The sequence below is a fragment of the Nitrosomonas halophila genome (assembly GCF_900107165.1).
GTDB lineage: Bacteria > Pseudomonadota > Gammaproteobacteria > Burkholderiales > Nitrosomonadaceae > Nitrosomonas > Nitrosomonas halophila.
This window is the reverse complement of sequence record NZ_FNOY01000006.1, coordinates 1-57,671: the sequence shown is the minus strand read 5'-3', so window position 1 is coordinate 57,671 and position 57,671 is coordinate 1. Positions and strand designations below refer to the sequence as shown.

The window sequence follows — 57,671 nt, the reverse complement described above, 5'->3', positions numbered from 1 at the left end:
AAACGTGGCGAAATTGCTGCGTGCTTTTGCCAACATTGCCAATGAAATGCCCGATGCGGGTTATTCTGCACAGGAGATCGAGTCGGTCCGCAACGAGGTGACTCATTACGAAAAAGTCCGTGAAGAAGTGAAGCTGGCCAGTGGCGACCTGGTTGAGATGAAGCGCTTCGAGCCAGCCATGCGTCACCTGCTGGATATGTATATCCGTGCTGACAACAGCGAAACACTGATGGATTTTGAAGAGCTCGGCTTAATCGAGTTGATCGTTGAAAAAGGCGCAGATGCAATGGACTCACTGCCCGAGCGCCTTCGCAACAACCCTGAAGCGATGGCGGAAACGATCGAAAATAACGTGCGCAGGACCATTGTGGATGAAAATCCGGTCAACCCGAAATACTATGAGCAGATGTCGGTATTGCTGGATGAGCTGATTACGCTGCGCAGACAAAAGTCGATTGAATACCAGGAATACTTGGAGCGCATTCGGGCGCTGGCGCACAAGGTGGTTCGTCCGGATCAGACCGCTTCAAACTATCCGCCGTCTATGAATACGGGCGCCAAACGTGCGTTCTACGATAACTTTGGCAACGATGAGGGTTTGGCGACCAAAATCGATCGCGCCATTCGCTACACTAAAAAAGCCGACTGGGTGGGCGACCGATTTAAAGAACGCGAAATCGCGAATGCGATACGCGAGAAAACTGCCGATTACCAGGTGGATATCCAGCGCGTCATGGCGCTGGCCAAGGCGCAGAAAGAGTACCACTGATGGCAACGCTGGAGATCGGTCCAATCACGATGCAGCTCCATCGCAAGGCGATCAAGAATTTGCATATCAGCGTTCTGCCGCCAGATGGTCGCGTTCGGGTATCGGCGCCTGAGTCCATGACGGAGACGGCTATCCGCATGGCGGTGATCAGTCGTCTACCCTGGATCAAGAAACAGCAAAGTGACTTCGCCAAACAACCCCGACAGTCTGACCGGGAGATGGTGAGCGGCGAATGTCACTACCTGTGGGGCAAGCGGTATCGCTTGAATGTCGTGGAACGATCTGGACGTCATGAAGTCAGGGTTGGACGTGGCAAAATCCACCTGTACGTCAATCCCGGTACCTCGCTTGAGAATAAAGCGTTGGTGCTTTCGGCGTATTGTCGCGTGGGTCTGAAGGCACGAATAGTCAGCCTGCTGGAATACTGGCAAAGCAAAATGGGCGTTGAGGCGGCCAGTTGGGGCGTAAAAAAAATGAAAACCAAATGGGGAAGCTGCAATACCGAAGCGAAACGCATTTGGTTGAACCTGGAGCTGGCCAAGAAGCCGCCAGAATGTTTGGAATACATACTGGTGCATGAGCTGGTTCACTTGCTGGAACGCAAGCACAGTGAACGCTTTAAGGCGTATATGGATAAATTCCTGCCTGATTGGAAGGAGCGTAGGAATCTTCTCAACAGGATGCCGCTGGCGCACAACCACTGGGTTTATTGAGGGTTTTTATCTCGCCCAGGACTTTGGGCCGACATGGCAAGCGGCGGCGGTTTTGGGGTGTGCAAAAAATTATGTGCCTGTGAATTATTTTCAGTAACGCGACAGATGTGACCGGTCCCTATCCAGGCGGTAAGTGGCGGTATCGATCGGTGCGCAAGCGCACCCTACGACGATTGGATCGTCACCGGCTCCTGCTTAGGATGCGCTTGCGCACTACCCAACCGACAAAGAACTGCGCCGTGCTTCTATCCTACTGGAAATTGTATCGAGGCATAAATAATTATTCAATGTTTTGGATCTGTTCGCGCAGTTGTTCGATCAGCACTTTGATTTCGACCGAGGCCTGGGTGATTTCGCTGTCGACTGATTTTGAGGCCAGGGTGTTGGCCTCCCGGTTGAGTTCCTGCATCAGGAAGTCGAGCCGCTTGCCGGCCACGCCACCTTTTTGCAGGGTGCGCTCGACTTCGTCCAGATGGCTCTGCAGGCGCGATAATTCTTCATCCACATCGATTTTATTGGCAAATAATGTGAACTCTTGGCGGATACGCTCGTCTTTTTCATCAAGGCCGGCAGCTTGCAGCCGGTTGAGCAATCTTTCCTGAAAGCCTGTCAGCATGGCCGGCAGGCGGGGCAGCAGGTCCAGCACCAGTTGGCGCAGCCGGTGCAGGCGTTCCAGCAACAGGAGCTTGAGCTTGTCGCCTTCGCGTTCGCGAGTGGCGATGAGTTCATGCAGTGTGGCTTGCAATAATTCCATGCAGGGGGCGTGCAGTTCGCTGAAGGAAACGCGGTCGCTGTCGAGTACGCCGGGCCAGCGCAGGATATCCGACAGGGTGAGATCGCCGGCATTGGGAAAGACCGATTTGATCTCATGGCTCAGGTCGCGCAGCTCGTGCAGGAGCTCGTTGTTCAGCCGTTGCCGCTGAATGGCGCCGGGATAGGCGGTGAAGGTCAGACGGCAGTCGATTTTGCCGCGCGCCAGCCGGGCGCCGAGCAGTTCGCGCATGTCCGGCTCCAATGGCCGGAATTCATCTGGCAGCCGGAACAGGAGATCAAGATAACGGTTATTGACCGAGCGCAGCTCCAATGCCAGAGAACCCTGCGGGATTTCCTTGGAGATTGCTGCATAACCTGTCATGCTAGTGATCATGGGTGCATTCTCCTGGTGTGTGGTCCAGCGATATTCAGGATGGTGCTATACTCGATATTCGAAATATATTTTTGACTCACGGAGAGATTCATGATGAGAATACTAACACTTTTGACGCTAACCTTGTTTACCTTCAGTTTGATGGCATTCGATGCCGAGGCCAGACGCATGGGTGGCGGAAAAAGCTTTGGCAAACAGCGCGAGTCGCTCAATCTCAACAAACAGCAGGCGGCTCCCAAACCGCAGCAGCCTGGCCAGTCAGCCACGGGTGCCGCAGGGGCAGCCGGTGCGGCCGCCGGGGGCAGCAAGTGGTTAGGTCCTCTGGCCGGATTGGCCGCTGGTGGCCTGTTGGCAGCATTGTTCATGGGTGGCGCATTTGATGGCATCAATTTCATGGATATTCTGGTGTTGATCGCGCTTGCGGCCGGGATATTCTTTGTGATCCGCATGCTGCGCAGATCCGCGGGCGGGCAGGCGTCGCGACCGATGCAGTATTCCAGCGCCGGAGCCGGGGGTGCGGCGGGCAGTGTGCTGTCGCCCAAGCCGGAAATGCCGGCTTCTTCTTCTTCTTCTCCCATTGGCGCGGCTGCAGCCAGTGGTGCGGCCAGTGGCGACACGTTTGAAGTGCCGGCGGATTTCGATGTGGATGCATTCCTCATGCATGCCAAACGCTCGTTCATCGGCTTGCAGGCTGCCAATGACAAAGGCGATCTGGAAGAAATCCGCGCTTATACGACCCCTGAATTGTTCGCCGAGCTGAACAAGCAGATCCAGGAGGAAGGGCCTGTTGCGCAACAAACCGAAGTTGTCTTCGTGGAAGCCAGCCTGGTCGATATGACAACCGAAGGCAATCAGGCGATCGCCAGTGTGCGCTTCAGCGGGCAATTGCGGGACGCACCGGATGCGCAGGCCGAGTCGTTTGACGAAATCTGGCATGTGCAGAAGGATCTCGACGATTCCCGTGCTGCCTGGCTGTTGGCTGGCATTCAGCAAGTGTCGGATATGAAACACTAACTGCAGTTTCTTCATACCATGCGCCTTGCAGTCGTCTCAGACATTCATGGCAACCTGCCTGCTCTGGAGGCGGTCATGGCGCACTGCAAGCGTCATGGTGTGGATCAAGTCATCAATCTGGGGGACTGTTTATCCGGTCCCCTCCTGCCTCTTGAAACCGCACAGTTTTTGATGGCCCAGGATTGGGTGCATCTGGCTGGGAATCACGATCATCAGATTCTGGCCTATGGGACACCAGCTTGTACCGATGTGGATGAAGTGGCGTATGAGCAATTGGGCGCCAGCGAGTTGGCCTGGCTGAAAACGTTGCCAGCTGTCAAATTGGTATGGCGTTCGGGGATTTTGTTGTGTCACGGCACGCCCAGCAGCGATCTCGAGTATTTGCTGGAAACGGTTGAACCCACCGGGGCACGCATGGCCAGCTGCCAGGAAGTGGAAGCGCGCCTGGGCGCGACGCAGGCCAAATTGATTTTGTGTGGACATACGCATAAGCCGCGCGCGATCCGGGTTTCATCCGGCCAGCTTGTGGTCAATCCGGGCAGCGTGGGATTGCCGGCTTTCGACGATGCGACGCCCTATCCGCATGTGATCCAGACCGGTTCTCCGGATGCCCACTACGCTTTGCTTGAGCGTGTACGCAATGAGTGGAGCGTGGCGCTGGTATCGGTGCCTTATGATTATCGATCGATGGCGAAGCTGGCGCAGTCACGCCATTTCTATGATTGGGCGCATGCATTGGAGACCGGTTATGTCTCGTGATTCAGCGCGGCCAGCGCAAGCGGAAATGGGATTTGAGGTGCTGGAGAAAGTCATATGTTTTCAGGGCTTTTTCCGCATGGAGCGGTATCGTTTGCGGCACCACAAGTTTGACGGCGGATGGAGCCGTCCGATTACCCGCGAATTGCTGGAGCGGGGACATGCCGCCGCAGTGTTGCCCTATGATCCAGAAAGGGATCGGGTGGTGCTGATCGAACAATTCCGGGCGGGTGCTATGTCAGCACCGGGCGGGCCTTGGCTGCTGGAAATCGTGGCGGGGATGATCGACACGGATGAGTCGGCTGAGCAGGTTGTGACAAGGGAATCGGTGGAAGAGGCGGGCTGTCATGTCAGCGATCTGATTCCGCTTTACGATTATCTGATCAGTCCTGGTGGCACGACCGAGCGGATTGCGCTGTTTTGTGGGCGTGTGGATACAACCGGGATCGGTGGTATCCATGGCCAGGCCGAGGAAGATGAGGATATCAAGGTCCATGTCATGGCGTTGGCTCAGGCGCGGGCGTTATTGAATAGCGGCCGGATCGGTTCGGCCAGCGCCATCATCGCCTTGCAATGGCTGCTGCTGAATCGGGAAATTGTTCGTCAACGTTGGCTATCGGGGTAAGCATGCATACATACAGATCCAGTCAATATTTCATGATGCGATGTGTCGGGTTGCTTGGGCTTTTGCTATGGGCTGGTATTCTGTTCGGGCAGGTGAATGCGGAGGACAACAGCCGTGCCAACGGCCTGGCGGTGTGGCTGGATGTCGAGGGAGCGATTGGCCCGGCGACGCATGATTACGTCAAACGCGGCCTAGCCAAGGCGGTGGAGCAACAGGCGCGAGTGGCCATCATCCGCATCAATACGCCAGGCGGTCTGGATGTGTCGATGCGCGAAATCATTCAGGAGATCATTGCCTCGCCGATTCCAGTCGTCGGTTATGTGGCGCCGGGCGGGGCCCGCGCGGCCAGCGCGGGTACCTATATTCTCTATGCCACCCATGTTGCTGCCATGGCGCCGGCGACCAATCTGGGCGCGGCCACGCCGGTAAAGATCGGTGGATTTCCACAATTGCCGGATGCGCCGGATGGCAAGCCGGGAGACGAACAAACGAGACAGCCCCGCACCCAGGATGCCATGACGAACAAAATCATCAACGATGCGGTGGCCTATATCCGTGGTCTGGCCGAGATGCGGGGACGCAATGCCGATTGGGCGGAGCTGGCGGTGCGCGAGGGCGTCAGCTTGACCGCCAGCGAAGCATTGAAAGAAAAAGTGATCGACCTTGTCGCGGAGGATATGGACGATTTGCTGGCCAGGATCGATGGCCGCCCGGTCAATGTGCTGGGGCAGGAGATGAGCCTGTCCACGCAGTCGTTAACACTGGCCCACATTGAGCAGGACTGGCGGACGCGCCTGTTGGCGATCATCACGGATCCCAATATTGCCTATATCCTGATGCTGATCGGCATCTATGGTCTGATTCTGGAGTTTGCCAATCCGGGCACGATTATTGCCGGTGTGATTGGGGCGATCAGTTTGTTGCTGGCGCTGTTCGCTTTCCAGGTATTGCCGGTCAATTATGCCGGGGTTGCGCTGATTTTTCTTGGCATCGTCTTTATGCTGGCAGAGGCGCTGATACCGAGTTTCGGCGCCTTGGGTATCGGGGGGGTTGTCGCCTTTGTCATCGGCTCCATTATGCTGATTGATACTGAGATACCGGGATACGGCATTTCCATTCCACTGATTGTGACATTCACGCTGCTTTCGGCGGGATTCTTTATATTTGTGCTCGGTATGGTGCTCAGAGCCAGAAAGCGGCCGGTGGTTTCAGGCAGTGAGGAGCTCTTGCACAGCATGGGTGAAGTCGTGGAAGATTTTGAACATGAAGGCTGGATTCGGGTGCATGGCGAATTGTGGCGGGCGCGGGCGCATACGCCGCTGTCATCCAAGCAAAAAGTGAAAGTGACGGCTGTTGATGGCTTGATGTTGGAAGTGAAACCTTGTCTAACCGATCATACTAAGGAGCGTTAATCATGGATTTCAATATGGATGCGGATATGCTATATGCCATTACGATGGTGCTTGTCTTCATTGCTTTTTTTCTGGCCAGTGCCTTCAAGGTGCTGCGGGAATATGAGCGCGGAGTGGTATTCATGCTCGGACGGTTCTGGAAGGTCAAGGGGCCGGGGCTGGTCATCATAATCCCGATCATCCAGACGATGGTGCGGGTCGATTTGCGTACCATTGTCATGGACGTGCCCAGCCAGGATGTGATCTCCCGGGATAATGTCTCGGTGAAAGTCAATGCAGTGATCTATTTCCGCGTGGTGGATGCGCAAAAGGCGATTATTCAGGTTGAGGACTACAACATGGCCACCAGCCAATTGGCGCAGACGACGCTGCGATCTGTATTGGGACAGCATGAACTGGATGAAATGCTGGCCAGCCGGGATAAGCTGAACAATGATATCCAGGCGATTCTGGATGATCAGACCAATGCCTGGGGAATCAAGGTGGCCAATGTGGAAATCAAGCATGTCGATCTTAATGAAACCATGATCAGGGCAATTGCCAAGCAGGCCGAGGCTGAACGTGAGCGTCGCGCCAAGGTGATCCATGCTCAGGGTGAATTGCAGGCCTCCCAGCATTTGCTGGAAGCGTCGCAAGTGTTATCGAAACAGCCTCAGGCTATACAACTTCGTTATTTGCAGACGCTGACAGAAATCGCTGGTGAGAAAAATTCTACGATCGTTTTTCCGCTGCCGATGGAATTTTTGTCTGCTTTACAGAAAATAACGGAAAAGCAACCTGACAATAATAAACAGCCGAGTAGTACCAACTCTTTGTGATGCGGTGTTCTCATCTCTCGTTATCATAACGGCATAAAACCAGCCAAAGCAATTCCCCGGTTTTTTGGGAACTACTAAGAGGCTGTCCGAGAATAGACTGATCTACTGCGGACGAGCCTGATTGGCCAGATTTTCCGATCCTTTTCGTTGAATAGAACAACTATTCGCCTCAAATGATCGAAAAATCCAACTCAACCAGCCTCGCCCTCGTTACGATCGCTATTCTCGGGCAGCCTCCTAGGATTGCTTTGGTTCCTGCGGTAACTTCAGCGCTCAAGCTTGGGATGAATGCCTGCCTTGAGCGCGCGGATGGCTTCACTGGCGAAGCCTACCACCAGTCCGCGCGGACAGAAATAATATTTGGCCAGTTCCTTCTGGGCATGGAGTTGCGCGACATGTTCCAGTGGCTGCCACGCTGACGCGCGTGCGCGCACCCACTCGCGCGTGTCACTGTTTCCCAGCGCATAGCGCTTGTGTTCGCGGGTCTCGCAGCGCAGACCCTCATACGAAACATTTTCCGCGCCTTGTGCCGAGCGGATGATCAAGCTGTAACGAATGATGCGTTTCTCATCGACGCTGATCGAGTCGGCGTCGATGAAGTAGCGCAGAGTTCTGGCGGGGCCGGCATCGAATTCGAGTAAATTCTCCGATTGCGGGTAAGCCGGAAGGAGCGGTTGAATCGCGCCCCATTCCCGATTGTGATCGAGCGTGTCGATGAATTCGCCGCTGCTCGCGCAAGCAGTCAAGAATAGGCACAGAGACAAGCGGCAGGCAGTTTTCATCTACTGACCAGATCTTTGGCGAGTGCTGTGCGTATGTTTTCTTCGACAGCCGCTATGGTCGCCTGATAGGCGGGATGATCGACTCCGATGCTCAAGGCTGCGCCCTGATGGAGCGCCTGGATCATGGCCGGGGTCAATTCGAAACGAAGGAAATGGACGGCGGATGTTTTTTCCTGATTCTCGCGTTCCAGATCTTCATCGGCAATGGCATGGACAGGATCATGTCCGGCTATTTTGAGCCATATTTTGTCTTCGATGCCGATCATTTGCGCCAGCCGCTCCGCCCGTTCAGCTGGGTCGGCATATTCGATCAGCATGGTGGCTTTCCAGTTATGGCCATCGGGAATGAGCGGATTGTAAACTTCGAGCTCCTGCAGGATGCCTTCCTCATCGAAAATCTTTTCAGCCCGCAGCATTTCCTGGATCTGATAGCGGATAGTCAGTTCATCTTCGAACAGAAGGGTCACATGCTCGCCGAGGTGCACGCAGCGGTGTTTTTTATGTGCCATGACCTCGGAGCGGAACGCGTCCCTGGCTTTGGCATAGGCTTCCAGCGTCATGAGGCTGTCGCGTGATAATTTGGTCATCGGTTTGTCTCCTGGAATGAAGGGTGTCTCGCTCTCTGGAGACGTTGCCGGTAATCCGGCCGGGTCATCTCCATAGGCCATGCGCAGCAATGTTAGGGGATGCAGGGTCTGCAGTGGATCATCGCCGATGCCCTGGTGGATATGCCGTCCGGCGATCGCGCAGTCGGAACTGATGTAATCGGGTGCCGCGTCCGCCATTTGTCTGAAAACAGGGCGGCCGATTTTCATTGAATCCTCGAAGTGCTCCTGTTTGACGCCCCATGTCCCGTCATGGCCCGAGCAGCGCTCGACGACAGTGATTTGTGTGTCGGGAATCATCTGCAGCAAATCGCGGGTTTTTTTGCCAAGGTTCTGTACCCGCAAGTGGCAGGGGATGTGGTAGGACACTTTGCCCAACGAGTGCTTGAAATCGGTTCTGAGCAAGCCATCGCGATGGCGGAGCATGAGGTACTCAAACGGGTCAAAAGTGGCTGCGGCAACGGCCTGTACGGCTTCGTCATCGGGAAACAATAGCGGCAGTTCCTGCTTGTACATGAGTGTGCAGGAAGGGACTGCCGACAGGATGGCATAGCCTTCCCGAGCGAGTTTTGCCAGATGGGGAATATTCCGGTTTTTGAGAGCTTCCACACTTTCCAGATCACCGAGCTCCAGCTTGGGCATGCCACAACAGGCCTCTTTTTCGACTAGGCGGGCAGGAATTTCATTGTGCGCCAGGACGCGCAGCAGATCATGGCCGATTCCAGGCTCGTTGTAATTGATGTAGCAGGTGGCGAAAATTGCAACTTTGCCCGGTGTATGCGCGCCGTCCCGGACGGCAAAGCTATCGTTGGCTTGTGCGTGGGCGCGGAAGGTCTGGGCGGCATAGGACGGTAATTTTCTGTTCGGATGAATACCGAGCGCTTTGCTGAATAGTTTGCGTGTGGCCGGTGTCTGGGTGATGGCGTTGGTGGTCTGCACTACGACGGGAATCGTGGCCAGTTTTCCCATGGCGTCGGTGCTGGATAGCAGTTTATCGCGGAAGCGGGCGCCTTGCTGTTTGTACTTGACCGCCTTGGCGCGCAGCATCAAGTGCGGAAAATCGATATTCCAGGGATGGGGCGGCACGTAGGGACATTTGGTCATGAAGCACATGTCGCACAAATAGCAGCGGTCGACGACTTGCCAGAAATCCTGTTTGGCAACGCTGTCCAGTTCCCCGCTGGCGCTTTCGTCTACCAGATCGAACAGGCTCGGAAAGGCTGTGCACAGGTTGACGCACCGGCGACAGCCATGACAGATATCGAACACTCGGTACATTTCATCGTACAGGGCGTTTTCATTATGGAATTGCGGGTTTTTCCAGTCAAGGGGCTGTCGTTTGGGGGCGTCCAGACTGCCTTCGCGAGTTGTCATGGGTCAAGTAGAAAAGGTATAAGTTCAACAAGAAATTCTGCCAGCGGATAACTGGTTTTTACGCGTGTCAATATAATCCGGTGAAGCGCGCGCTTTTCGAACAGGAGCGGGTTGGTTGCCACTGCCGATAATCAGCCTGGCGTGCCGTATGGGACGACGATTCTCACCTGGTGGGCACTTCAGACCGCTGCAGGCCGCGTGGCTTGCGCACCGGTCTGAAGCGTAGGACAGTTAGTCAGTCAGGCTGTCCAGTGCCCGTTGGAAGCGGTTGGCGTGCGAACGTTCCGCTTTGGCCAGGGTTTCAAACCAGTCGGCAATTTCGTCGAATCCTTCATCGCGGGCAGCCTTGGCCATGCCAGGATACATGTCGGTGTATTCATGGGTTTCACCGGCAATGGCTGTTTGCAGGTTTTCGCGCGATGAGCCGAATGGCAGACCGGTCGCTGGATCGCCGCAAGCTTCGAGATATTCCAGGTGGCCATGCGCATGGCCGGTTTCACCTTCAGCGGTGGAGCGGAATACGGCCGCGACGTCGTTCTGTCCTTCAACATCGGCTTTGGCTGCGAAATAAAGGTAACGGCGATTGGCCTGAGATTCGCCAGCAAAAGCGGCTTTCAGATTCGCTTCGGTTTGAGATCCTTTCAGTTGCATGGTGCTCTCCTTTTAATACAAAAGTAAAAAATGATTAATTTTATTATGTGACTGAAGTATGGCCGGATACCAGTAGGCTGCCCGAGAATAGACTGATCTACTGCGGACGAGCCTGATTGGCCGGATTTTACGATCTTTTTCGTTAAATAGAACGACTATTCGCCTCAAATGATCGAAAAATCCCGCTCAACCAGCCTCGCCCTCGCTACGATCGCTATTCTCGGACAGCCTCCTAGTACTCCGTTCCGTCAATTAGCTTACAAATGAAATCGATGGATTCGCCTGCCAGGCTAGGCGCAAACCGCAGTCATAGCCGTAGCTATGGCGAGGATTTGCAACAACGCATGACAGGCGAAGGCGCGATTTCATGTAAGCGGTTTGGCGGAACGGAGTACTAGATTGTCTCGCGCGCGCATTTCATATTGGATCTAAACGGAACAATCCCGTTCCTGCGGGAATGGTGCGGATAGCCCGCTTTGGTATCGATGCTGGTAAAAATGCGCCACGCAGACTAGCGAACGGCCTTGTGCTTGTCAACTCGATTATAAACCCTGTATTTCGCGATTCAAAATTTATATCGGGCTGAGCCCGGCCAGCGAGGACTGGCTGTCATCGTGCATAGTATGCGGAAGGGGGAGGGGGTTAGCTGCTCCGCCGGGTTGCGCTGCAACAGTGATCATTCTTGAAGAAAGTCGTGCAGCAGAAGGGTTGCTGACGGTTTTCAATGCAATTCTGAGAGAGCGGTTGTCGATATTTTTTACACCCCTTTTTTCTTGTAGACGGTTTTTGAGTTTCTGTAATCAATTGTTTATGTATGTTTTATTGTGCGGAGATGCGCAGATAGCATGATATGCCGCTGAAAAAATGTTCGAAATGGCGACGGAAGATGTCGAGTTTTCTTACGTGCGTAAGTATTCCCCCTAGATGCCCTGCGGGTGCGGCATTTTGTCGCATCTATAGGGATTATCTGTGTAGGGATAGTCAAAGAAAGGCGTAATAACTGGGTAAGAAATGTCGGTTTTTTTTACAATCAGACGCCTGCTTTTATCGATTCTAGCCATAGCGGCTAATGGAGCCGCCCCCTGCGACCCAATGAAATCCATACTCATGTTGTGGATATAGCGCCTCCATTCATATTCAATATGAATTAATATAATTTTTTGGCATAAATGTTGCCCTTATTCTTTTGCAGAGTCTTTTGTTCTTTCTTGATTTTTTGGTAATGGCTCTGTTTTGCCATGAAATCAATAGGTGTAAAGGGGGATGTAAAAAATGAAGCAAACTGCATTAAGTTTTGTGGGCCTAAGTTGCCTGCGGTTTTCCCAAAGATGTGGATGGTTCGATTGTAGCAGGCAGAATCCAGGTAGCTTCTGGTCAAAGTCTATCAATAGTGGACTGCCCATCACATTTGTCCTGATGTCGGCAATCCTTGCACTAGTATTATTGCCTGCTAGTGCAAGTATTGCCGCTGAGCATGTAATTAGAATGTCTGCAGAAGAAGTTGCAGCCTATGATGATGGGTTGGGCAATAAACTGTTGGGTTACAAAATGCTTAGCCATACCGTTGACGGCAACGATATTACTGGTCGGTATAGTCCTTACGCGACGATTCCCGGGCCGACTTTATTTCTGACTGAAGGCGACACAGTCAAACTGACGATTGAAAATGAAATTTCTGATGGATTTGATGAAATTACTGATGTAGATCACCATCTAGGGAAAATCAGCAACCAAGTCAGCGTGCATGTGCATGGCGTACATTACAAAATAGTCAGTGATGGCACCCTCAAAGTAATCAATCAACTGGAAGACCAGGGCGCGGGAGTGGGGCCAGAAAACACTTTTCACTATTACACCTACGAATGGGATGTGGCGCTGGGAACAGCCGGCACCTGGCCATACCATGACCATAACTATGAAACGCATAATGGTGCGGAGCACAAGGGGCTATATGGTGCAATCATTGTGGATTCTGTCGGTGCGCCCCAATACGCAAAGGAATATGTTCTCTATTTGACGGATGATTCTTTCTGGGGAATGGAGATCGATGGTGTAACCAAAATTCAAAGCAAGCATGGCAGTAATCCCGGCCTGTCAGCTGCAAGAGGCAGCGATGTGAGGTTTCACGTGATTCCATTGGGCACCGATCTCCATGAGTTTGTTCTCGATAGTTATCGCTGGAGCGACCCAGGGACAAGAAGGCGTATTGATCGTGCCGTGATCGGCCCACTTGAAAAACATGTCTTCGCTGTTCGAGCCAACCGAAGCGCGTATTACCGCGACAAAAATTTTACTAACGATTTAATGGGTGTGCGTGGATTGTTTGAAGTTCGCTAAGCGAGCGAATTTACAGAATATTGATAGGGAAGAGAAAATGAATAGAAATATTGCTGGATTTAAAGATTCGATTGCCACGTTAATGGCGCTGCTGCTGTTTGCGGTCGCGCTATTGGCTTCTCCCATGGTGTTGGCGGCTGTTCATCATATCGCATTGACAGCGGAAACACTGCCGAATGGTCAGCTGGCTTACAAGCTGGCTGGCCAACCCAGCAGACCTGCCAACGAATACAGGGAGAAACACTGCCGAATGGTCAGCTGGCTTACAAGCTGGCTAACAGTGAGCAAGCGGTTATTCCAGGTCCGACTATATTCGTTAAAAGAGGTGATCGAGTCAATGTCACCCTTACAAATAATACCGCCGTGCCGGTAGGATTTAGCATACCGGGCCGACCGTTGCTTGGTGCAGCAGCCAAGGCACTGCCGGGTACAAGCAGAAATTACAGCTTTACCGCCAGTACTGTGGGTGCCTTTTTATATCATGGGGATAACGGCAAGGAGCGCCTGGGATTATTCGGCGCACTGATAGTGGATAACAAAGATCCTAGACCATTGGACCACTACGTGGATGATGATGGTGCGATCGTACCGGTTACCCAGGATAACCTGGACAAGCAATATGTGCTGTTTATGGTGGATTCAACATTCTGGGGTACCGAAATCTCTGCGGATGGCGCAACACAAAGACCGCTTTGGGCAAACCCGACGCCGGGTGCAGTTCTTGGCGAAATTGTCAGATTTCATGTTTTGTCGATTGGACCTGGCCATACTTTCCATATCCACGCACATCGTTGGTTGAAGGAAGGCACGGATAAAGTGATCGACACGAGAATACTGACCGATGGATTTGATACGCATTCATTTACCGTCAAGGCAGGATCAGGAGTCGGTGCGGGCGACTGGCAATTCCATTGCCATCTGATTGCGCATATGGAAGCAGGCATGCACGGCAACTTCAAAGTGGTGGAAGCCGGTGGCGATGGTTCGGCCATAGTCGGCGCTTCTCCCTACGGGCGGATTTTGTTGGGGCCTGAAGATGTGCCGGGTGTCGTGACTTTCGAAGTTTCGGATGAGCCAGCAAGCTGGTTCAGGAGCGCCCGGGGCGATGCGATTGTGGGTTTGCCTTTTGATATTAAAACCAAATCACTTGAAGTGATTGCTCCTGGCAGCAGTGTCAACTTTACGATGTCCGACACCAATGCGGTCCATACTATCAGTTCACTGCTGTGGCCGAGCGGTGCGGAGCATATGCCTTTCGATCAGTCTGCCGCCTATAAAGGAGGGGGATTTGTAACCTTGCATACACCTGGGCTGTATGTCTTTACTTGTAAGGTGCATCCTTACATGTTTGGGGCGGTCATTGTGGACGATCCCAGTACGGAGGGGCTCGATCTGGGTAATCCGGCGCAAGACTATACCATCGATCTCGTGACCGGTATCAGAGATTTGCCCACCAATAGCGATCTCGCGATCCGTTTGCTGACCACATTCTTTGTGGCCACCGCACCAGATAATTGGCAGGATTATTCATCGGGCGTATGGAACGTAACTTTTCCTAGTCTCCCTGTAAGAATTTCAGGCGCACCAAGAAGTGAAGCACTCACGGACGGAGGGGTGGCTGCGCCGCTGAGTATTCTTAATGTTGTGAATGCAGCGCTTCCAGCACCCAATCCGCCGTCAATTCCGGGAATCGGCGAGGTATGGGTCAATGCACAGTTTGAGAAAACCGCCAATAAAACCAAGCCTGGTACGATTACTGTGCTGGATGCAGGTGATTGGAAGGTCAAGCGCAAAATTGCGCTGCCTGCGATCAATCGTGAAACGGGCGCCATGTTGCACAATATCAAGGTAGGTGAAACGCCGTCGCATGTATTGACTTTGCCTACCAACGATCAGATTGTGGTGGCGATCAATGGCCAGAATGGGATGGCGATGATAGACGCTGGCGCCTCCGAAGTTAATAGAATCACACCCACGCAACCACATGGGCATAAATCGGCCCATCCACATGGTCACTGGGTCAGCGCGGATGGAACCAGGATCGTGACGCCGAATATTAATACCGATGATGTGGGAATTTATTCGGCAGATGGCGCTATCCAGTCCAGAACGGCGACAGGGAACAATCTTCCCGGTGCACATCCAATCGCCATTGGCATGATGCCTGATGACAGCAAGATCTATGCATCCAACTTGTTGCATCACACAGTCAGTGTGGTCAATGGCCATACTGGTGATCTAGTCAAAACCATTGATCTGATAGAAAACTATCATCCGATTACGGGCGAGATTGACGGTCCGGTTGGTGTGCTGCCGATTCAGATTCCTGTGTCGCCAGATGGCAAGGCGGTCGTGGTGGCCAATACCGGTGGGCAGATTATTGTCATTGATACGGAAACTGACACTATCGTCAAGATGTTCGAGTGTGATCCCGGCTGCCACGGTGCCAATTTTGGGGCCAAGGCAGGCGGCGGCTATTATGCTTATGTCACGAGCAAATTCAGTAACCGTATGTTTGTGGTCGATATTGATCCAAATGGTGATGGCAATATCGAGGATGTGGCGATCGCGGGTACTGTGTCCTTGGTGGCTGATGATGAAACGCTTAGGGATGATGGTATTGTCGGTATGGCCGGCATGGGTGGCCAGGGTGTGCTGGCGATTCCCAATGTGTATAACGGTTGGGTGCAAAAATTACCCAGTAATTTCAAAGAGAGTCTGACAGCTGCACAGCTTAACCCTGGTCAGTAAAGCTTGCACTAAAAATAAAAGGGAAAAGTTTTTGTAAAATTTCTCCCTTGCCGCCAACCGGATGCATACACCCGGTTGGCGGTTTCTTTTTTATGCCCGGTCACGATTGACTCTGGCGGAAAACAGACTGGCGGATACGATCAGGAGGCCGCCGACCCAGTCCTTGGCTGCCAGATATTCGTTTACGAGATAATGCGCGGCGAACGAGGCGACCACCAACTCGAACAATAAGATTACGATTGCCTGATTGGCCGGTGTGTGGGTCAGTCCGTACTGCCATAGCAAGCCGAGAAAGAACACCAGAAATCCTACATTCAGCAACAGCAGCCATGTCTCCGGCTGGAGCAGGAGGAGGTCGGGGATGTTGTCCAGCATCAGTGCCACGGAGAAGCCGATCAGGGCCGTACCGGACCAGGCGGCAAGTGATTTCAATCGTATATCGTGTTGCTGATCCTTGCGGACCAGTACATTGGTCAACGCGAACATAAATCCCCCGATGAGCCCCATCCAGTCGCCATAAGAGGCTGGCACCGGAAGTTTCTGGCCCGGTTGCCAGAGCAGCAGCAGGGCGCCGATCAGTGATGACAGAATGATGGCGTAACCATGTTTGCTCAGGCGTTCGGCAAGCAGCAGGCGTGCAAACAATATGGTCCAGAGTGGTGCCAGATAGAACAGAAATAGCACCCGCATCACTTCACCGTGAATGATTCCCAGTGTGTAGGCAACGCTGGCGCATCCGGCACATAGTGCGATTCCCAGCAGAAGAGGGAGCGCCGGGCCGCGGATTTTCGACAGCCTGATATGTTTGTGAAACAAAATCAAACCCGTCAGCAGGGCGATAAGATAGGTCAGTGCCGTCGATAATTCACCGCTGATGCCTGCTTGTTGCAGTAATCGGAATGGATACCAGGCCACACCCCAGATGCTGGCGCCTAGCAGCAAGGTGGTCATGGGCAGTATATTTTTTTTGGTCAACACTGCGTGCGCCCTTTATAATTGCTGTTTCGCACTTCTAACTTGCCCTGGAAACATATTTAATTCGCGAGCATCTTGCTCGTCGAGAACCTTGGAACAGCATGAATTCCTCGCTAGAAAACCTTCAGCCATACCCATTTCAGAAACTTGCCAAATTACTTGAGGATTTATCACCCAATGCCGCATTGTCACCGATTGGTTTGCATATTGGTGAACCCAGGCACGCGACCCCCGAGTTCATCAAGCGCGAATTGATCAATCGTATCGAAGGGTTGGCGCATTATCCCACAACCCTTGGCACAAGTTGGTTGCGGAGCAGCATCGCGACCTGGCTGGTGCGGCGTTATCATTTGTCTAACGTCAATCCAGACACGGAAGTGATTCCGGTCAATGGCAGCAGAGAGGCCTTGTTCGCTTTTGCACAGGCCGTTGTTGATACCCATGCCGGGGTGGAACCGGTTGTGGTGTGCCAGAATCCCTTTTATCAGATTTACGAAGGTGCGGCGTTGCTGGCGGGCGCCACGCCCCATTTCCTCAACTTGCTGCCTGAAAACAACTTTTCGCCGGATTGCGCGCAGTTGTCTGATGCGGTCTGGGCACGCACGCAGCTGACTTATATTTGTTCGCCTAACAATCCCACCGGCAGAGTGCTGTCGCTTGAAGAGTGGCAGCACTTGTTCGCGCTGTCCGATCGTTATGGGTTTGTGATCGCTGCCGATGAATGCTATTCGGAAATTTATTTTGATGAGGACCATCCTCCCCTGGGCGCCTTGGAAGCAGCGGAGAAGCTGGGGCGTAGCGGGTTTCCCCGGTTGGTGGTGTTTGGCAGTCTATCCAAGCGCTCCAATGTGCCCGGTATGCGCTCCGGGTTTGTGGCGGGCGATGCCACCATTCTCAAGAAATTCCTGCTTTACCGGACCTACCATGGCAGCGCGATGAATCCTGCTGTGCAGGCGGCCAGCACAGTCGCCTGGAGCGATGAGCAGCATGTGGCCGAAAACCGCGACTTGTACCGCGAAAAGTTTGCCAGCGCCATGAAGATACTCGGAGATACCTTGCCAGTCAGCATGCCCGATGCCGGGTTTTATTTATGGTTGAGAACCCCTGTCAGCGATGTCGAGTTCTGCCGGCGTTTGTATCATGAGGGCGGTGTCACGGTATTGCCGGGCAGTTATCTCGGGCGTGAGGCGCATGGGACCAATCCAGGTGAAAATTTCGTGCGGGTGGCACTTGTTGCCCCTGTGGCGGAATGTGTGGAAGCGATGGAAAGAATTAAACAAATTTCTAGTAAATCCTAATTCTATAATTTAAGGAGCCCTATGGAACAATTGCAAGCGACGATAGAAGACGCTTTTGAACGCCGCGCCGAGATTACGCCGCGTAATGTGGAAGCCAATCTCAAGGAATCCGTGGCGCAAGTCATCGATCTGCTCGATACCGGCAAACTGCGGGTTGCAGAGAAAATCAACGGCGAGTGGGTGGTGCATCAATGGATCAAGAAAGCCGTGCTGCTGTCTTTCCGGATGGAGGATAACAGTTTCATCAAAGGGGGGTTTTCCAATTACTTCGACAAGATTCCGTCCAAGTTTGCGGATTATAGTTCGCGTGATTTTCGCGATGGCGGCTTCCGGGTGGTTCCCCCGGCGGCGGTCCGCAGGGGTTCGTTCATCGCTGGCAATGTTGTGTTGATGCCTTCTTATGTCAATATCGGTGCCTATGTTGACGAGGGGACCATGGTGGATACCTGGGCGACTGTCGGTTCCTGTGCGCAGATTGGCAAAAATGTGCATTTATCCGGTGGTGTTGGCATTGGAGGTGTATTGGAACCTGTGCAGGCCAGCCCGACGATTATCGAGGATAACTGTTTTATCGGCGCGCGTTCAGAGATCGTCGAAGGCGTGATCGTGGGCGAGAACTCGGTGATATCGATGGGGGTGTATATCGGGCAAAGTACCAAGATATACAACCGCGAAACCGGGGAAGTCAGTTACGGCCGTATCCCACCGGGGTCGGTCGTTGTCTCCGGCAATCTGCCTGCCGAGAACGGGCGCTACAGCCTCTATTGTGCGGTGATTGTGAAACAGGTCGATGCCAAGACCCGTTCCAAAACCGGTATCAATGAATTGTTACGCGGCATATAGGGGTGCAAATAGGGCATATCTTTGCATATAGATATGGTATAAAAGCATATGCGTACAGTCTGCAAGGAATTGTATGGCCGCCTTTGGCGGGTGGCTGGATTCCAAGCATGTTCAAACTTGATTGCACGTATGGTAGAAAATTTTCTAGCACCATGTTTTAACTTTAATCTTTAAAGGAGGTAACATGATGAAAACCCTGACAAGCTTGGTTGCAGCGAGTGCCTTGGCACTGTGCATGAGTGCCCAAGTTTATGCAAAGGATGCAGGCCATACTTCTGAAGCAATGGAGCATGCGGGTAAAGCCCATGCGCATGGGGAAGACGGGCATGCCAAAGAGTTGCTTAAGCATGCAAAGAAAAGCCTGGATCATGCCAAGCATGCTTCCAAAGAACATGCTGAAGCCCATCAGCATATGGATGAGGCAATCAAGCATTTAGAGGAAGCGATCAAGCATGCTGAAATGGGGCATGCCGATGTCGCGACTGGACATATGGATGAAGCAATCAAGCATATGCAGAAATCTGGCCACTAAACGCAGATATAAAGACGTCCCCGGTTATAACCGGGGGCGTCTTGCGGGAAAAGAGATGAAATGAGCGGAATCTTCCGCTTTTTTTATGCGTGAGACAAGCAATACTAGGAGGCTGTCCGAGAATAGACTGATCTACTGCGGACGAACCTGCCAGGCTGGATTTTTCGATCCTTTTCGTTGAATAGAATAACTATTCGCCTCAAATGATCGAAAAATCCCGCTCAGCCAGCTTCGCCCTCGCTACGATCGCTATTCTCGGACAGCCTCCTAGAGAACACACCTGTCGGTAATTCAAACTAAACCGTCCATGAAGCCAGCGGCATTTGCTGTTTTAAGAAACCTGAGTGATGGCGATTACCATTCGGGTACGGCCTTGGGGCAGGCATTGCGTATCTCGCGAGCCAGTGTGTCCAATGCGCTGCGCGATCTGGAACAATATGGATTGGTCATTCATCGTGTGCGCGGCCGGGGATACCGCTGGCTGAATCCATTCCAGTGGCTGGATAGCGATCAGATCCGGCAGCATCTTGATGAAATGGCGGATGAATTTCAGATAGAGACTCTGGAGATCGCTGAATCCACTAACTCGTTGTTACTGCAACGGTCGGTCGAGCATGATTTTCCCGATCAACGCTGCAAGCAGGTCGTGGCGGCGGAGCTGCAGACGGGCGGGCGTGGCCGTCGTGGCCGGTCGTGGTTATCCGGCTTGGGAGATAGTTTGACTTTTTCCCTGCTGTGGCCATCGAAATGCACGGTGCATGCGCTTTCCGGACTGAGTCTGGCAGTGGGGCTCGCGATTATCCGCGCGCTGACCAGAATCGGTGTGCAGGGTGTCGCGCTCAAATGGCCGAATGATGTGCTGTTTGACACGCGCAAGCTGGCAGGTGTGTTGATTGAGCTGCATGGGGATATGCTCAGTCCGAGTACGGTAATTATCGGCATCGGTCTCAATCTGAAACTATCTGGCGGCGTCAGGGATCGCATCGATCAGGCTGTGACGGATATTGCTGGTATCACAGACCATATGCCCGATCGAAATCACCTGTTGGCGCTTTTGTTAAGAGAGCTGAAGGCAGTGCTCGATGTTTTCGAGCAGCAGGGCTTTCAGCCGTTTCAAGAGGAATGGATGCGTTATCATGCCTATCAGGACAGGCTGGTGCAGATTGATTTTCCGGATGGTACCGTCAAGCATGGCATTGCAAGCGGCGTGACTCCGAGTGGCGCGCTCCAGATCAACACCCCCGCCGGCATGCTGCACTTGAACAGCGGGGAAGTGAGCCTGCGTGGCGTGGCCTGAATTGCAAAATAGCTGTGTGGGGTATGGCGGTTATATAATTGGGGTGTGGGCGCGCCAAGCTATCGCACTGAATTGGGTTCGGGATGTTCTGGGCAGCATCCTTCTGTCCATCCGGTCGAGGAGACGGAGCTGAACGATTCATCTTGTTTATTGGCAATCGATTCCGGCAATACCGCCATCAAGTGGGGGGTATATGCTGGCGATCGATGGGTGGCGCGCGGTATGGTGCCGCAGCGCGAGCGCATGCAGTTGGCCCAGGCCTGGTCGGAACTGCCTGCGCCAAGCTTGATTGTCGTTTCAAATGTTGCAGGTTCTCTGGCTGCCAGAGAGCTGGAATTGCTGTTGGCGCGGTGGTCTGCGCCGTCAGTGTGGATAAAGGCGAAAGCCCGCCAGTGTGGCGTGCAGAATCGTTACACCAATCCCGGCCAGCTGGGGTGTGATCGCTGGGCATCATTGATCGCCGCATGGCACAGCCTGCGGCAAGGGTGTCTGGTTGTCAACGCGGGTACGGCCATGACGGTCGATGCGCTGACTGATACGGGAGAGTTCTTGGGGGGCATTATTGTGCCGGGCTTTCATTTGATGCGGCAGGTGTTGCCGAATCAAACTGGGGCGCTATCGGTTAGCACATCCGACAGCTTTCAGAAGTTTCCCCGCAATACGGGCGACGCCTTGTATAGTGGAGCAATCCAGGCATTGGTCGGCGCGTTGGAACGCATGTGCGACCTTCTGGCGGCGCATTCAAATAAAGGTAATTTAACCATTCTCTTGAGCGGCGGAGACGCAGCGTTGCTGAGTGCCCATCTCCAGGCGCCTCACCAGGTGGTCGATAATCTGGTGCTGGAAGGGTTGGTGGTGATGGCCCGGGAACCAGGGTGATCGCTCCGACCAGTAAGCGCATGCGTTGCCGGCATTGCTGCCAAGCGCTGAGTTTCATGTGCATGCACAGGATAGATAACAGTCAATAGAGAATCCAGACTTATGCCACATCCACTTTTCAAAAACGCTGAATTCTATACGACAGTCAATCATTTAAGAGATTTGCCCGATGCCACTGGCGTGGAGATCGCTTTTGCCGGGCGTTCGAATGCCGGCAAGTCAAGTGCCATCAATACCTTGGTAGGCCGGAGCAGATTTGCTTTCGTCAGCAAAACACCGGGTCGAACCCAGCATATCAATTACTTCCAGCTCGGGGATGGGCGCTACATGGTGGATCTGCCGGGATATGGCTATGCCAAGGTACCGCTGGCGATTCGTCAGCATTGGGCACATTTGCTGAGTACTTATTTGCAGACGCGCACACAACTCTATGGCATGGTGCTGATTATGGATATCCGTCATCCCTTGACAGAGCTCGATCGGCAAATGCTGACATGGTTTGCACAGACACAAAAGCCGGTCCATATTTTGCTGACCAAGGCGGATAAATTGAGCCGAAGCAAAGCCATGGCGGCATTGAACAGCGTGCGCCGTTTGCTTGCCAGTGACTACCCGCATTGTACCGTACAGACTTTTTCCAGTCTGACAGCCGAAGGCGTGGAGGATGCCATTCAAATATTGCAGAATTGGTTCGAAGCGGGCGCCGCCCAGCCAGGAGAGTAGGAAGAGTCGGACGGGCAAAAAAGAACCCCGGCCAAAGGGGATTAAACCGGGGTAATCGTCATGTTTACAACACCTCGCTTCAGGGAGGGGAAGCGAGAAGCAGTTGTTACCAACCACTTGCCTTTAAGATTCAGCGCATTCAGTTTAGTTCAATATTTATTATGCAGTTTTTATTTGCATCAGCATGACGTCCTGTCGCGCAGGATGCTGTCCTGTTGCAACAGCCTCGGCTGAACGGAAGCATGTCAGAGATGGGCGGTGTTAAAAGAATGGGAGCGATAAGAAAGCCCCCGGTTAAAGGGGAGTAAACCGGGGGAATTGCCTTGCTTGTATAAGGCCTCGCCTCAGGGAGGGAAGGCGAGAGGGGTCAATATCAACCACCTATCAATAAGATGCTATAAATCAGAATTAGTTCAGAAATTTGTCCGACAATTGAATGGCCAGATTCAATTCTCAAATATGCTCAAAGGCCGAGGAATGCTATTCGTTTATGACGGAAAAGTTTTCGGGGGGAGCGAGTGCCGGGATTCGGTTGGATCGGGCGATCAGGCAAAAAAAACCCCGGTTAAAGGGGATTAAACCGGGGGGAATCGCCTTGTTTGTAAGGCCTCGCCCAGGGAGGGAAGGCGAGAGGCAACCATCTCGGCTACCTGTTCTTAAGATGAGCTGAATTTAATTTAGTTCAACAATCGATTAAATTTTTTTATTATTTTTTTGTCACTAAGCAGCTGGCCCGCATTTGGCGCCGCGATAGCTTGTGCCTTGGCAGGTTAGGCAAGCTCTGCAACAGTCAAAATGCGTCATGGCGCGTTTGGCGAAGCCCTCCTGGAATATTGCAATATCAGCATATTCCTCTGGGTGTCGTGGCTTCGTACGTCTTGTGATGAACAGAAATGACCGATTGCTCGGCGTTTTCTCAGATTGGGTAGCCGGGTAACGGAATGAATAACCGATATTTTTTATTATTGATAAAACCAATATGACATTTTTTTGCCAATTTCCTCAAAAAAGAATGCGACGCATTCGCCGGGATGCGTTCTCACGCCGTTTAGTCAGGGAAAATCATTTGCGGGCGGATGATTTGATTTACCCCGTATTTGTTCTGGATGGAAGCAATCGTGAAGAGAAGGTGCCGTCAATGCCGGGCGTTGTTCGGCAAAGCATTGATCTGCTCTTGCGACAGGCAGAGCAATGCCTGCAGTTGGGCATACCCGCCATAGCCCTGTTTCCAGTCATCGATCCATCGCTGAAAAGCCTGACGGCGGGCGAAGCGTTCAATCCAGATGGCCTGGTGCCAAGAGCGGTCCAGCAACTTAAGCAACGCTTTCCGGAACTCGGCATTATCACCGATGTTGCACTTGATCCTTATACCAGTCATGGTCAGGATGGCTTGATCGATGAGAAGGGCTATGTTCTGAATGATGAAACCGTGAGTGTGCTGGAACGGCAGGCGCTCACGCATGCCCAGGCTGGCGCGGATATCGTGGCACCCTCGGATATGATGGATGGCCGGGTCGCCTCGATCCGTACGATATTGGATCGTCACCGCTGCATCCATACGCGGATATTGGCCTATTCGGCCAAATATGCTTCCAGCTTTTATGGGCCATTCCGGGATGCGGTGGGTTCGGCGGCCACGCTTGGCGCGGGTAATAAATATACCTACCAGATGGATCCTGCCAATTCAAACGAGGCCTTATGGGAAGCCGGTTTGGATATACAGGAAGGGGCGGACATGATCATGGTCAAGCCAGGCCTACCTTATCTCGATATTGTACGCAGAATAAAGGATGAGTATGGTGTTCCGACCTTTGTCTATCAGGTCAGTGGCGAGTATGCCATGCTGAAAGCGGCTGCAATGAATGGTTGGCTGGATGAAGAGGCCTGTGTGACAGAGGCATTGTTGTCCTGCAAACGCGCCGGTGCGGATGCGATCCTGACTTATTTTGCGTTGGATGTCGCGGCCTGGCTGCAGAAGCATGGTTGAGCGCGGGCAAGATCATATACCCTGACCGGGAATTTCAGACATGAACACTGCAGGTTCGATCCCGGTCTGATGGGCGGTGGCCAGCTGCCCCGCCCCCCCGTGTCAGTGCGGGAGCTTTATGGATGCTCAGAACAGCTGGTTTTCGAGCTGATCAGTGATGCCGAAATCTCTATACAGATAATCCGTTTCAGGAGGAAGCTGTTCTTGGAAAAAATATTCATTGAGCGTTCCATATTGATCCCTTAAGCCCGTTTCCGGATTGATTTTTGCAACCACGATCCCCCTGGGTGGAGAAGGATTGGCGACAGGTGCGGATTTGAGTGCGCTGGCCATGTAGTCAATCCAGATGGGCAGTGCTGTCCGTCCCCCGGTTTCGTTGCGCCCCATCGATTTGGGCTCGTCAAAGCCCATCCAAGTCACTGCCACCAGATTTTTCTGATACCCGCAGAACCAGGCATCGATATAGTTGCTGGTCGTGCCGGTTTTGCCAGCGATATCATTGCGGCCGAGCGCTTTTGCCCGGGTAGCGGTTCCTCTCTGAATGACATCTTGCATCATGCTGGTCATGAGAAAGGCATTGCGTGGATCAATGACTTGCTTGGCGTTCTTGGCCGCAGTGGCAAACCGGACTCGCTCGAGTACCTTGCCGGTATCATCCTCGACTCTTTGAATGAAATAGGGATGGATGCGATAACCGCCATTGGCAAAGACGGCATAACCGGCAGCCATTTGCATCGGTGTCACCGAGCCCGCACCAAGCACCATGGGGAGAACCGGGGCATGCTGTTTGCCATCGAAGCCAAAGCGCTGAATATAGTCCTGAGCGTAAACAGGGCCAATGGCCTGCAGAATGCGGATGGAGGCCAGGTTTTTCGAATGGGTCAGGGCTGTGCGCATCCTGATCGGACCGCTAAATTTGCCATCAAAATTTTTCGGTTCCCAGGGTTTGCTTCCGGTTTGTTCGGGGCCCAGAAAAAGCGGCGCATCATTGATGATAGTGGCTGGTGTGAAGCCCTTTTCAAGCGAGGCGGAGTAAATGAATGGCTTGAAGCTCGATCCCGGCTGACGCCAGGCCTGCGTGACGTGATTGAATTTATTAAGATTGAAATCAAAGCCGCCGACCAATGCGCGGATGGCGCCATCGGCCGGGTCGATTGCAACCAGCGCGGCTTCGATCTGTGGTAGTTGTGTAATTTGCCAGCTATTTTTTCCGTCTCGGGTTATGCGGATCAACGCACCCGGCCGGATGCGTTGATCGCCCAGTTTAGCATCATTGGTCATGAATTTTCGGCCCGGTTTCAGCCCGTTGCCCGAGATCCGAATCGTTTCGCCGCTTTTGAGATAGACTTCAATCGAGTCAGCGCTGACGGATAACACCAATGCAGCCAGAATATCGTCACTGTCGCGGATGCCTTGCAGGGTGTTTTTCAGATCTGCGCGTTGCTTGGGTAGCCCGAGAAATGCTTCTGCTCCCCGGTAGCCATAGCGTTCGTCATAGGTCATCACCCCTTTGCGCAGCGCCCGGTAGGCCGCGTCCTGGTCGGTTTTTCTCAGGGTTGTGTAGACCTTGAAGCCGCGCGTATACGCTTCTTCGCGATAACGCTGGTAGACGACCTGGCGTGCCATTTCAGCCACGTAGCTAGCCGGCATCGCAAATACCCGGACCGGCCGATGGATGGCGATGGGTTGTTTCCTGGCGCGCGCCAGTTCCTTTTCTGAAATGTATTCGAGTTCATGCATTCTTCGCAACACATACTGCTGTCGTGTTTTTGCGCGTTCCAGATTGACAACGGGGTTGAAACGGGAGGGCGCCTTGGGAAGCCCAGCCAGCATGGCGGCCTCGGCCAGCGTGATGTCACCGAGCGGCTTGTTGAAATAAGTCCGGGCTGCTGCCGAGAATCCGTAGCTCCGTTGCCCAAGGTAAATCTGATTGATGTAGAGCTCGAGGATACGATCTTTGCCCAGGCTATGCTCAATTTTAAAAGCCAGTAATGCTTCACTGAATTTTCTGGTCAGTGTTTTTTCCTTGGTCAGAAAAAAATTACGCGCGACTTGCATGGTAATGGTACTGGCACCCTGGAGTGCGCCACCGGCTGTGAAATTGGAATAGATCGCGCGTAAGACACCAATGTAATCCACGCCATGATGTTGGTAGAAACGATCATCCTCGGCTGCCAGGATGGCCTGCCGGAGCGAAACGGGCACTTCAGCAAACTTGACAAAATCGCGGCGCTCCTCACCGAATTCACCAATTAGTAAACCTTCGGCGCTATATATCCGTAAAGGTATTTTGGGACGGTAATCAGTGAGCGTGTCAAGAGAAGGCAGGGTCGGCAGTATGACCAGCGCGGCGAAGACCAGCAGCATGGCACTGACCATGCCCACGGCGAACATGGCCAGGAAGATGCGAAAAAACCAGCGGAATAGCATTGGAAGTTAGTTTCGGGTCGGTAAAAAAATAATTTAACACGGAATTATAAAGGGTCTATCGGTTGTTAATGCATGTGCATCAACCCATTACGAAATTTGCCAGGAATCGGCGTCGACTGCGGGTATGTACGTCATTGGGCAAATCAACGGGAGCAGAGCATTGTCGAACGGGCGGTAGCGCGAGAGCCGCGCATTTTTTGAGCAATCAATTCCACATATAACAATAAGTATGGCGTTGAATAAATCAATATTCAAGAAAAATATCGATTTCAGTATGGGTTTTCTGGGGAATGCATCCAGGTTGATAGGTGTGGATGTGGGTACTGCCTCAGTCAAAATGGTCGAGTTTTCCCGAATGGGTGGGCGTGCTCAAGGGATCCGGCTGGAGCGCTATGTGATCGAGCCGATCCCGGCGACAGCTATCCAGGATGGCAATATCAACCAGCTTGACCCGGTGGGAGAGAGTATCCGGCGTGCTTGGCAACGGATGGACACACGTCAGAAAAAAATTGCGATGGCGCTGCCGGCAGCACTTGTGATCACCAGGAAAATCTGTTTGCCTGCAGATTTGCAGCAAGATGATTTAATCTTCCAGGTCGAAGCCGAGGCCAGTCAATACATGCCGTTTGCGCTGGATGAGGTCAATTTTGATTTTCAAGTCATGGGACCTGTGCTCCATCAGCCGGAAAACATGGAAGTGTTGCTGGTGGCTTCGCGCCGGGACAAAGTTGAAGATCGCGTGGCGGCCGCAATGATTGCGGGTTTGAAAGTGATCGTGATGGATGTCGAGCAGTTTGCGGCCCAAGCCATGTTTTCTGAAGTGATCATGCGGCAATTGCCGGGTGGGGGTAAAGATAAAGTGATTGTTCTGGTAGATATTGGTGCCCACAATACCCGGGTCAATGTGCTTGTCAATCATGTGTCGGTGTATATGCGCGATCAATTCTTTGGAGGTGCCCAGCTTACCCAGGCCATCCAAAACCGCTTTGGGCTCTCGCTGGCAGAAGCCGAGATGGCCAGGCGCAGCGGAACATTGCCAGATAGCTACCATAATGAGGTTTTGATGCCTTTTCGCGGGCAGTTACTGCAGGAAATCACTCGCGCGCTACAGTTCTTTTTCACATCCACTTCATTTGCTCGGGTGGATTATATTTTCCTATCCGGCGGTTGCGCATGCCTCCCTGGCCTGAAGGAGACTGTGTTCGAACATACGCAAATCACTACGCAACTGGTCAATCCATTTGCGGGTATCGGGTTGTCTAGCCGTATTGTACCCAGGCAACTCAATATGGATGCCCCTGCACTTCTGATTGCCAGTGGATTGGCCAAGCGTGGTACGGTGATGCACTGATGTAGAAATGCCTAACGGGTGGAGGCGGCCGATGATGCATGGCGTAACCATGGCAAGAATGAACAGCGTGTGATCGATTGAGGCGACCGGCATGATCCATATCAATTTGCTTCCCTATCGTGAAACTGAACGCCAATTACGCCGGCGGCAATTCGCCTGGATGGCCGGCTTGCTATCGTTGCTGGGTGTGTTGGTGGTGTGGGGTGTGCATGCCGTCCTGGCGTCTGGCCTCGCGTATCAGGACAAGCGCAATCGGTTTCTGCAGGCTGAGCTGGTCAAGCTTGAACGGCAGCTGACTGAAATTCAGGCGATCAGGGAAAAAACCCAGGCGCTGCTGGCGCGTAGGCGTGTGGTCGAGAGCCTGCAGGCGAATCGTGTTCTAGTGGTACAGCTACTGGATCAAATTGCACGGCAAATGCCGGAAGGCGTTTATCTGAAAAGTCTCAGGCAAAGCAAGCAGCAGCTTCATCTTGGCGGCTATGCCCAATCTCATGTCTGGGTGTCACGCTTGATGCGCAGTCTGGAGGCCTCTCCCTGGTTTGAGTCGCCGCTGCTGATCGAAATCAGAGCGGTTACCGTGAATGGCGCGCGACTCAATGAATTTGACTTGAGTGTCAGGCTCGTCGAGCGACCGGACCGTGCTGCGCAACAAGATGCGATCGATAGGTATGCTGAATCGGGGAGGGATCAGTTATGAGCTTGCTGGATGAGATTGTCCATGTGCGTTTCAGTGAACCAGGCAATTGGCCGAAAGCGGTCAAGGTCTGCGCACTGGCAGGGTTGGTGGGGAGCATTATCCTGGCGGGGTATTTTCTGGACTGGACAGCACAATGGGCAGCCCTGGATCAGGCGCGGACGCGAGAGGCCGAACTCAAGAACACTTATGTGCTCAGGAAGCGTAGTGCGATGAATCTCGATGTCTTGCGTTTGCAACTGGCAGATGTAGAGCAAACGCTACGCACTCTGTTAACACAACTGTCCGATAAATCTGAGTTGGATGCCTTGCTGGTGGATATCAATCGTGCTGGATTGGGGCGCGGGTTACAGTTCGAGTTGTTCAAACCAGCAGCGCGCGAAATCATCCAGGACTTTTATGCCGAGTTGCCGGTTACATTCAGGGCAACCGGCAGTTATCACGATATTGGTGCCTTTGCCAGCGATCTGGCCTTGCTGCCACGCATCGTGACGCTGCATGATATAGAAATCATTCCAGGCCATAACCATCAACTGGTGCTGCATGCGGTTGCAAAGACCTATCGCTATCTCGATGAGGCAAGCGCTGAACTGAATGAGGCAAATCCTTGAGTGGGCGGCTCCATCCATGCGTGCTTCTAGTGAGCATTCTGCTGAGCAGTGGCTGTGGCGAGCAAGGTTATGATGACCTGGAGGCTTTTATCGAAAACTCGGGAGGGAATTTGCACGGGAAAATAGATGCCTTGCCGGTAATCCAGCCGCTCAAGGGTTTCGTTTATCAGCCATTTGAACTGCAGGATCCATTCAGCAATCGTGCAGGCCGACAGGACAAAACTGTCCGGAATGAACGTCAACCTGATCCGGCGCGCCCCAAGGAGGCACTGGAGAGCTATCCGCTGGAGAATTTGACCATGGTGGGCTCGCTGCAGCGTGGCAGGCATGTCTTTGGTTTGATCAAGACGCCGGATAACAGCATTTATCGAGTCAAAAGAGGCAATTATCTGGGAGAAAATTTTGGCTTGATTGCGAAAATTACCGAAGCGGAGATTACTTTGAGGGAAATCGTGCGCAACGGTGACCATGACTGGACTGAGCGTATGAGCGTGCTCATGCTGCAGACGCGGGAGCGAGAATAATGAACTGGATGAAGCTTGAGGCATGGTGCAGCAAAAGGCGGTTGCTGTTCATCCGAATGACTTTGTGCGCATTAGGGGTTTGTTTGCTGGCGGCGGCCTGGCTGGCGCGCGCAGCGGATGCGCCCCTGGTCAAAAACAGTATTCGTGCGCTGGATATATCGGTTCATGAAAATGGTTGGCTGATTGTCAGAATAACACTTGATCGAGCGCTCGCGGCGCCTCCTGCCGGCGTATTGCTGAATAATCCAGCACGCCTCTACTTCGATTTGGATCAGGCTGCCAGTGCGCTCGATAAGTCTGGGGTTGAAGTCAGGCAGGGCGTTCTGCATGGAATCGATGTCGTCCAGACCGAGGACCGGACCCGCTTGATCATGAATTTGTCGAAAGCAGTGGGTTATGAAAGCACCCTTGACAATCACCACCTGCTGATAGTCCTCAAGGAAGCCAGGCTGGTCCATACACCCTCTGATCCAGCAATGTTTGCCAGTGCCGGTGTGCAGCCAGGCCGGACACGGATGAGTCTGTTGGATATCGACTTCCGGCGCGGGGTACAGGGCGAAGGGCGGGTCGTGGTGGAGCTGTCCCAGCCTGGAGCGGTTGTTGATGTGCATCGTCAAGGCGGCAGGTTGCTGGTGGAGTTTGCAAAAGCTTACCTGCCGCCGAATCTCGAGCGACGCCTGAATGTCATGGATTTTGCCACACCGGTGCAATTTATCGAAGCCATCACAAGGGACGACAGTATATGGCTGACAATTGAACCCTATGGTCATTGGGCCCATGTAGCCTATCAGACAGGGAGACAGCTGATACTCGAGGTGAGGCCAGTCAATGAGGATGAGCAAATCCCCATCCATAAAAGGCTGGCCAGTGGAGGGTACACCGGAGAGAAGCTGTCGCTCAATTTCCAGGATGTGGAAGTTCGCGCGGTCTTGCAAGTGATTGCCGATTTTACCGATCTGAATATCATCGCCAGCGATTCCGTCAAGGGCAGCTTAACCCTGAGATTGAAGGATGTGCCCTGGGACCAGGCACTGGATATCGTACTGCAGACAAATGATCTCGATAAGCGCAGAGTGGGCAATGTCATTTTTGTGGCGCCAAGGGAAGAAATTGCTGCCCGCGAGAAACTGCAGCTGGAACAACGCCAGCAAATTTCAGAACTGGAGACTTTGCATACAGAAACTTTCAAATTGAATTACCGGACGGCGAGTTCAATTCCGCTCAAAGGCATCCTGAGCCAACGGGGTGCGGTCGAAATCGATGATATCAGCAATACGCTGACCGTTACCGATATCCCGGCCAGGCTGGCCGAAGTGGCCAAGCATATTGGCCATCTTGACACCCAGGTGCGGCAGGTCATGATCGAAACCCGGATTGTCGAAGCGACCGACACCTTCAGCCGCAATCTAGGCGCCCGTTTCGGCGTCCAGAACGCGACCCGGATCGGAAACCGCAATCTGGGCATTTCGGGGAATCTGGATCATTCCAGTGATTTGGCTGCCGGGATGCCGCCCGGAGGCGGGCACAATCTGAATGTCAACTTGCCGGCTGCGGCGCTGGCCGGGGTTGCCGGCGGTCCGGCCGCGCTCGGTCTGAGTTTGATCAAGATTAACAATGGCAGGTTGATCAATCTGGAACTGTCCGCGCTGGAATCGGACAGCAAGGGGCGCATTATCGCCAGCCCGCGCCTGGTTACGGCCAACCGGGTGGAGGCGAGTATCGAGCAGGGGACTGAAATACCCTTCCAGATCGTGAGTGCGACCCGGCCACAAATTCAGTTCAAGAAGGCCGTGCTTGGCCTTAAAGTTACGCCACAAATCACGCCCGATGACAATATCATCATGAAGTTGCAGGTCAATCAGGATACCCGCGGCGAGAATACGCCAGCCGGACCTGCTATCGATACCAAGCAGATCATTACCGAAGTATTGGTGGAGAATGGCGGGACGGTAGTCATTGGCGGTATTTTTGAGCAGATAGAAAAGGAAGATCGCAACCGAGTGCCCTTCCTGGGGAACATTCCCATTCTGGGCAATTTGTTCAGGAATACAGCAAAACGTGATGACAAGCGGGAATTGTTGATATTTGTGACGCCTCGTATCTTGCATGAGAACCTGGGTGGCAGCATACGTTCTGCCTTGAATGACTGAATGACTGAATGACTGATGGCCTGCCAGGGAAGCGCCAAGAGTTCGTGGCCGGAGGCACCACTGGCCGGTTAATCATGACTGATCTTTGTTTATAAATAATATATTTTTATGGAAATACGTATTTTATCTGCAGCTGACATCAGGCAAGCCTTGCCGATGACGGCGGCCATTGCCGGCATGAAGCAGGCATTTGTTCAGCTATCAGCGGGACAAGCTGCAATGCCCCTGCGCAGCCGGTTGGAGGTGGCTGCCGTTTCGGGAGAGACGATTGGGACTGTGCTGGTCATGCCAGCACATCTGCAGCAAAGCCAGGGCCTGGCCGTGAAAGTGGTTTCGGTCTTTCCTGACAATCCATCAGCCGGCTTGCCATTGATTCATGGGGTTGTCATGGTGCTGGCAGCAGATACAGGCCGGCCGCTGGCGCTGATGGAGGCGGCTTCGCTCACGGCTATTCGTACCGGTGCCGGCTCGGGCGCGGCGACAGATCTGTTGGCCAGCGCTGAAGCGAGCATCGTTGCGATCATTGGCAGTGGCGTTCAGGCGCGCACGCAGTTGGAGGCCGTCTGCAGCGTGCGTGATGTTCAGGAAGTGCGTATCTATAGCCCAACCACTGCCCACGCCGAGAAGATGGCGGCCGAAATGGCGGGTACCGGGCCCGTGCCGCAGCGCATCACGGTAGCGGCCAGTGCCGATAAAGCTGTTTCCGGAGCCGATATTATTTGTACGGCCACTACTTCACCCACGCCCGTTTTCAGCGGCAAACAGCTCAAACCGGGTGCCCATGTCAATGGTGTCGGTTCTTATACCGTAGCGATGCAGGAAGTGGATAGCGAAACAGTGCGCCGCGCGCTGGTTGTTGTCGATGCAAGAGTATCAGCGCTCAATGAGGCGGGTGATTTGGTCGTGCCCTTGCAGCAGGGGCTGATCACCCAAGCGCATATTCATGCTGAACTGGGTGAGATCCTGTCGGGATCAAAGGCGGGTCGTAGCCACCCCGATCAGATCACTTTTTTCAAATCGGTCGGGGTGGCTGTGCAGGATGTCAGCGCAGCCCATATCGCCTATCAGAATGCCTTGAGCAAGCATTTGGGCGCTGTGGTCGCGCTTTGACGCCCTGCGTCTCATTTTGGCATCCATTGGGCTGTTACATGCCGCCTTCGAAACCATTTTGTCGCCAGGCCTCATAAACGATAATCGCAGCAGAATTGGCAAGATTCAGGCTGCGGCGGGCGGGCAGCATCGGGATGCGAATGCGGCGATGGTGCGGAAAAGTCTCCAGCAGATCTCTGGGCAAACCCCGGCTTTCCGAGCCGAATAAGAAAACATCCTGATCGGTGTAGCTGACTTGATCGTGATGCTGTGTCGCTTTGGTGGTCACTGCGAACATGCGCCTGCCTGGCAGATTTGCCAGGCAGGCATCCCAATTGTCGTGGATGATCAGGCAAGCCGATTCATGGTAATCCAGTCCCGCACGCCGTAGCTGTTTGTCGTTCAGTTGGAATCCCAGAGGCTTGATCAGGTGCAAGCGTGTGCCTGTGTTGGCGCAGAGGCGGATGATATTGCCGGTGTTGGGCGGGATTTCGGGCTGATAGAGAATAATTTCAAGCATGCAGGTTCAACTTCTTTGAGTAATGGGTAAGGCAGTCATTCTGCGCGTCAGGTGATCAGGCCGGGTGTTGATCGCCGATCATGCATTGTGCTGCATTGGCAAAGGGGCGGGGCAGCACGCGTGCCACGACCCAGATACTGATGCGGGCCGCGCCTTGGTGCTGAATAACGCTGGCCATTTCAGCCAGCGTTGCCCCGCTTGTCATGACGTCATCCAGAATCGCGACATGTTGTCCGGAGAAGTCGAGCGCACAGGCAAAGGTGTGCCGGACATTCTTGCGCCGCTTTTTCCAGGAGAGTGCCGTCTGGGAGGGCGTTTCGCGGGTGCGTGTGCAGGCAGCCGGCAGCAACTTGTCGCCTGTCTTCTGGCATAAGTGGCGCCCGATTTCGAGTGCCTGGTTAAAACCTCTTTGCCGCAATCTGGCTGGATGAATGGGCACCGGAACGACGCAATCAGGCCGGATCGCGGACGCAACCTCGGCAAGCAGCAAATCGGCCAAGATTGGCGCAAGCGTCAGATCGGTCTGGTATTTCAAGCCCTGGATCATGGCATCAACCGGGAAGGCGTATTGTAAAGCGGCTTTTGCATCTGTCCAGACCGGCGGTTTGGCCAGGCAGGTGCCGCAGAGGCGCGCAGGAGTCATAGGCAGCAGGCAGGCCGGGCAATGCTCGCGAGGCAGCCAGGGCAGGCTGCGGATACAGGCATCGCATAGGGCCTGATCACAGGCCGCAAGGCATAACAGACATTGTCCATGCTGAAAGCACTGCCCAAGGTTTAATCGTTTGTTCAGTATTTGAGAAAGAAAATTTGACAACTCTGACGCTATCCCTGATGATTCGGCGGAACTTATTATAACTTGGAGCAAGGCTTTCGCCGTCAACGAACATGGAATCTGGAACTGGTTTAATTTCTGGCAAGCAATCGGTGCCGCAATCAGAACATTCGGGTCAATCGGATCAGTCGTTCCGTTGGCCTATTGCGCGCATCCAGGCATTATTGGATCTGCCCTTTGCAGATCTGCTCTATCAGGCGCAAACAGTCCATCGCCAGCATCATGAGGCGAATGCCGTGCAATTGTCCACTTTGCTGTCTGTCAAGACCGGCGGCTGCCCCGAGGATTGTGCCTATTGTCCACAGGCGGCGCGCTACCATACCGGGGTGCAAAATCAGGCGATGCTGTCCCAGGAGGAAGTCGTGGCAGCGGCCAGCCGCGCCAAACAAAGCGGGGCGACCCGCTTTTGTATGGGTGCTGCTTGGCGGGGGCCCAAGCAACGCGACATCGAGCGCATGGCCGAGATGATCGCCGCAGTCAAAGCGTTGGGTATGGAAACCTGCGCCACCCTGGGGATATTGAAACCCGGCCAGGCTGCCCAGCTCAAACAGGCCGGACTGGATTACTATAATCACAATCTTGATACAGCGCCCGAATTCTATGACGAAATCATCACGACGCGCCATTATCAGGATCGCCTTGAGACGCTGCGAGAAGTGCGTGACGCCGATATCAATGTCTGTTGTGGCGGTATCGTTGGCATGGGAGAGTCGCGTGCAGCCCGGGCGGGCCTGATCGCGCAGCTGGCCAATCTCGATCCCTATCCGGAATCGGTGCCGATCAACTATCTGGTCCAGGTCGAGGGGACGCCGTTGTATGGAACGCCCAAGCTCGATCCTTTTGAATTCATCAGGACCATCGCGGCCGCGCGGATCACCATGCCGAAAGCGATGGTCAGGCTCTCCGCCGGCCGGCAGGAGATGCCGGAGGCGGTGCAGGCGTTATGCTTCCTGGCCGGGGCTAACTCCATATTCTACGGTGAGAAATTGCTGACTACGGGCAATCCCGAAGCTGACAACGACAGGGCCTTGTTTGAGAAACTGGGTTTGCATGCCTTGTAGGCACTATGCTGACAGATTTGTATGCGGCGCTGCGCACGCGGCAGCAGGACGGACTCTATCGTTCTCGTCCAGTGCTGGAAGGGCCGCAGTCACCACATGTGACGATTGACGGTAAAAATTATCTCGCATTTTGTAGCAACGACTATCTAGGGCTGGCTAATCATCCCGCGCTGATTGCTGCTGTTTCGGAAGGGGCGCGGCGTTATGGCGTGGGCGCAGGTGCATCGCATCTGATCAGCGGCCATTCCCGCGCGCATCACGAGCTGGAGACGGGGTTGGCGCAATTTAGCGGGTTTCCGCGCGCACTGTTGTTTTCAACCGGCTACATGGCCAATCTGGCGGCGGTTACGGCCCTGATCGGGCGCGGCGATATAGTCTTTGCTGACCGGCTCAACCACGCATCACTCAATGACGCAGCCCTGCTTTCCCGCGCGCAATTTGTGCGTTATCCGCATCTTGATCTGGATGCGCTTGCGCGCCAGTTGGCGAAATTCCCGGCACGCAGGCGTTTGGTCATGACTGACGCGGTATTCAGCATGGACGGTGATAGAGCGCCCATCGCGGATTTGCTGGCATTATGTCAGCGTTTCGATGCCTGGTTGCTGCTGGATGACGCGCATGGATTCGGTGTGCTGGGCGACCAGGGCAGAGGCAGCCTGTTTCTTTCCAATGTGCATGGCCAGCAGTATCCCCAGCTCATTTATATGGCGACGCTCGGGAAGGCCGCCGGTGTATCGGGAGCCTTTGTGGCCGGGCAATCAGCGGTCATCGAAACGCTCGTGCAGCATGGGCGCAGCTATGGCTATACCACGGCAACCCCTCCATTGCTGGCGCATGCGCTGCTGACGAGCTTGCAGCTGATCGCGCAGCAGACCTGGAGGCGGGCGCAGTTAGAGCGCCTGATCGAACGGTTGCAGCACGGATTGCAAGCCCTGCCGTGGCCACTGATGGCCTCGGAGACACCGATTCAGCCGCTACTGGTAGGAGAAAGTCAGGAAGCCGTGCGGCTGAGCATGGCTTTGCGCGAACAGGGCATCTGGGTGCCGGCGATTCGTCCGCCGACTGTCCCGCTGGGTCAGGCGCGGCTGCGGATAACATTGTCTACCGCCCATTCGGAAACCGATGTCGATCAGCTGGTCAGGGCCTTGCATGACTTGGCGGATATTTCATGAATGGGATGCATATTGAAACGGCGGGTGATGGCCCCGATCTGGTCATGCTGCATGGCTGGGCCATGCACAGTGGTATCTGGGACAGTGTCGCCGCAAGACTGCAGTCACGCTTTCGTTTGCACCGGATTGATTTGCCAGGCCATGGGTTAAGCCGCGATTGTCGGCTTGACACACTCGATGGCGTGGTGTCACGAATCGCTGCCCAGCTGCCCGAACGCTGCATCGTGTGTGGCTGGTCGCTTGGCGGGCAGATTGCGATCAAGCTCGCGTTGCGGGCGCCGGAACGCGTGCATCGGCTTGTGCTGGTTGCCACCACCCCCTGTTTCGTGAAACGGGTCGACTGGCCATGGGGAATGGAGCCATTGACACTGCAGTACTTCATGGAGAACCTCGCGCGCGACTATCAACAAACCCTGAGCCGTTTTCTGACGTTGCAGGTGAGAGGGGGTGTCGATCAGAGCAAGGTCCTGGCGCAATTACGCAGCAGCCTGTTGCAACGCGCCCAACCCGAACCGAATGCCCTCCGGGCAGGTCTGCAGATTTTGTTGACGAATGATTTGAGAGCCGAATTGAAGGAGATTATGCAGCCGGTCTTGTTGATTCATGGAGAGAATGATGTGATTACACCGATCGCTGCCGCCAACTGGATGCAGCAGCAATTTCGCCAGGCGCAGTTAAAGGCTATTCCGCACTGCGGACATGCCCCATTTCTTTCTTTCCCCGGATTGTTCACGGATTGTTTCGATGCTCTACGATCATACCCTTGACAAGCGCCTGCTGCGGCGGGCATTTGAGCAGGCGGCCGCCAGCTATGAGCAGTCGGCTGTGCTGCAGCGTGAGATCTGCGATCGCATGCTGTCGCGTTTGGAATATATAAAATACATGCCCGATACGATACTCGATGCCGGCAGCGGACCGGGTTATGGCACACGTCTATTGGCTGCGCGCTATCCCGCAGCCGCGATGATGGCGATCGATATCGCGCACTCAATGCATCTGCAGGCGCGCGCATCTGGGGCTGACATGTTGCCTGGCTGGCAGCGATGGCTGCTATTTGTCCACCGTCGCAGCACGGGCTATATTTGCGCGGATATCGAGCAGTTGCCGCTGCACGAGGCCAGCATCGGGATGATCTGGTCTAATCTGGCCATTCAATGGTGCAATGATCTCAAACAGACATTCTCGGAAGCGCATCGTGTGCTGAAAGCGGGTGGATTGCTGATGTTCAGCACATTTGGGCCCGATACGTTGAAGGAGTTGCGCCAGGCCTTCAAACCCGTGGATCGCTTCAGTCATGTCAATCGTTTTACGGATATGCATGACATTGGCGATCTGCTGGTGCATTGTGGTTTTTCACTGCCGGTCATGGATATGGAATACATCACGCTGACCTATGATGATGTCAGGGGTGTGATGCGGGATCTCAAGGCGATCGGGGCGCAAAACGTGACGCATGGCCGGCGCCGCGGCCTGACTGGCAAAGGGGTCTGGCAGCAGGTAATCGATCGCTACGAAGCGTTGCGCCAGGATGGCAAGTTGCCGGCAACCTATGAGGTCGTGTATGGCCACGCCTGGAAACCGGAACCACGCACCGTCAGCCTCAAGCCGGAAACCCGGCGCAAGCTCGGATTGGACTAGCCAGTGACGACGGCTGGATGGTTTGTAACGGGCACCGATACCGGTGTTGGCAAGACGGTCGTCAGCTGCGCGTTGCTGCACGCCCTGGCGGCAAGAGGTCATTCCGTGGTCGGCATGAAGCCGGTAGCGGCGGGTTGTGAGAACGGACGATGGCAAGATGTGGAATTACTGATTGCGGCCAGCAATTATGATGCCCCGCGCGCCTTGATCAATCCATACGCCTTCACGGAACCGATTGCGCCACATATTGCTGCGCAGCAGGCGGGTCAGGCCATCGACTTGGATGTGATTCAGCGGTCGCATGCCAACCTTCGCTCCCAGGTGGATGTCACAATTGTCGAAGGTGCCGGCGGTTTCCTGGTGCCGTTGGGCAGCCGCCACGACATCAGTGATCTGGCCAGGGCGCTGGGACTGCCGATCATATTGGTCGTCGGGATGAGGCTGGGTTGCCTCAACCATGCCTTGCTGACTTGCCGTGCCATTCATGCCGCTGGCTTGACCCTGGCCGGTTGGGTGGCCAATCGGATCGATCCGGCTATGCTGCAGCCGGAAGAGAATCTCCGTGCGCTGATTGAACGCCTGGACTGCCCCTTGCTAGGCGTTTTACCGCATCAGGCGCCTGTCGACATACACTACATGGCTGACCAGATCGATCTCTCCAAGCTCGGCCTGAACTGATGCCGCACTGGCTTTACAATTTCGACTTGAAGGCCTCGGTTGCCTTGATCAGCTCGGTCTGAATGCCGGGTTCCCACGCAGAATGGCCAGCATCGTTAACGATGACATAGTCTGCTTGTGGCCATGCCCGGTGGAGATCTTCCGCGCTGGTAATCGGACAGACAGCGTCGTAACGGCCTTGCACGATTACGGCAGGCAGATGATGCAGCTTTTCCACGTTTTCGAGCAGGCTGTTTTCGGGCAGAAAAATGTTGTGAATGAAATAATGTGCTTCCATTCTGGCCAGACCGAGCGCAACGGAATCGCTGGCGAAATAGTCGACTGTTTCTGGACTGGGCAGCAAGGTGGAGCAACGTCCTTCGTAGCGGCCCCATGACCGGGCGGCAGGCATGTGAATCGCCGGATCGGGGTGCATCAGCAAGCGATAGTAGGTCGAAAGAATGTCGCAACACTCGATGGGTGAAAGCGGTGTGACAAACTCACGCCAGGCTTCGGGAAAGAAATTGCGCAGCCCATACAGAAACCAGTTGATTTCGCTTGTCCGACAAAGAAAAATTCCTCTCAAAATAAATCCCAGGCAGCGATCTGGATGGGTTTCTCCATAGGCCAGCGCCAGCGTGCTTCCCCAGGAGCCGCCGAATACCAGCCATTTGTCTATTCCGAGATGTTGGCGCAGTATTTCGATGTCTTCGATGAGCAGAGGTGTCGTATTGTCACGTGTTTCACCCAGTGGCGTAGAGCGACCGGCGCCACGCTGGTCATAGATGATGATCCGGTAATGGCCAGGGTCGAAGAATTGGCGATGAGCGGGGGTGGATCCGGCCCCGGGCCCGCCATGAAGAAACAGGATAGGCACGCCATCGGGTTTGCCTGATTGCTCCCAGTACATGGTGTGGATACTGTCGAGTGGCAGCATGCCTTGTTCAAAGGGTTCGATGTGAGGGAAAAGCCCAGTATGCGTCATAATGTTTTTACAAGGTTATTTGGTTGTATCGACTCAGTTAACCGCTGCTTGTCATCGCGACCGGATCAAACATGCACCTGTATGTAGGTCAATCGTGTCTGTTTTACTGGTTCAGAGGCCAAATGGCAGTCATCGAGCAGCCGCATGGGTACGGCAGAATATTGTGCCTTATCGAGATGACCAATCGCCATCTTCAGAGCATGCGGACAATGCCATTCAGTGCCGGACAAGCATGTGAGTGAGTTTTGACCCGGTTAACTGTAAATGTGAGCCTGAAGGTCATGAATATTTTAACCCTGGTGAAAAAATTTCCTCATAATCCATGGACTGACAAACTTTGGTTGGCAAAATACCAAAGCCAGCCTTTCGCATGATTCATGCTCGATTATCCGAATAGCATTTGCTGCAGCCTCGCATTATACGCTGTTGCGGCAGCTCGCCAGGGGCATCTTGCGAAAGATGTGCGAGAATAGCGAGAGAGGCATGAGAACCAAGCAAAGCTTTGCGAAGATGGATGCTTCACTATCGCGCCATAAATAGCCTATTAGCCAGAATAGAAATATTTCTGCACTGGATCATTCTATTTTCTGAATCGGCTTCCTATGCAGTGGACTTGCGATTCAGTATAGTGAATAAATGGGCAGGTGAAGGTGAGTTTTGTCATACCTCCATGCGCCGATCCTGATGTAACCCTTGCAATAACTGAAAGACTGGGAGGGCATTAGCGAAGCATGTCATGCCCCATCTTTCCGTTTGGACAATCTGTCCACGAATGCCGCGTGGCAAGCTGAAAACAATCTGGAGAATACCTGTCGTCCGTGAGTGAAACAACTAAAAATCCCTTGTCACGTCCCAAACTGGGTCTCGTATTGACCGGTGGTGGCGCGCGAGCCGCCTACCAGGTGGGAGCGCTCAGAGCCATAGCCGAAATGCTGCCGCCCCATGCGCGCAGTCCTTTTCCCATTATTTGCGGCACCTCGGCGGGTGCGATCAATGCAGCGGGAATTGCCATGGCCGCAACGCATTTTTCTCTGGGTGTGAAACAGCTTGAAACGGTCTGGGGGAACCTGCGTACCGAGCAGGTTTATCGTTCTGATCTGGCTGGTGTGTTGCAGAATACGTTGCGTTGCCTGGGGTCGGTTATCTCCAGCAGAATGGCCGGCAGGCCTGTTTCGCTATTGAATAATGTGCCGCTCAAGCGCTTGCTGGGCCGTCATCTTCCATTCAGGGGGATACGCAGAAGCATCCACGCGGGTGCGCTGCATGCGCTGGGTATAACCGCCTGGGGATATGCTTCGGGCCAGTCGGTTACGTTTTATCAAGGTGATTTGAACATTACACCCTGGAGGCGCGCGCAGCGGATCGGTGTGCCGGTGCGGATCGGGATCCAGCATCTGATCGCGTCAGCCTCGATTCCCTTCATTTTTCCGGCAGTCCGGGTCAATCGTGAATATTTTGGTGACGGTTCCATGCGGCAACTTGCACCACTCAGTCCGGCGCTGCACCTCGGCGCGGAACGGGTGTTGGTAATCGGCGTGAATGAAAAAAAGGATATCGATTGCGAACGCGTTAAAGTGACCAGCTATCCACCCATGGCACAGATAGCGGGACATGTGTTGAACAGTATTTTTGTCGATAGCCTCGATGTCGATCTGGAGCGTTTGCAGCGCATCAATCAGACACTGGCCTTGATTCCGAATAGCGAAAAAGAGAAAACGCCGTCGCTGCGCCCAATCCATTCCATGATCATTTCTCCCAGTGAAAAAATCGATGACTATGTGCAAGCGCATGCCGACAGTTTGCCGCGCACCATGCGCTATCTGTTCAGGGCCGTTGGGGCGATGAAACCGAATGGCTCGGCCCTGCTGAGTTATGTGTTGTTCGAGGCGTCTTACTGTCAGGCGTTGATTGATATGGGGTACCGGGATACGTTGCGGCGACAGGATGAGATTTACGCATTTATTACCGATGAATAATGGAAAGATATGGAGATGACTGATTCCCTGTTTTGGGTGGCGGTTTTTCAGATTATTGCCATCGACATTGTCCTGGGGGCGGACAATGCGGTCGTGATCGCACTGGCATGCCGGCGTTTGCCGGAGACGCAGCGTAACCGGGGCATATTCTGGGGAATGGTGGGTGCGATTGGCATGCGTATCATGCTGGTGTTTTTTGCACTCCACTTGCTTGCGCTTCCGTTTCTGAAGATTATCGGTGCCTTGCTGCTGTTATGGATCGGGGTCAAGCTGTTGTTGCCCGAGCCGGCGAGCGATGGCCCCATCGTGCGCGACAGCCCGACGCTGTTTGGCGCCATCAGAACCATCATCATTGCCGATACGGTCATGAGTCTGGACAATGTCATAGGGATTGCCGGTGCGGCCAGGGATAGCCTCGCCTTGGTGACATTTGGCCTGGTTTTCAGCGTGCCGATCATAGTCTGGGGAAGCAAAGTGATCATGAAATGGATGGAGCGCTTTCCTGTCATTGTTATCATCGGCGCTGGGTTGCTTGGCTGGATTGCGGGCGGCATGCTGACAACCGATACCGTCACCCAAGACTGGGTAGAAACCCAGGCCGCATATTTACACTGGCTGGTGCCGGCCTGTGGTGCATTGCTGGTGGTGGCGACAGGAAAATGGTTGACGGCCAGAATCCATAAAAAGCTGCGGGCACCGGTCGATCTTGTGAACAGAGACTGAAGATCGGACAACCTGGTCGTGACGGGAAAATCATATTGTCCGGGTACAGGATTGCTGGCGGCCCGGGTCATTGGCGGCTCTCATCGGCCGGCATGGGCTTGTTCTTGTCCGGGATGGTTTTCCGGTGTATGCCCGCGAGTTTTGTCTGTGATGAAATACACGTGAATGAGGAGCGCTGCATGTTAAAAATGTTGCTGCCGGTGGATGGATCTGAAGCTTCTGGCCGGGCTGTGGAACAATTTATGGAACGGCTCGACTGGTACAAGGAAAAACCAGAGATACATCTGCTGAATGTACGGGTGCCACTACATGGTGATATTGCCATGTTCATCAACAAGGAAGAAATCGGCAATTATTACCAGGAAGAAGGGCTGAAGGACCTGGGGCAGGCGCGCGCGTTGTTGGACCAAGCGGATGTCGCCTACCAACATCATATCGTTGTGGGGGAACCCGTGACCATGATCGTGCAATTTGCTGCCGAAATAGCATGTGATCAGATTGTCATCGGTCCGCGCGGGTTGGGTGCCATCAAGGGATTATTGCTTGGCTCGGTTGCCAGCAAATTGATACAGCTTGCAACCACCCCGGTACTGCTGCTCAAATAACGCGCATCGGTCTTGTGAAAAGCTGATGTAGTCCGCCTTCATCCCTGGCAACGGCTCAGCCATCGGCTAGGAGGCTGTCCGAGAATAGCGATCGTAGCGAGGACGAAGCTGGCTGAGCGGGATTTTCCGATCTTTTGAGACGAATAGTTGTTCTATTCAACGAAAAGGATCGGAAAGTCCCGCCTGGCAGGTTCGTCCGCAGTAGATCAGTCTATTCTCGGACAGCCTCCAAGTCTTGTCAAATCGGAGAGGGAGGTGATGTAATCTTGAAGCTGAGGATATTGGGTTGTAGTGGTGGCATCGGCGAGGGGGGGCATACCACCGCATTGCTGCTGGATGAGGATATTCTGATCGATGCCGGCACTGGAGTGGGTCAGCTTGGCTTGAATGCGTTGTTGAAAATCGACCATGTGTTTGTAACCCATTCACATTTGGATCATATTGCGTTTATCCCTTTTCTGGTCGATACGGCCGGCTGTCAGCGTGTCAAGCCATTGACCGTACATGCCTTGCCTGCCACCTTGCAATGCCTGAAGCAGCATGTGTTCAATGGCCATATCTGGCCAGATTTTTCTATTATCCCCAATGCTCGGCAGCCTTATATGCGCTATCAGCCGCTTGTGGTGGGTGAGAGCATCATGCTGGATGGACGCAAGATCACGCCGTTGCCGACTCATCATGTCGTGCCTTCGATCGGTTACCAGCTTGATTCCGGGCAGGCCAGCCTGGTATTCACCGGTGACACCAGCGCGCATGAGCCATTATGGGAAGCAATCAACCGAATTGATAATTTACGCTACCTGATCATCGAATCGGCTTTCAGCAATGCAAAACGGGACATCGCCTTGCATGCGAAACATCTCTATCCAGCCATGCTGGCTGATGGGCTGAATAAGCTCCGGCATGATGCCGAAATATATATTACTCACTTGCGCCAGGATGAAGCGGACGTGACCATGCGCGAAATCATTGCATGTGTCACGCGGGGTCATCCACGCAGATTGCTGAGTGGTCATATATTCGAATTCTAGGATGGAGGGATGTGGACATGCCTATCAATGGACAACCGGGCGTAGCGGGTTGCCCGGTTCAGCACGACTGGCCGGGCCTGGTGCAGCAGTTTCAGGCGATAATAGGGAAGATCGAAGCAACTGGAAATATCGATGTTATCCTGGGCGGGATCGGCCAAGACCTTTGCCGATTGTGTCAAGCTGAGCAGTTGATGATTTATGCGGTCAGCGAGGACGGGACTGGCATGCTTTCGCGGGTGACCAGTGGCCTGGAGACAGCCAACCCGGCGCTTCAGTTGCCGATCAATGGACATAGTCTGATCGGCTACGCCAGCCTGCACAAAAGAATGATCAATCTCGAAGATGCAACCGATCATGCTGCGCTCAAGGCTAAAGGTGTGCAGCCGCATTGGTTGCAGCCAATTGAGGCGTCCCTCGGCCTGCGTTGCCGGCAGGTGCTGGTTGTCCCCATTTTAAATCGCAGCCACCATGAGCTGCTGGGTATGGTGCAAATTGTCAATCATCAGGAGAATCAACCTTTTGCGCACGATATGGCAGACAGTGTGAGCGGGATATGCCAGGCGTTGGCGAACGCTTTTCAACGGCAACGGCGGCCACGGCTGTTCACGCGTACCCGTTACGATCATTTGATCGCCACCGGGGCGATTGGCGCTTCGGAATTCGAATTGGCCAAACGGAAAGCACGTGCCACAGGGGACAACCTGGAAGACATTTTACTCGATATGTTCCAGATCGAACCCGCCCAGATCGGTGCCGCGCTGGCCGCCTTCTTTGGTGTCAGATACGAGCCTTACCAGGCGGATCGTGCCAGGCCGCTGGCTTTGTTGAAGCATCTCAAGCGTGAGTTTGTTGAGAGCAACAGCTGGCTGCCGATAGACGACGGCATGGATGGCTTGACGGTACTGACACTGGATCCCGAGCGCATCAAGGCATTGCGTATCGTCAACCAGGTTTTTCCCAAACACAAGATTATCTATACAGTCTGTACCCAGCGTGAATTCCGGGCAACCCTGGATTTGTTTTATGGAGAGGATGGACTGAAAGAGGGCGGGGACAGCATTGATAGCATGCTGTCGCGTTTCGTCGAGGAAACGGAAGAGCCTACCAATGAGCTCGATGAGGCCCTGGCAGCGGCGGATAACGAGCTGGTCAAACTGGTCAATCGTATCATTATGGATGCCTACAAGATGGGGGTTTCCGATATTCATGTCGAACCATTGCCCGGTAAAGGCAATACCCGCATCCGCTTCCGTAAAGACGGTTCCTTGATGCCTTATATCGAGTTGCCGGCGCGTTATCGTAACCCGCTGATCACGCGCATCAAGATTATGTGCGATCTGGATATTTCAGAAAAGCGCAAGCCGCAGGATGGCAAAATCAATTTTCGCAAATTTTCTATCCTTGATATCGAGTTGCGGGTGGCGACCATTCCTTCGGCTGGCGGCGTGGAAGATGTGGTCATGCGGATACTGACTGCGGGCGAGCCGATTCCGCTGGAGAGAATGGGGTTTGCCGGGCCGAATCTGCAGGTGCTCAAGTCGCTGATCGCTAAACCCTACGGATTGTTCTTCGTTTGTGGTCCGACCGGGTCCGGCAAGACCACCACCCTGCATTCCATCCTCAAGCACCTGAACACACCGGCCACCAAGATTTGGACAGCGGAGGATCCGGTCGAAATCACGCAATCAGGCTTGCGCCAGGTGCAAATCAATCCCAAGGCCGGCTTGACCTTCGCGACGGTGATGAAATCCTTTCTGCGGGCCGATCCGGATATCATCATGGTGGGAGAAATGCGCGACCGGGAAACCACCAGCATGGGCATCGAAGCATCGCTTACCGGCCATCTGGTGTTTGCTACTCTGCATACCAACAGTGCGCCGGAATCCATCATTCGGTTGCTGGATATGGGAATGGATCCATTCAACTTTTCCGATGCATTGCTGGGCATTCTGGCGCAGCGCCTGGTTAAACGCTTGTGCCGGTGCAAGCGGCCGCATGTGGCCAGTCCGGAAGAAATCCGCCTGCTGCTGACCGAATATTGCATGGATCTGAAACAAATCGATCAGTTTAAGGCGGAGCCCAGCACCGCCTACCAGCAAATCTTGGCGCGCTGGACAGAACAGTATGGCGATGCCCATGCACGTATCATGCTGCATGAACCGGTAGGCTGTGACCATTGCAACGGTACTGGCTACGCTGGCCGGGCCGGCTTGCATGAACTGCTCACTGCCACCGATGCCATGAAGAAAAAAATTCAGGAGCGCGCCCGCGTGGCTGAAATGCTCGTTACCGCGCTGCGCGAAGGCATGCGTACGCTCAGACAGGACGGAATTGAAAAAGTCTTGCAGGGCATTACCGATATGCGCCAAGTCCGTGCCGCGTGCATCAGATGATACAGCCGGCATGCTGCCTCCTTTGAATGAAGGGATGGGATGAGAGTGGCACTCAGACGCGGCATGGCGCCGCGCCTGAGGTGATCCGGCTTAAGTGGGGCATCCACTGGAGCGGCAGGTCGATGGCGACAGCGACAGCGACAGGTTGGATGGATGTTTGCTGTCAGCCGGTCGAAGCGGGTCCGCCATCGTCCGGCCAGTGCCTAGGAGGCTGTCCGAGACTGATCTACTGCGGACGAACCTGCCAGGCTGGATTTTTCGATCCTTTTTGTTGAATAGAACCACTATTCGCCTCAAATGATCGAAAAATCCCGCTCAGACAGCTTCGCCCTCGCTACGATCGCTATTCTCGGACAGTCTCCTAGTAAGGATGCGTGGTTTCAGCTCTCCTCGGCGCCGCCTGCCTCGGCTGGGACACGGCAGTTGGGCGGAACATGATTGCTGCTGCCAGCGGTTTGTGTGCAGGTCCAAACGATCGCGCTGCCTGCCGAGCCCGGTTGGGTCGGGGCAAACACCAATGTGACCCCCCCAGCTGCAGGGGTGGTTGTGACAGTAATATTGCCCGAGGAAGATTCGCAGGTCATTGAATTGATATTTGTTGTCGGGGCTGTGATGGTGGCAACTCCCAAGCAGGCGTCAGCAGGGGGTTCGCCGCCATTGACCGCGATATTCTCGCTGACGGTGGTCTTGGCAGCCGATGCCATGCTGATTGCTTCAGTAATACGGGCGCGAATGGTGTAATCCTGATAAGCAGGAACAGCCACCGCTGCCAGAATGCCGACGATCGCCACTACGATCATCAGTTCAATGATGGTGAAGCCTTTAATGTTGCGTTGCATCAATGTAGTTCTCCTTCGAGAGTAGTTAAGAGCGTTGAATAAGTGAAATTTACGACAGTGCTGTGCCATGACAAGTAATCTGGAATGATATCGACGTCTGCCCAAGCTGCTTTAGAGCTCGTTAATGAATAACTTGAGCGTATCATCCCAAGTTATTCATTAACGAGCTCTTAGCGCAAGCTGGCATTGGCCAGGATCAAGCCGAGCAGTATAAATCCTGTCAGGGCCAGTGGCCACCAGGCAAGCCAAGTTTCTAGTTTTGTGCCGATCTTTTGCCAGTCCAGGCTTGTGCGCAGTGCTAGAAATTTTTGCCTGCTGGCATCCAGCCAGCGGGGCAAGTCATCGCGGCCCAGTCGCCGGCAGCCGGCCAGTATGTACATGACTGCCTGTTCATAGACTGTCAGCATGTCGCCAGGTGGCAGGTGGAGCGTGTTCAATACCTTGGCGGTCTGCTGCAGGCGTGATTGGGAACGGCTGATATAGAGCACACTCAGAGCGGCTGCCAACACCGGTAATAGGCTGTCCAGCAATGCGCGCCCCGTCCAGTGAAAGGGTGAGATCCGTCCCATGCCCAGCGGGAAGGCGGCGATACTGGCAAGCAGGATGCACCATGGCCACTGCCACCCGATTGGAGCGGGATTGCCGGGCGGTCTGGCAGGATTGTGGGGTGCGGTCATGAGCAGAAATCGCCCCAGCAGCAGGGTGGTGGCGATGGCGCTGGCGGGTAGCAGCACTTGCCATGGCATCGCCCAATACTCGGGCAATTGCAACGTTTGCTGCTTGAGCAGCGTTTTGGCCAGCATGCCGCTGGTAAAGGGCGCACCGGCCAGGGCCAGGGCAGGCAGCCAGAGTCCCATCCAGACCCATTTTTGTGAGCGGGTATCGCTTTGATGAAGTATGCCGGCCCCCAGAAACAATGCGCCCTTGGCCAGGCCGTGATGCAGCACATAAATCAGCAGCGCCGAGAGTATGGCGGGCCAGGCGTGCGGTGTCAGCAAACCGAGTCCGATGGTCGCGGTCAGAATGCCCATTTGGCTGATGCTGGAGTAGGCCAGCAAGGTTTTGGCGTCGCGTTGGGTGAGTCCAATCACGACTGCGTAAAATGCGGCAGTCAGCCCCAGGATGATCCAGAATGCGCCCCATGCTGGCAGCATGGTTTCGCCCAGCGGCAGCAGCCGCAACCAGCCAAGCAGGCCTGCTTTGATCATGACCCCCGAGAGTACAGCGCTGGCCGGGGCAGGTGCGACCGGGTGTGCGAGTGGCAGCCACACATGCAATCCAAGCACACCGGCCTTGATGCCGAAACCCAGCCAGGCCGTCAGCAATATCATATCCAGCCAGACAGAATGCCCGAGCACCGGGCGGGCATGCTCGAACGAAAGCGTTCCAGCCGCCGCTGCAGCCAAGAGCAACGCGGCAAAGATGGCAGCCTCTCCGAGCATGACCAAGATGATGTAGCGGGTGCCTGCGCGCCAGGCCTCGGCCGTGCGCGTATGAATGATTAGGCCATAGGAGGCCAGACTCATTAGCGTGAAAAAGAGATAAAAATTCAGCATGTCCTGTGCCAGGATCAGGCCGATATTGCCGGCCAGTGCCAGATTGAACCAAGAGAAAAAGTGTGCCTGCCGTGATGCGGATATACTTGTGCTGGCATGCCAGCCAGAGATTCCCCACAATAGTCCCGCCAGCAGCAGGAATGGCCGGCTGACCGGATCTAGCCCCCACAGGCTGCCGAGTAGAAGCCAGGGGACTTCAATCAGCGGATCGGGTGATGGAAAAATGACTGCAAGCAGTGCGGGGAGCGCACCCCAGGGCGCAAGCCGCAAGACAATACCGGGCCGGCGTGGCAAGGACAAAATCAGGCCCAGCAACAATGGCCAGGCAACAGCAGCAATCAGGAGTGTCGGCAACAGGATGTTCATCAGCGCCAGAATTGACTGTGAATGATGAATAACGCCCATTCCAGGGGACTGAACGAAAGCGCCGCCAGCATGCCGGCCGTCAGTGACAACAGTGCTGTCGCGACTGGAGGGAGCAGCAATGCCCAGGTAGTTTCCTGATGGGTGGGTTTGCGCATGACCGGCCAGCTGGCTGGTGGATCGCAGAACCATACCGCATAGATTATCGGTAAAAAATAGGCAGCATTCAGCAGGGTGCTGGCGATTAGTATCCAGATGACCCAGTTCTGTTCCATTTGCAGGGCCCCCAGACCGAGATACCATTTGCTGATGAATCCGGCAATCGGTGGCATGCCGATCATGCCCAGTGCGGCCAGGGTAAATGCCGCCATGGTGAATGGCATGCGCTGACCTACGCCCTTCATCTCGCTGATTTTATGGATGCCAAGCGTTTCGGCCAGATTGCCCGCGCAGAAAAATAGCGTGATTTTCATCAATCCCTGATGGACGAGGTGGACCAGGCCGCCGATTGCCGCCAAGGGGCCTGCCAGCGCGATACCCAGCGTAATGTAGGATACCTGGCTGACGGTTGAGAAGGCCAGGCGGCGTTTCAGGTCATCCTGGAACAGGGCGCGCAGCGAGCCATAGAGAATGGTCACTGCGGCGATGATCGCGAGCGGGGTGGTGACCCCTAGCTCCTGTGCGGCGAACTCAATGTCAAACACATCATACAGAACGCGTACAATCCCAAATACACCCGCCTTGACGACTGCGACCGCATGCAACAGCGCGCTGACAGGCGCCGGGGCGACCATGGCCTGCGGCAGCCAGCTATGTAGGGGCACCAATGCAGCCTTGACGCCCAAGCCCACGATCAATAGCATGAAAATGGCAGTCAGGTCGGCATGATGGGCTTGCCCGAGAGTCCGCACGAATCCGCCTTGTGGCGCAAACTCGAGTGTGCCGGTGAGGGTATATAACCAGACGGTTCCCGCCAGCAGTAACGTACCGCCGCCGATGGTGTAAACCAGGTAAGTTTGCCCGGCACGCCGCGCGATGTCAGTCCCGCGATGCACGATGAGTGGGTAGGTGGCCAGTGTCAGCAGTTCATAAAAAAGGAGAAAAGTGAATAGATTGCTGGCCATTGCCACACCTGCGGTCGCGGCCACGCACAGGCTGAAGAACCCAAAGAAGCGGCTGCGGTGGGGCGATCCTTCCAGATAACCGACAGCGTAGATGGTGGTTGCCAGCCACAATACCGACGACAAACCCAGGAACAATACCGAAAGCGGCCCTACTTGCATGGCAAGGTCGAAATCGGACATGAGCACAATTCTGGATTCAAAGTGTTGTCCGCGGTAGACATGCCAAATCATCCATCCAACCATGCCCAGCTTGATCAATGCCGCCAGCAGATTGAGTGTTGTCCGGGTGCGCACACTGTTCTCGGGCAACATGAATATAATCAAACCCAACGTCAGCGGGCCCGCCAGAATCAGCAATGGTAGCCAGCTTTGCATGCTCATGGCAGGCTGATGGAGTGAAAGGGACTGCCAACCGCCAACAAAGCGAGTGGCTGCGCAGCGAACAATCCAAGCAGCAATGAGCCGATCGCGAGGAGCAGGGCGCTCCATTGCATTACGGCGGGGACTGGCTGCACGGCATGGGGTGTGGTTGCCTGGTTGAAAGCGTAACCGATGACCTTGAATATATAACCCGCCGCCAGCAGGCCGCCCGCCAGGATGATGATCGCCCATCCCCAGTGGCCTTGGGAGATGGCGGCCTCCAGCAACAACCATTTCCCGATGAAGCCACCGCTGGGTGGCAGCCCTATGATGCTGACACCCGCCAGCGCAAAGGCCATCAGACTGACCGGCAGTTGCTGCGCAACCCGTTCGAGTGCGGTGATTTGATCATGTCCAGCGAATAACTGAATATTGCCTGCTGCCAGAAACATGGCACCCTTGGCCAGCGCGTGCGACAAGGCTAGATAGAGCGCACCATACCAAGCGCCAGCATGGCCTGCGGCAAGCGGGAAGGCAATAAACAAATAGCCCAGCTGCGCGACGGTCGAATAGGCAACCAGCAATTTCAGGCGGGCCTGGCGCAGTGCCTGGAGTGAGCCCCATATGACTGCGGCTGCACCCATCAGGCCCAGCAAATCCGGAACGCCCGGATTGAATGCTTCGAATAGCGTCAGCCATAGCCGCAGCAAGAGATAAAAAGAGGCTTTGACTACCAGGGCGGATAACAATGCACTGACGGGTGCGGCGGCACTGCCATGCGCGGCGGGCAGCCAGAAATGCAGAGGAAACAATGCCGTCTTGAGTGCCAACCCTGTTGCCATCAGCCCCAGTGATGCCCAGGTGGCTGGCACGGCCGTCATGCGTTCGGCAAGCAGGGTGAGGTCGACGGTGGCAAAGGCATGATAGAGCAGCGCGACACCGAGCAAATAGCATAAAGATCCGAGCAGGCTGATGAGCAGATAACGCATGGCGCTGGTGAGTGCTTCCTGGCTGCCAGCCAGAGCAGTCAGGGCGACCGCGGAGAGGCCTATCAATTCCAGCGTGACATATAGATTGAAGATATCCGCTGACAGGAAGAGTGCATTCAGGCCTGTCCAGAGCAGCAGCCATAATGGCCAGAAGTATTCACCCTTGTTTATCTGCCTGACAGGCCCTGAACCGGATCGTTTGTTGAATGGGACGGAGTCCGTTGCAGTGGATGCCCGGTTGTCGGCCGATTGCATATGGAAGTAGGCGGGCGCATAGCAGCTGACTGCCAGCCCTACCAGCGAGCACATGCTGAGCATGGTGATACTCAGGCCATCCAGATAAAGCTCGATGCCCAGGGGGGCGCCCCAGCTACCGATTGGGTAGCGCTGGGTGCCGGTTGAGGCAAAGAATTGCATCAGCAAGGCAGCCAGTGAGCCATTGATGGTGAGTGCAGTTCCTATTCCGAGCCAGCGGGACTGGGCATGGAATATGAAAGTGAGCAATGCGCCGCTCAATGGCAGGCCGATCAGTAGAATGCCCCAGTCGAGCATTAGCATAGACAAATCATCCTAGAATCCGGTTGGACGGGATGGCGGAATGTATATACCCTTTGTCTTTGCCTAAAATTGAAGTGTCGAGGAAACCTTCATTTCAATTTGTTCAAGTAAGTATTTTTTTACATTCTCATTATTGGCAAAGTCAAGCTGGCCGCTATCCACTACAAACAATGCATCAGAATAGTCAGCTATAAGCCGCTCTAGTTGCATATTTATTTGCTGCAAGTATTCAATAGTAATTGAATTTTCAACCCTCCTTCCTCTATGCCTAATTCTATCGAGCTCAATCTCAGGATTGCATCTGAGGTATATAAGTAACGATGCAGGGGGCAATTCTTTATTTACCTCTTGATAAACGGCGAGGAAAGCTTGTAGCTTATCTTGAGAAAGTGTGACACGCGCATATGCCTGATCGAGCAGCAGAGAAAAGTCACAAGCTGTCTTGTTTTCGAGTTTCTGTGCAGTTTTTATTTGGTGATAATGCTGAAGTAAGAAGGTTATCTCGGTTTCAAAAGCGGTGCCAATTGGATCAGCATAAAATGCTTGCCAGAAAGGATTGGATTGGAAGTTTTCTAGGACGGGCTTAATTCTTAATCTTGTCAGTAGATTGGCAAGGGTTGTTTTTCCAGAAGCTATGCCACCGCATAGCTCAATGCGATGAATCATTTGGGTAATTTTCTTGTGCGTTTTTTGGAAAACCCTTGTTTTTTTTCTCCAACGATTCAGTAAGAGATCTAATCTGGATCTCCAAAGATTCAATCTTGTTATTTATATTATTTTTTTCCGCACTCAAATTTTCTACTAAGTCACGTGCAGTTGCAATATGTTGATTGGTAGCCGAAATTAAATCCCACGTCATAAAAACCAAAGTAATAAGCCCAAGTATGGTTGCAATAGAAATCCATTTGGTTCGATTTGCAGCATCTTTTGCATGTTGCTCAGCATCTTTTGCATGTTTTTTAGTAGCTGCTATTTCCCCAGGTATTGAACTACTTGCCGGTCTTCCATCTTGAGGTGATGCTTTATTAAAATACACTTGTACAGGAAGATTTCTTTTTTTACTAGGAAAGGATTTATAAGCGGCACTATCTTCACGAGCAGATGTATTCCAATTTCTATGTGGTGATAGTTTTGTAAATTCAACCCAGATCAGGCCATCTCCCCCCTTAATAGCATAATCTTTGGATGTTAAATTATGCAGCGGAATTAGTAACCGACCAACGAACCCAGGATCTACTAATGGTCCTGTACCTAATAATAACCCTCTATGTACGTGGGTAATTTTTAAATTAAAGCGAATAGCAATATAATCTGGCAGAAAGAATTTTGTTTGAATATAAAGAAACGCAATGGAGTTCTTTTTTAATGTAAATGGCTTATGCTTTTCAAGTTCAGTAACTTCTACTTCACTTTCCTCATTTACATAATGAACTTTCCCTAAAAAATCTACCTCATAAGATGCTGATTTAAGTTTTTTTTCTTCAAATGGGTATACCATGCTCGTAATACGAGCATAATCATGAATATCTCCAGAATTCAAAAGAGCAGGAGGAACTTCGGGTAATGGATCCTTAGATGAAAATTCCTCAAAACGGCAAGCTGCTTCCTGCTCATTCTTAGCAATTTCGTAGCCTGCCGAATATTCTCTGCTCATGCCAACTTTAAAAGATTTTCAAGAGGTATTAGATGGTTTGGTCCCAGCCCGGTATAAGTAATACGGCAGCCAATCTCACTTTCTACATAGCGTAAGAAAGCCGAGCATTTCGATGAGATGCCAATAGAATCTGAATGAGCAGTATCTATATAATCAAGATGGTTCAGGACGATTCGTGTTGGCTTGTTATACATGATCGCATCGCGCACAATTTCAGGATCAAATCGTGCAACACGACGAACGGTTTTTGTTACCGAGGTATATTCGATTATCGGTGCATTGGAGCCAGACTCATCAGCTAACTCCTGCCATGTGAATTCTCTCGGTAATGGGCCTGAGTTTCCAGCTACTCGAATCGGAAAAGCTCTAATCACTAAAACAATATCATCAACGTCTAATGGGCTTAACCCTGCTTCTGCAACAAAGCCTGCTGCAGTAGTATCTCGACTTGTCGTAAATGGATAATCACGCGCATGCAATACAGACAGCCCGAAGCCTTGTGTACCCTCAATGATTACTCGTTCTTTTTTATCTAACTTTTCACGAAGAAAAGAAGTTGCCGGACGAATATAAGGTTTCAGGCTCTCTTCATTCTGTGCTAGCTTTGCACGTCCAAGTCTACTGATTCTTGCCAGAACCGCTGCTCCCGTACCACTTTGTGTAGAGCCTATAGTGGATCCAAGCATGGATTGATTTTCATCTTGGAGGGTTTCCGGAGTAATAATGATGGCGTTAGGATCGATGAGAAGCCGTGCGGGAGAGAGGTTGGCGGTATGTATTTCTTCTAGTAAGCGGGATGGGAAAATATAACTTCCTGCTGGAAGTACGCATTTGACATCAGGCAAAATAGCCGCTGTAGGAAGTTGCCTAAAGATCAATGGCCCTTCTTCTGAAATGACAGTATGGCCAGAATTGGGGCCGCCAACTCTTATCACAACAGATGCATGCATTTCTTTAGCTAAAAAATGCGCGACCTTGCCTTTTCCCTCAGAACCGAACTGCCCACCAACAATAACGGTTACTGGCATTGAGACCTCAATAAAGAATGTGAAATTAAATGATCTGTATCTGAATATAGATTCTGGAAGCTCTTTTCATTGGTAAGTACGTGATGTGCAAGTGCATGCAAAGAAGCGACTTGTTTTTCTACTGGATGAGCCTCTGCTTCTTCAAATGACATCGGACTCGATTCTCTATTTTCGAATCTCAGTCTACGAAGTTCCATTGAAGCATCAATGTGAATATGCGAAAAAGCAGGGCCAAATACTTCTACCCAGAAAGCATGATCATCAGGAAATCTCAGGCCATCAATTACTATATTTCCTTTCTCAGGTAGCGTTTTTAGAAGCTTTCGGCAAAGCCCACGCTGGCCAAGACCTTGGTTCACCTGGTTACCAAATTCTTGAAGTTTAGGACGAGTCACTTCTTTGCCCAGACTTCCCATCATCGTAGTTAAAACCATGCTATAGCGCGTATAATGATAGCCTTGAGTTTCGAAGTAGCGAGCAAGCGTTGTCTTGCCGGCTGCAATATGCCCACTGATCCCAATTATTTTTCTGTTGCTCCAGTTAGTGGTGTCTGCTTGTAAGTCCGGGATAATCAATGCTTCTTCAACTTCTGATCCCAATGCTTCAAACTTACCGCTCCAGAAAAAAACACCGACAACTGAAGATGTGATCGCATCTATTTCATCATGTGTAAGTTGCTCGCGTAAAAAGGGTCCTCTAACTCCAAATTCACCAAGTCCTTCACATAACATGCTCAAGCTTGCACGCTTTCTGGGAATTCCCATAATATCCTGTGCCGCACCTGGATAGCTTTCGATCACAGGAATACCTTGACTCCGGAAATATGCTGCCAATCTAATTCCTCTGGCGGTAAGTTTTTGCATACTGGGAATTAGCGCGGGATAAACATTGATTCCTCGCTTTTTTAGCAGGCGCTCGCAGTCCCTCATGATACCGAATTTGTGTCTACCGGGATCATCATCAAAAACGGAAATTCTGCCCCGTGGTAGGGATAGGGGTGAATCAATTGAAACTAGATGCGGTCTGGTTTCTAAGGTTGCTGATATAAGTTCTTTATCGCTCCCGATAGTTCGTGTAATAGCTTCTGTGCCGGTCAGTAAACACCATCCAGATGGCCTTTCTTCTGAGCCACTTAAATCAATTCCCACTATTTTTAGCAGGCTTGGCTGAGTAATATGAAGGTGTTTGAGTGTAATCGCAGGACCAGTAGCTCCTTTGAACGAAGGTAAATTCTTCTCATTGAGAAAATAATTTAACCGGCCCATTTTGATTGAGGTCAGCTCTTTTTTATTAAAGAACTGCGGAAGATTTTTATAAATATGTAAAGGTATTGCCCGGTCTTTATTTATTATTTTGACAGCCTCATCAAAAATAAACTTCATGCCGAGAATGTCGTAGTAATTGTATTCTATTAGAAGTTTAAGAGCATCTAAATTGCCTCTACGATATTGATGCCAAAGAATTGGGGCGCTTTCTCCCTTTATATCAATTAAATTATCTGGTCGCTTGAAACCGAGCTTCTCTTCAATTACTTTTTGCCCACCCGAAAGCTGTGCTCTTTTAGCTAAAAATCGAAGATCAATATGTACAGGTGGAATTGGAATATTAACAAAAGCTTCGCGTAGAAAAGGAAGATCAAATAGAGATCCATTAAAAGTTATAACTACTCGCGCATCAGATAACGCTGATATCAATGGTGACTCGTCACCCCCCCTAATAAAAGCATTATATTTATCTTGGTAATACCATCCAACCAGAGTGACAACGTCATAATATCGACTCAATCCCGTTGTTTCGATATCAAGAAAAATAGTCTTTTCTTGGAATGAAAGGGGGATACGGTAATAATCGCGGCGATCTAGGAGGCTTGCAAAATATGCAGCATCCTTGGCTTCAAAAGCGGATTTTGCTTTTGATATGCAGGAGAGATGTTCTTGGTATTGTTTAGGCTCATTAGGGAATAATTCTTTTTGAGAAGTTAAAAATTTCTCCAAATCATCCCATGTAAAGATTCCGTGTTTCCAATAAATTGCTTCACGACTAGGACCTACGCCTTGCAGTAATCGCTGAAGGGTTACATGAAGCATTTGATAAAACTAAAATATCGTACCTAGATAAACATAATTATACCTTAAATAGCACGAGTCTAAAAATCCTATTTTGCCATTGAAATAACGAGAGTATTTAGTGTCTGCCCGAGAACCCCATTTTCCACCATTGGCCTGCCTAATTTTTAATCACGTTGACTACAATGCAGCAAAATGATGCATTCGATAACACATCCGTTGCCGATTTTGGGAAATGTTGCCTGGAAACCCCGAATTTTGCCCAGCAGTCACCGCTGATTGCTTGCAATCAGGCTATTATTCTAGTGTTTGGAGAGCGAGTCAGGCCGTTCGTCGATACTTCGAATCGCGCGCATTTGCCTGGTGTGCTCGCTTCACATCCTGCTGCCATAAAATATCCCCGA

Annotated in this window: 51 protein-coding genes (1 of these 51 running past the window's edge); 34 read left to right on the top strand and 17 right to left on the bottom strand. The window is 53.0% G+C overall.

Annotated elements, in window-relative coordinates; genetic code table 11:
- Window positions 1-769, top strand: partial view of a type I restriction endonuclease subunit R gene (locus tag BLV85_RS02635; protein WP_090411837.1) — the end only. Its footprint begins 2,324 nt before the window's first position; 769 of the gene's 3,093 nt are visible here — the last part of the coding sequence; its start codon lies beyond the left edge, outside the window; the stop codon is at window positions 767-769.
- Window positions 769-1,482 (top strand): M48 family metallopeptidase, encoded by a 714-nt coding sequence (locus BLV85_RS02630; RefSeq protein ID WP_090411835.1) that lies wholly within the window; start codon window positions 769-771, stop codon window positions 1,480-1,482. The genes BLV85_RS02635 and BLV85_RS02630 overlap by 1 nt, the downstream gene beginning before the upstream one ends.
- Window positions 1,483-1,762: 280 nt before the next feature.
- On the opposite strand, the gene BLV85_RS02625 is transcribed toward BLV85_RS02630, so the two are convergent.
- Window positions 1,763-2,629 (bottom strand): YicC/YloC family endoribonuclease, encoded by an 867-nt coding sequence (locus BLV85_RS02625; RefSeq protein WP_090411833.1) that lies wholly within the window; start codon window positions 2,627-2,629, stop codon window positions 1,763-1,765.
- A 93-nt stretch (window positions 2,630-2,722) separates the two neighbouring features.
- Between BLV85_RS02625 and BLV85_RS02620 the strand changes: the two genes are divergently transcribed.
- From BLV85_RS02620 to BLV85_RS02600, 5 genes are read left to right on the top strand one after another with little or no spacing between them, the layout of a single operon-like run.
- Window positions 2,723-3,643 carry a Tim44 domain-containing protein gene (locus BLV85_RS02620; protein WP_090411887.1) on the top strand — a complete coding sequence of 307 codons (921 nt, stop codon included), beginning with the start codon at window positions 2,723-2,725 and terminating at the stop codon, window positions 3,641-3,643.
- An 18-nt stretch (window positions 3,644-3,661) separates the two neighbouring features.
- Window positions 3,662-4,402 (top strand): metallophosphoesterase family protein, encoded by a 741-nt coding sequence (locus BLV85_RS02615; protein WP_090411831.1) that lies wholly within the window; start codon window positions 3,662-3,664, stop codon window positions 4,400-4,402.
- The gene (locus tag BLV85_RS02610; RefSeq protein ID WP_245725055.1) at window positions 4,392-5,024 is read left to right on the top strand and encodes an NUDIX domain-containing protein; all 633 of its coding nucleotides are present in this window, start codon (window positions 4,392-4,394) and stop codon (window positions 5,022-5,024) included. The genes BLV85_RS02615 and BLV85_RS02610 overlap by 11 nt, the downstream gene beginning before the upstream one ends.
- A 2-nt stretch (window positions 5,025-5,026) precedes the next feature.
- Window positions 5,027-6,436: an NfeD family protein gene (locus BLV85_RS02605; RefSeq protein WP_090411829.1), complete on the top strand. Its 1,410-nt coding sequence runs from the start codon at window positions 5,027-5,029 to the stop codon at window positions 6,434-6,436.
- A 44-nt stretch (window positions 6,437-6,480) separates the two neighbouring features.
- The gene (locus tag BLV85_RS02600) at window positions 6,481-7,254 is read left to right on the top strand and encodes a slipin family protein (RefSeq protein WP_425433772.1); all 774 of its coding nucleotides are present in this window, start codon (window positions 6,481-6,483) and stop codon (window positions 7,252-7,254) included.
- 266 nt (window positions 7,255-7,520) lie between these two features.
- Here the strand turns inward: BLV85_RS02600 and BLV85_RS02595 are convergent, their stop codons facing one another.
- The 3 genes from BLV85_RS02595 to BLV85_RS02585 all read right to left on the bottom strand — a co-directional run bounded on the left by BLV85_RS02595 (window position 7,521) and on the right by BLV85_RS02585 (window position 10,666).
- Window positions 7,521-8,036 (bottom strand): CNP1-like family protein, encoded by a 516-nt coding sequence (locus tag BLV85_RS02595; RefSeq protein WP_090411827.1) that lies wholly within the window; start codon window positions 8,034-8,036, stop codon window positions 7,521-7,523.
- Window positions 8,033-10,015 carry a DUF3501 family protein gene (locus tag BLV85_RS15870; RefSeq protein WP_090411825.1) on the bottom strand — a complete coding sequence of 661 codons (1,983 nt, stop codon included), beginning with the start codon at window positions 10,013-10,015 and terminating at the stop codon, window positions 8,033-8,035. Before BLV85_RS15870 ends, BLV85_RS02595 begins: the two co-directional genes overlap by 4 nt.
- Window positions 10,016-10,246: 231 nt before the next feature.
- Window positions 10,247-10,666 carry a rubrerythrin family protein gene (locus BLV85_RS02585; RefSeq protein ID WP_090411823.1) on the bottom strand — a complete coding sequence of 140 codons (420 nt, stop codon included), beginning with the start codon at window positions 10,664-10,666 and terminating at the stop codon, window positions 10,247-10,249.
- A 1,272-nt stretch (window positions 10,667-11,938) separates the two neighbouring features.
- On the opposite strand from BLV85_RS02585, the gene BLV85_RS02570 reads away from it, so the two are divergent.
- The 3 genes from BLV85_RS02570 to BLV85_RS02565 are packed head-to-tail and all read left to right on the top strand — an operon-like array spanning window position 11,939 to window position 15,754.
- Entirely contained in the window at window positions 11,939-13,003 is a 1,065-nt protein-coding gene (locus tag BLV85_RS02570; RefSeq protein WP_143032276.1) for a cupredoxin domain-containing protein, read from the top strand.
- Window positions 13,004-13,040: 37 nt separating this feature from the next.
- On the top strand, window positions 13,041-13,376 hold the full coding sequence (locus tag BLV85_RS15600) for a hypothetical protein (protein ID WP_245725053.1): 336 nt from the start codon (window positions 13,041-13,043) through the stop codon (window positions 13,374-13,376).
- Entirely contained in the window at window positions 13,262-15,754 is a 2,493-nt protein-coding gene (locus BLV85_RS02565; RefSeq protein WP_342707013.1) for a beta-propeller fold lactonase family protein, read from the top strand. The genes BLV85_RS15600 and BLV85_RS02565 overlap by 115 nt, the downstream gene beginning before the upstream one ends.
- Before the next feature lie 90 nt (window positions 15,755-15,844).
- Here BLV85_RS02565 and BLV85_RS02560 read toward each other — a convergent pair whose 3' ends face one another.
- Entirely contained in the window at window positions 15,845-16,732 is an 888-nt protein-coding gene (locus BLV85_RS02560; RefSeq protein WP_245725052.1) for a DMT family transporter, read from the bottom strand.
- A 98-nt stretch (window positions 16,733-16,830) separates the two neighbouring features.
- Here BLV85_RS02560 and dapC point away from each other — a divergent pair, with 98 nt between their 5' ends.
- The 7 genes from dapC (at window position 16,831) to hemB (ending at window position 24,288) form a co-directional block, all read left to right on the top strand.
- Complete coding sequence (dapC, locus tag BLV85_RS02555; RefSeq protein ID WP_090411815.1) at window positions 16,831-18,027, top strand: succinyldiaminopimelate transaminase; 1,197 nt, start codon at window positions 16,831-16,833, stop codon at window positions 18,025-18,027.
- A gap of 21 nt (window positions 18,028-18,048) precedes the next feature.
- Window positions 18,049-18,870: a 2,3,4,5-tetrahydropyridine-2,6-dicarboxylate N-succinyltransferase gene (gene dapD, locus BLV85_RS02550; RefSeq protein WP_090411813.1), complete on the top strand. Its 822-nt coding sequence runs from the start codon at window positions 18,049-18,051 to the stop codon at window positions 18,868-18,870.
- Window positions 18,871-19,054: 184 nt separating this feature from the next.
- Window positions 19,055-19,402 (top strand): small metal-binding protein SmbP, encoded by a 348-nt coding sequence (smbP, locus tag BLV85_RS02545; RefSeq protein WP_342707011.1) that lies wholly within the window; start codon window positions 19,055-19,057, stop codon window positions 19,400-19,402.
- A 307-nt stretch (window positions 19,403-19,709) separates the two neighbouring features.
- Window positions 19,710-20,699: a biotin--[acetyl-CoA-carboxylase] ligase gene (locus tag BLV85_RS02540; RefSeq protein ID WP_090411811.1), complete on the top strand. Its 990-nt coding sequence runs from the start codon at window positions 19,710-19,712 to the stop codon at window positions 20,697-20,699.
- 45 nt (window positions 20,700-20,744) lie between these two features.
- Entirely contained in the window at window positions 20,745-21,578 is an 834-nt protein-coding gene (locus BLV85_RS02535; protein WP_245725051.1) for a type III pantothenate kinase, read from the top strand.
- 102 nt (window positions 21,579-21,680) lie between these two features.
- Window positions 21,681-22,301 (top strand): ribosome biogenesis GTP-binding protein YihA/YsxC, encoded by a 621-nt coding sequence (gene yihA, locus BLV85_RS02530; RefSeq protein ID WP_090411809.1) that lies wholly within the window; start codon window positions 21,681-21,683, stop codon window positions 22,299-22,301.
- Between the two features lie 979 nt (window positions 22,302-23,280).
- On the top strand, window positions 23,281-24,288 hold the full coding sequence (hemB, locus tag BLV85_RS02525; RefSeq protein WP_090411807.1) for a porphobilinogen synthase: 1,008 nt from the start codon (window positions 23,281-23,283) through the stop codon (window positions 24,286-24,288).
- Between the two features lie 126 nt (window positions 24,289-24,414).
- On the opposite strand, the gene BLV85_RS02520 is transcribed toward hemB, so the two are convergent.
- Window positions 24,415-26,718 (bottom strand): penicillin-binding protein 1A, encoded by a 2,304-nt coding sequence (locus BLV85_RS02520; RefSeq protein ID WP_090411805.1) that lies wholly within the window; start codon window positions 26,716-26,718, stop codon window positions 24,415-24,417.
- A 229-nt stretch (window positions 26,719-26,947) separates the two neighbouring features.
- Here BLV85_RS02520 and BLV85_RS02515 point away from each other — a divergent pair, with 229 nt between their 5' ends.
- The 6 genes from BLV85_RS02515 to BLV85_RS02490 all read left to right on the top strand — a co-directional run bounded on the left by BLV85_RS02515 (window position 26,948) and on the right by BLV85_RS02490 (window position 33,158).
- A complete protein-coding gene (locus BLV85_RS02515; RefSeq protein WP_090411803.1) occupies window positions 26,948-28,069 on the top strand; it encodes a pilus assembly protein PilM in 1,122 nt (373 codons plus the stop codon).
- Window positions 28,070-28,160: 91 nt separating this feature from the next.
- Window positions 28,161-28,766, top strand: a complete 606-nt coding sequence (locus tag BLV85_RS02510; RefSeq protein ID WP_090411801.1) for a PilN domain-containing protein — start codon at window positions 28,161-28,163, stop codon at window positions 28,764-28,766.
- Complete coding sequence (locus BLV85_RS02505; protein WP_090411799.1) at window positions 28,763-29,374, top strand: type IV pilus inner membrane component PilO; 612 nt, start codon at window positions 28,763-28,765, stop codon at window positions 29,372-29,374. The genes BLV85_RS02510 and BLV85_RS02505 overlap by 4 nt, the downstream gene beginning before the upstream one ends.
- 29 nt (window positions 29,375-29,403) lie before the next feature.
- Window positions 29,404-29,898, top strand: a complete 495-nt coding sequence (locus tag BLV85_RS02500; RefSeq protein WP_245725050.1) for a pilus assembly protein PilP — start codon at window positions 29,404-29,406, stop codon at window positions 29,896-29,898.
- The gene (locus BLV85_RS02495; RefSeq protein ID WP_245725049.1) at window positions 29,898-32,048 is read left to right on the top strand and encodes a type IV pilus secretin PilQ; all 2,151 of its coding nucleotides are present in this window, start codon (window positions 29,898-29,900) and stop codon (window positions 32,046-32,048) included. Before BLV85_RS02500 ends, BLV85_RS02495 begins: the two co-directional genes overlap by 1 nt.
- A 108-nt stretch (window positions 32,049-32,156) precedes the next feature.
- Window positions 32,157-33,158: an ornithine cyclodeaminase family protein gene (locus BLV85_RS02490; protein WP_090411795.1), complete on the top strand. Its 1,002-nt coding sequence runs from the start codon at window positions 32,157-32,159 to the stop codon at window positions 33,156-33,158.
- A 34-nt stretch (window positions 33,159-33,192) separates the two neighbouring features.
- Here the strand turns inward: BLV85_RS02490 and trmL are convergent, their stop codons facing one another.
- Both trmL and BLV85_RS02480 read right to left on the bottom strand, forming a co-directional pair.
- Window positions 33,193-33,657, bottom strand: coding sequence for a tRNA (uridine(34)/cytosine(34)/5-carboxymethylaminomethyluridine(34)-2'-O)-methyltransferase TrmL (trmL, locus tag BLV85_RS02485; RefSeq protein WP_090411793.1), 465 nt, complete (start codon window positions 33,655-33,657; stop codon window positions 33,193-33,195).
- Window positions 33,658-33,712: 55 nt separating this feature from the next.
- Window positions 33,713-34,300 (bottom strand): ComF family protein, encoded by a 588-nt coding sequence (locus BLV85_RS02480; RefSeq protein WP_245725048.1) that lies wholly within the window; start codon window positions 34,298-34,300, stop codon window positions 33,713-33,715.
- 242 nt (window positions 34,301-34,542) lie between these two features.
- On the opposite strand from BLV85_RS02480, the gene bioB reads away from it, so the two are divergent.
- The 5 genes from bioB to bioD are packed head-to-tail and all read left to right on the top strand — an operon-like array spanning window position 34,543 to window position 39,038.
- Entirely contained in the window at window positions 34,543-35,550 is a 1,008-nt protein-coding gene (gene bioB / locus BLV85_RS02475) for a biotin synthase BioB (RefSeq protein ID WP_090411789.1), read from the top strand.
- 5 nt (window positions 35,551-35,555) lie between these two features.
- Window positions 35,556-36,722 carry an 8-amino-7-oxononanoate synthase gene (bioF, locus tag BLV85_RS02470; RefSeq protein ID WP_090411787.1) on the top strand — a complete coding sequence of 389 codons (1,167 nt, stop codon included), beginning with the start codon at window positions 35,556-35,558 and terminating at the stop codon, window positions 36,720-36,722.
- A complete protein-coding gene (bioH, locus tag BLV85_RS02465) occupies window positions 36,719-37,489 on the top strand; it encodes a pimeloyl-ACP methyl ester esterase BioH (RefSeq protein ID WP_090411785.1) in 771 nt (256 codons plus the stop codon). The genes bioF and bioH overlap by 4 nt, the downstream gene beginning before the upstream one ends.
- On the top strand, window positions 37,467-38,360 hold the full coding sequence (bioC, locus tag BLV85_RS02460; protein ID WP_090411783.1) for a malonyl-ACP O-methyltransferase BioC: 894 nt from the start codon (window positions 37,467-37,469) through the stop codon (window positions 38,358-38,360). Before bioH ends, bioC begins: the two co-directional genes overlap by 23 nt.
- A gap of 3 nt (window positions 38,361-38,363) precedes the next feature.
- Complete coding sequence (gene bioD, locus BLV85_RS02455) at window positions 38,364-39,038, top strand: dethiobiotin synthase (RefSeq protein WP_090411781.1); 675 nt, start codon at window positions 38,364-38,366, stop codon at window positions 39,036-39,038.
- A gap of 13 nt (window positions 39,039-39,051) precedes the next feature.
- Here bioD and pip read toward each other — a convergent pair whose 3' ends face one another.
- A complete protein-coding gene (pip, locus tag BLV85_RS02450) occupies window positions 39,052-40,002 on the bottom strand; it encodes a prolyl aminopeptidase (RefSeq protein ID WP_176973899.1) in 951 nt (316 codons plus the stop codon).
- Between the two features lie 818 nt (window positions 40,003-40,820).
- On the opposite strand from pip, the gene BLV85_RS02445 reads away from it, so the two are divergent.
- The 5 genes from BLV85_RS02445 to BLV85_RS02425 all read left to right on the top strand — a co-directional run bounded on the left by BLV85_RS02445 (window position 40,821) and on the right by BLV85_RS02425 (window position 46,730).
- On the top strand, window positions 40,821-41,978 hold the full coding sequence (locus BLV85_RS02445) for a patatin-like phospholipase family protein (protein WP_090411778.1): 1,158 nt from the start codon (window positions 40,821-40,823) through the stop codon (window positions 41,976-41,978).
- A 9-nt stretch (window positions 41,979-41,987) separates the two neighbouring features.
- Window positions 41,988-42,701, top strand: coding sequence for a TerC family protein (locus BLV85_RS02440; protein ID WP_090411776.1), 714 nt, complete (start codon window positions 41,988-41,990; stop codon window positions 42,699-42,701).
- A gap of 179 nt (window positions 42,702-42,880) precedes the next feature.
- Window positions 42,881-43,306 carry a universal stress protein gene (locus tag BLV85_RS02435; RefSeq protein WP_090411774.1) on the top strand — a complete coding sequence of 142 codons (426 nt, stop codon included), beginning with the start codon at window positions 42,881-42,883 and terminating at the stop codon, window positions 43,304-43,306.
- A gap of 266 nt (window positions 43,307-43,572) precedes the next feature.
- Window positions 43,573-44,337: a 3',5'-cyclic-nucleotide phosphodiesterase gene (locus BLV85_RS02430; protein WP_090411772.1), complete on the top strand. Its 765-nt coding sequence runs from the start codon at window positions 43,573-43,575 to the stop codon at window positions 44,335-44,337.
- Between the two features lie 17 nt (window positions 44,338-44,354).
- Window positions 44,355-46,730, top strand: coding sequence for a GspE/PulE family protein (locus BLV85_RS02425; RefSeq protein ID WP_090411770.1), 2,376 nt, complete (start codon window positions 44,355-44,357; stop codon window positions 46,728-46,730).
- Between the two features lie 380 nt (window positions 46,731-47,110).
- Here BLV85_RS02425 and BLV85_RS15775 read toward each other — a convergent pair whose 3' ends face one another.
- The 8 genes from BLV85_RS15775 to BLV85_RS02385 form a co-directional block, all read right to left on the bottom strand.
- A complete protein-coding gene (locus BLV85_RS15775; RefSeq protein ID WP_090411768.1) occupies window positions 47,111-47,569 on the bottom strand; it encodes a pilin in 459 nt (152 codons plus the stop codon).
- Window positions 47,570-47,739: 170 nt separating this feature from the next.
- Window positions 47,740-49,491 carry a complex I subunit 5 family protein gene (locus BLV85_RS15585; protein ID WP_281245706.1) on the bottom strand — a complete coding sequence of 584 codons (1,752 nt, stop codon included), beginning with the start codon at window positions 49,489-49,491 and terminating at the stop codon, window positions 47,740-47,742.
- Entirely contained in the window at window positions 49,491-50,993 is a 1,503-nt protein-coding gene (locus tag BLV85_RS02410) for a complex I subunit 5 family protein (RefSeq protein ID WP_090411764.1), read from the bottom strand. Before BLV85_RS02410 ends, BLV85_RS15585 begins: the two co-directional genes overlap by 1 nt.
- Window positions 50,990-52,519, bottom strand: a complete 1,530-nt coding sequence (locus BLV85_RS02405; protein ID WP_090411762.1) for a complex I subunit 5 family protein — start codon at window positions 52,517-52,519, stop codon at window positions 50,990-50,992. The genes BLV85_RS02410 and BLV85_RS02405 overlap by 4 nt, the downstream gene beginning before the upstream one ends.
- A 63-nt stretch (window positions 52,520-52,582) precedes the next feature.
- Window positions 52,583-53,185, bottom strand: coding sequence for a deoxynucleoside kinase (locus BLV85_RS02400; protein WP_090411760.1), 603 nt, complete (start codon window positions 53,183-53,185; stop codon window positions 52,583-52,585).
- Window positions 53,169-54,173: a dCTP deaminase/dUTPase family protein gene (locus BLV85_RS02395; RefSeq protein ID WP_090411758.1), complete on the bottom strand. Its 1,005-nt coding sequence runs from the start codon at window positions 54,171-54,173 to the stop codon at window positions 53,169-53,171. The genes BLV85_RS02400 and BLV85_RS02395 overlap by 17 nt, the downstream gene beginning before the upstream one ends.
- Window positions 54,170-55,201 (bottom strand): adenylosuccinate synthetase, encoded by a 1,032-nt coding sequence (locus BLV85_RS02390; RefSeq protein ID WP_090411756.1) that lies wholly within the window; start codon window positions 55,199-55,201, stop codon window positions 54,170-54,172. The genes BLV85_RS02395 and BLV85_RS02390 overlap by 4 nt, the downstream gene beginning before the upstream one ends.
- Complete coding sequence (locus BLV85_RS02385) at window positions 55,192-57,288, bottom strand: ribonuclease H-like domain-containing protein (protein ID WP_090411754.1); 2,097 nt, start codon at window positions 57,286-57,288, stop codon at window positions 55,192-55,194. The genes BLV85_RS02390 and BLV85_RS02385 overlap by 10 nt, the downstream gene beginning before the upstream one ends.
- A gap of 164 nt (window positions 57,289-57,452) precedes the next feature.
- Between BLV85_RS02385 and BLV85_RS15410 the strand changes: the two genes are divergently transcribed.
- Window positions 57,453-57,671, top strand: a 219-nt coding sequence (locus BLV85_RS15410) for a hypothetical protein (RefSeq protein ID WP_218132760.1), incomplete at its 3' end; no start/stop codon positions are given.

Bases quoted from the DNA above. Each gene is read 5' to 3' on its own strand.
- BLV85_RS02610 (WP_245725055.1), top strand. From the start codon at position 4,392: ATGTCTCGTGATTCAGCGCGGCCAGCGCAAGCGGAAATGGGATTTGAG.
- BLV85_RS02495 (WP_245725049.1), top strand. From the start codon at position 29,898: ATGAACTGGATGAAGCTTGAGGCATGGTGCAGCAAAAGGCGGTTGCTG.
- BLV85_RS02480 (WP_245725048.1), bottom strand. From the start codon at position 34,300: ATGACTCCTGCGCGCCTCTGCGGCACCTGCCTGGCCAAACCGCCGGTC.
- pip (WP_176973899.1), bottom strand. From the start codon at position 40,002: ATGACGCATACTGGGCTTTTCCCTCACATCGAACCCTTTGAACAAGGC.
- BLV85_RS02395 (WP_090411758.1), bottom strand. From the start codon at position 54,173: ATGAGCAGAGAATATTCGGCAGGCTACGAAATTGCTAAGAATGAGCAG.
- BLV85_RS15600 (WP_245725053.1), top strand. From the start codon at position 13,041: ATGAATAGAAATATTGCTGGATTTAAAGATTCGATTGCCACGTTAATG.
- BLV85_RS02510 (WP_090411801.1), top strand. From the start codon at position 28,161: ATGATCCATATCAATTTGCTTCCCTATCGTGAAACTGAACGCCAATTA.
- yihA (WP_090411809.1), top strand. From the start codon at position 21,681: ATGCCACATCCACTTTTCAAAAACGCTGAATTCTATACGACAGTCAAT.
- bioF (WP_090411787.1), top strand. From the start codon at position 35,556: ATGCTGACAGATTTGTATGCGGCGCTGCGCACGCGGCAGCAGGACGGA.
- BLV85_RS02505 (WP_090411799.1), top strand. From the start codon at position 28,763: ATGAGCTTGCTGGATGAGATTGTCCATGTGCGTTTCAGTGAACCAGGC.
- BLV85_RS02385 (WP_090411754.1), bottom strand. From the start codon at position 57,288: ATGCTTCATGTAACCCTTCAGCGATTACTGCAAGGCGTAGGTCCTAGT.
- BLV85_RS02520 (WP_090411805.1), bottom strand. From the start codon at position 26,718: ATGCTATTCCGCTGGTTTTTTCGCATCTTCCTGGCCATGTTCGCCGTG.
- dapD (WP_090411813.1), top strand. From the start codon at position 18,049: ATGGAACAATTGCAAGCGACGATAGAAGACGCTTTTGAACGCCGCGCC.
- BLV85_RS02605 (WP_090411829.1), top strand. From the start codon at position 5,027: ATGCATACATACAGATCCAGTCAATATTTCATGATGCGATGTGTCGGG.
- BLV85_RS02585 (WP_090411823.1), bottom strand. From the start codon at position 10,666: ATGCAACTGAAAGGATCTCAAACCGAAGCGAATCTGAAAGCCGCTTTT.
- BLV85_RS15585 (WP_281245706.1), bottom strand. From the start codon at position 49,491: ATGAACATCCTGTTGCCGACACTCCTGATTGCTGCTGTTGCCTGGCCA.
- BLV85_RS02570 (WP_143032276.1), top strand. From the start codon at position 11,939: ATGAAGCAAACTGCATTAAGTTTTGTGGGCCTAAGTTGCCTGCGGTTT.
- BLV85_RS02595 (WP_090411827.1), bottom strand. From the start codon at position 8,036: ATGAAAACTGCCTGCCGCTTGTCTCTGTGCCTATTCTTGACTGCTTGC.
- BLV85_RS02620 (WP_090411887.1), top strand. From the start codon at position 2,723: ATGAGAATACTAACACTTTTGACGCTAACCTTGTTTACCTTCAGTTTG.
- BLV85_RS15775 (WP_090411768.1), bottom strand. From the start codon at position 47,569: ATGCAACGCAACATTAAAGGCTTCACCATCATTGAACTGATGATCGTA.
- BLV85_RS02390 (WP_090411756.1), bottom strand. From the start codon at position 55,201: ATGCCAGTAACCGTTATTGTTGGTGGGCAGTTCGGTTCTGAGGGAAAA.
- BLV85_RS02440 (WP_090411776.1), top strand. From the start codon at position 41,988: ATGGAGATGACTGATTCCCTGTTTTGGGTGGCGGTTTTTCAGATTATT.
- smbP (WP_342707011.1), top strand. From the start codon at position 19,055: ATGATGAAAACCCTGACAAGCTTGGTTGCAGCGAGTGCCTTGGCACTG.
- BLV85_RS02625 (WP_090411833.1), bottom strand. From the start codon at position 2,629: ATGATCACTAGCATGACAGGTTATGCAGCAATCTCCAAGGAAATCCCG.
- BLV85_RS02410 (WP_090411764.1), bottom strand. From the start codon at position 50,993: ATGAGCATGCAAAGCTGGCTACCATTGCTGATTCTGGCGGGCCCGCTG.
- bioH (WP_090411785.1), top strand. From the start codon at position 36,719: ATGAATGGGATGCATATTGAAACGGCGGGTGATGGCCCCGATCTGGTC.
- BLV85_RS02540 (WP_090411811.1), top strand. From the start codon at position 19,710: ATGAAGCCAGCGGCATTTGCTGTTTTAAGAAACCTGAGTGATGGCGAT.
- BLV85_RS02435 (WP_090411774.1), top strand. From the start codon at position 42,881: ATGTTAAAAATGTTGCTGCCGGTGGATGGATCTGAAGCTTCTGGCCGG.
- dapC (WP_090411815.1), top strand. From the start codon at position 16,831: ATGAATTCCTCGCTAGAAAACCTTCAGCCATACCCATTTCAGAAACTT.
- BLV85_RS02425 (WP_090411770.1), top strand. From the start codon at position 44,355: ATGCCTATCAATGGACAACCGGGCGTAGCGGGTTGCCCGGTTCAGCAC.
- bioB (WP_090411789.1), top strand. From the start codon at position 34,543: ATGGAATCTGGAACTGGTTTAATTTCTGGCAAGCAATCGGTGCCGCAA.
- bioC (WP_090411783.1), top strand. From the start codon at position 37,467: ATGCTCTACGATCATACCCTTGACAAGCGCCTGCTGCGGCGGGCATTT.
- BLV85_RS02615 (WP_090411831.1), top strand. From the start codon at position 3,662: ATGCGCCTTGCAGTCGTCTCAGACATTCATGGCAACCTGCCTGCTCTG.
- BLV85_RS02400 (WP_090411760.1), bottom strand. From the start codon at position 53,185: ATGATTCATCGCATTGAGCTATGCGGTGGCATAGCTTCTGGAAAAACA.
- BLV85_RS02630 (WP_090411835.1), top strand. From the start codon at position 769: ATGGCAACGCTGGAGATCGGTCCAATCACGATGCAGCTCCATCGCAAG.
- trmL (WP_090411793.1), bottom strand. From the start codon at position 33,657: ATGCTTGAAATTATTCTCTATCAGCCCGAAATCCCGCCCAACACCGGC.
- BLV85_RS02600 (WP_425433772.1), top strand. From the start codon at position 6,481: ATGGTGCTTGTCTTCATTGCTTTTTTTCTGGCCAGTGCCTTCAAGGTG.
- BLV85_RS15870 (WP_090411825.1), bottom strand. From the start codon at position 10,015: ATGACAACTCGCGAAGGCAGTCTGGACGCCCCCAAACGACAGCCCCTT.
- BLV85_RS02490 (WP_090411795.1), top strand. From the start codon at position 32,157: ATGGAAATACGTATTTTATCTGCAGCTGACATCAGGCAAGCCTTGCCG.
- BLV85_RS02405 (WP_090411762.1), bottom strand. From the start codon at position 52,519: ATGCTAATGCTCGACTGGGGCATTCTACTGATCGGCCTGCCATTGAGC.
- hemB (WP_090411807.1), top strand. From the start codon at position 23,281: ATGACATTTTTTTGCCAATTTCCTCAAAAAAGAATGCGACGCATTCGC.
- BLV85_RS02515 (WP_090411803.1), top strand. From the start codon at position 26,948: ATGGCGTTGAATAAATCAATATTCAAGAAAAATATCGATTTCAGTATG.